38 protein-coding genes, 1 tRNA gene and 2 pseudogenes (1 of these 41 running past the window's edge) are annotated in these 57,671 nt (G+C 42.1%); 25 read left to right on the plus strand and 16 right to left on the minus strand.

All coding sequences use genetic code 11. The features are described 5' to 3' along the window. Positions 1 to 59 precede the first annotated feature (59 nt). The 5 genes from EO93_RS11045 to EO93_RS11065 all read right to left on the minus strand — a co-directional run bounded on the left by EO93_RS11045 (position 60) and on the right by EO93_RS11065 (position 8,877). Complete coding sequence (locus EO93_RS11045) at positions 60 to 2,579, minus strand: DEAD/DEAH box helicase family protein (protein ID WP_235284225.1); 2,520 nt, start codon at positions 2,577 to 2,579, stop codon at positions 60 to 62. Positions 2,580 to 2,595: 16 nt separating this feature from the next. Continuing rightward, on the minus strand, positions 2,596 to 3,804 hold the full coding sequence (locus tag EO93_RS11050) for a restriction endonuclease subunit S (RefSeq protein ID WP_048162571.1): 1,209 nt from the start codon (positions 3,802 to 3,804) through the stop codon (positions 2,596 to 2,598). 56 nt (positions 3,805 to 3,860) lie between these two features. Next, positions 3,861 to 5,423 (minus strand): class I SAM-dependent DNA methyltransferase, encoded by a 1,563-nt coding sequence (locus EO93_RS11055; protein WP_048162572.1) that lies wholly within the window; start codon positions 5,421 to 5,423, stop codon positions 3,861 to 3,863. 486 nt (positions 5,424 to 5,909) lie between these two features. After that, on the minus strand, positions 5,910 to 7,727 hold the full coding sequence (locus EO93_RS11060; protein ID WP_048162573.1) for a hypothetical protein: 1,818 nt from the start codon (positions 7,725 to 7,727) through the stop codon (positions 5,910 to 5,912). A gap of 61 nt (positions 7,728 to 7,788) precedes the next feature. Continuing rightward, on the minus strand, positions 7,789 to 8,877 hold the full coding sequence (locus tag EO93_RS11065) for a radical SAM protein (protein ID WP_048162574.1): 1,089 nt from the start codon (positions 8,875 to 8,877) through the stop codon (positions 7,789 to 7,791). Positions 8,878 to 9,097: 220 nt separating this feature from the next. On the opposite strand from EO93_RS11065, the gene sugE reads away from it, so the two are divergent. Then, a complete protein-coding gene (gene sugE, locus EO93_RS11070; protein ID WP_048135080.1) occupies positions 9,098 to 9,415 on the plus strand; it encodes a quaternary ammonium compound efflux SMR transporter SugE in 318 nt (105 codons plus the stop codon). Here sugE and EO93_RS16920 read toward each other — a convergent pair. Next, positions 9,380 to 9,676 (minus strand): hypothetical protein, encoded by a 297-nt coding sequence (locus EO93_RS16920; protein WP_156161306.1) that lies wholly within the window; start codon positions 9,674 to 9,676, stop codon positions 9,380 to 9,382. The two genes, sugE and EO93_RS16920, sit on opposite strands and share 36 nt — an antisense overlap. Positions 9,677 to 9,821: 145 nt before the next feature. Here EO93_RS16920 and EO93_RS11080 point away from each other — a divergent pair, with 145 nt between their 5' ends. Both EO93_RS11080 and EO93_RS11090 read left to right on the plus strand, forming a co-directional pair. Beyond that, positions 9,822 to 10,628: a hypothetical protein gene (locus EO93_RS11080; RefSeq protein ID WP_082106043.1), complete on the plus strand. Its 807-nt coding sequence runs from the start codon at positions 9,822 to 9,824 to the stop codon at positions 10,626 to 10,628. An 853-nt stretch (positions 10,629 to 11,481) separates the two neighbouring features. After that, a complete protein-coding gene (locus EO93_RS11090; protein WP_048162576.1) occupies positions 11,482 to 11,673 on the plus strand; it encodes a hypothetical protein in 192 nt (63 codons plus the stop codon). Between the two features lie 978 nt (positions 11,674 to 12,651). On the opposite strand, the gene EO93_RS11100 is transcribed toward EO93_RS11090, so the two are convergent. Beyond that, positions 12,652 to 14,469, minus strand: coding sequence for a DUF790 family protein (locus EO93_RS11100; protein ID WP_048162578.1), 1,818 nt, complete (start codon positions 14,467 to 14,469; stop codon positions 12,652 to 12,654). 65 nt (positions 14,470 to 14,534) lie between these two features. Here EO93_RS11100 and EO93_RS18675 point away from each other — a divergent pair, with 65 nt between their 5' ends. Next, positions 14,535 to 14,606 carry a hypothetical protein gene (locus EO93_RS18675; protein WP_156161307.1) on the plus strand — a complete coding sequence of 24 codons (72 nt, stop codon included), beginning with the start codon at positions 14,535 to 14,537 and terminating at the stop codon, positions 14,604 to 14,606. Here EO93_RS18675 and EO93_RS11105 read toward each other — a convergent pair. Further along, positions 14,606 to 16,015 (minus strand): annotated as a pseudogene (locus tag EO93_RS11105) (DEAD/DEAH box helicase); the annotation flags it as partial. The gene EO93_RS18675 and the pseudogene EO93_RS11105 overlap by 1 nt on opposite strands. A gap of 279 nt (positions 16,016 to 16,294) precedes the next feature. Here EO93_RS11105 and EO93_RS11110 point away from each other — a divergent pair. Further along, a complete protein-coding gene (locus EO93_RS11110; protein ID WP_048162579.1) occupies positions 16,295 to 16,942 on the plus strand; it encodes an HD domain-containing protein in 648 nt (215 codons plus the stop codon). A 58-nt stretch (positions 16,943 to 17,000) separates the two neighbouring features. After that, a complete protein-coding gene (locus EO93_RS11115) occupies positions 17,001 to 17,909 on the plus strand; it encodes an MBL fold metallo-hydrolase (RefSeq protein ID WP_048162580.1) in 909 nt (302 codons plus the stop codon). Between the two features lie 77 nt (positions 17,910 to 17,986). On the opposite strand, the gene EO93_RS11120 is transcribed toward EO93_RS11115, so the two are convergent. Next, positions 17,987 to 18,799 carry a winged helix-turn-helix domain-containing protein gene (locus EO93_RS11120; RefSeq protein ID WP_048162581.1) on the minus strand — a complete coding sequence of 271 codons (813 nt, stop codon included), beginning with the start codon at positions 18,797 to 18,799 and terminating at the stop codon, positions 17,987 to 17,989. A gap of 496 nt (positions 18,800 to 19,295) precedes the next feature. Between EO93_RS11120 and thiC the strand changes: the two genes are divergently transcribed. Beyond that, the gene (thiC, locus tag EO93_RS11125; protein WP_048162582.1) at positions 19,296 to 20,543 is read left to right on the plus strand and encodes a phosphomethylpyrimidine synthase ThiC; all 1,248 of its coding nucleotides are present in this window, start codon (positions 19,296 to 19,298) and stop codon (positions 20,541 to 20,543) included. A gap of 285 nt (positions 20,544 to 20,828) precedes the next feature. Here the strand turns inward: thiC and EO93_RS11130 are convergent, their stop codons facing one another. After that, positions 20,829 to 21,704, minus strand: a complete 876-nt coding sequence (locus EO93_RS11130; protein ID WP_048135052.1) for a PAS domain-containing protein — start codon at positions 21,702 to 21,704, stop codon at positions 20,829 to 20,831. 215 nt (positions 21,705 to 21,919) lie between these two features. Here EO93_RS11130 and EO93_RS11135 point away from each other — a divergent pair, with 215 nt between their 5' ends. From EO93_RS11135 to EO93_RS11175, 10 genes and pseudogenes are all read left to right on the plus strand, one after another. Beyond that, positions 21,920 to 22,279 carry a DUF2769 domain-containing protein gene (locus tag EO93_RS11135; protein ID WP_082107634.1) on the plus strand — a complete coding sequence of 120 codons (360 nt, stop codon included), beginning with the start codon at positions 21,920 to 21,922 and terminating at the stop codon, positions 22,277 to 22,279. A gap of 392 nt (positions 22,280 to 22,671) precedes the next feature. Further along, positions 22,672 to 23,316 (plus strand): dimethylamine corrinoid protein MtbC, encoded by a 645-nt coding sequence (gene mtbC, locus EO93_RS11140; protein ID WP_048162583.1) that lies wholly within the window; start codon positions 22,672 to 22,674, stop codon positions 23,314 to 23,316. 63 nt (positions 23,317 to 23,379) lie between these two features. Beyond that, positions 23,380 to 24,783: pseudogene (gene mtbB, locus EO93_RS11145) on the plus strand ([dimethylamine--corrinoid protein] Co-methyltransferase). Between the two features lie 300 nt (positions 24,784 to 25,083). Then, positions 25,084 to 26,529, plus strand: a complete 1,446-nt coding sequence (locus tag EO93_RS11150) for an APC family permease (protein ID WP_048162584.1) — start codon at positions 25,084 to 25,086, stop codon at positions 26,527 to 26,529. Positions 26,530 to 27,019: 490 nt separating this feature from the next. Then, positions 27,020 to 29,590 (plus strand): histidine kinase dimerization/phosphoacceptor domain -containing protein, encoded by a 2,571-nt coding sequence (locus EO93_RS11155; protein ID WP_048162585.1) that lies wholly within the window; start codon positions 27,020 to 27,022, stop codon positions 29,588 to 29,590. A 1,898-nt stretch (positions 29,591 to 31,488) separates the two neighbouring features. Beyond that, positions 31,489 to 32,274, plus strand: a complete 786-nt coding sequence (locus EO93_RS11160; protein WP_048162586.1) for a winged helix-turn-helix domain-containing protein — start codon at positions 31,489 to 31,491, stop codon at positions 32,272 to 32,274. 83 nt (positions 32,275 to 32,357) lie between these two features. Then, positions 32,358 to 34,976: a histidine kinase dimerization/phosphoacceptor domain -containing protein gene (locus EO93_RS11165; RefSeq protein ID WP_048162587.1), complete on the plus strand. Its 2,619-nt coding sequence runs from the start codon at positions 32,358 to 32,360 to the stop codon at positions 34,974 to 34,976. Positions 34,977 to 34,979: 3 nt separating this feature from the next. Next, entirely contained in the window at positions 34,980 to 35,381 is a 402-nt protein-coding gene (locus EO93_RS11170) for a response regulator (protein ID WP_048133987.1), read from the plus strand. 241 nt (positions 35,382 to 35,622) lie between these two features. Further along, positions 35,623 to 35,754: a hypothetical protein gene (locus tag EO93_RS18505; protein WP_255350224.1), complete on the plus strand. Its 132-nt coding sequence runs from the start codon at positions 35,623 to 35,625 to the stop codon at positions 35,752 to 35,754. A 379-nt stretch (positions 35,755 to 36,133) separates the two neighbouring features. Continuing rightward, the gene (locus EO93_RS11175; protein ID WP_048162588.1) at positions 36,134 to 36,673 is read left to right on the plus strand and encodes a response regulator; all 540 of its coding nucleotides are present in this window, start codon (positions 36,134 to 36,136) and stop codon (positions 36,671 to 36,673) included. A 127-nt stretch (positions 36,674 to 36,800) separates the two neighbouring features. Here EO93_RS11175 and pap read toward each other — a convergent pair whose 3' ends face one another. Then, positions 36,801 to 38,315, minus strand: a complete 1,515-nt coding sequence (pap, locus tag EO93_RS11180) for a polyphosphate:AMP phosphotransferase (RefSeq protein ID WP_048162589.1) — start codon at positions 38,313 to 38,315, stop codon at positions 36,801 to 36,803. 1,501 nt (positions 38,316 to 39,816) lie between these two features. On the opposite strand from pap, the gene EO93_RS17780 reads away from it, so the two are divergent. Continuing rightward, the gene (locus EO93_RS17780; RefSeq protein WP_048162590.1) at positions 39,817 to 39,996 is read left to right on the plus strand and encodes a hypothetical protein; all 180 of its coding nucleotides are present in this window, start codon (positions 39,817 to 39,819) and stop codon (positions 39,994 to 39,996) included. 1,070 nt (positions 39,997 to 41,066) lie between these two features. On the opposite strand, the gene EO93_RS11190 is transcribed toward EO93_RS17780, so the two are convergent. Beyond that, a complete protein-coding gene (locus tag EO93_RS11190) occupies positions 41,067 to 41,531 on the minus strand; it encodes a hypothetical protein (RefSeq protein ID WP_048133980.1) in 465 nt (154 codons plus the stop codon). A gap of 875 nt (positions 41,532 to 42,406) precedes the next feature. Here EO93_RS11190 and EO93_RS11195 point away from each other — a divergent pair. From EO93_RS11195 to EO93_RS11205, 3 genes are all read left to right on the plus strand, one after another. After that, positions 42,407 to 42,739, plus strand: a complete 333-nt coding sequence (locus tag EO93_RS11195) for a DUF2551 domain-containing protein (protein ID WP_048133979.1) — start codon at positions 42,407 to 42,409, stop codon at positions 42,737 to 42,739. Between the two features lie 37 nt (positions 42,740 to 42,776). Beyond that, on the plus strand, positions 42,777 to 43,178 hold the full coding sequence (locus EO93_RS11200) for a hypothetical protein (RefSeq protein ID WP_048133975.1): 402 nt from the start codon (positions 42,777 to 42,779) through the stop codon (positions 43,176 to 43,178). 203 nt (positions 43,179 to 43,381) lie between these two features. Further along, positions 43,382 to 43,454, plus strand: a tRNA-Gln gene (locus EO93_RS11205). A gap of 308 nt (positions 43,455 to 43,762) precedes the next feature. Here the strand turns inward: EO93_RS11205 and EO93_RS17785 are convergent. Further along, complete coding sequence (locus tag EO93_RS17785) at positions 43,763 to 43,954, minus strand: hypothetical protein (RefSeq protein WP_162198704.1); 192 nt, start codon at positions 43,952 to 43,954, stop codon at positions 43,763 to 43,765. Between the two features lie 179 nt (positions 43,955 to 44,133). Between EO93_RS17785 and EO93_RS11215 the strand changes: the two genes are divergently transcribed. Both EO93_RS11215 and EO93_RS11220 read left to right on the plus strand, forming a co-directional pair. Continuing rightward, on the plus strand, positions 44,134 to 47,247 hold the full coding sequence (locus EO93_RS11215; RefSeq protein ID WP_048162592.1) for a tetratricopeptide repeat protein: 3,114 nt from the start codon (positions 44,134 to 44,136) through the stop codon (positions 47,245 to 47,247). Between the two features lie 577 nt (positions 47,248 to 47,824). Continuing rightward, positions 47,825 to 48,232, plus strand: coding sequence for a DUF1699 family protein (locus EO93_RS11220; RefSeq protein ID WP_048133968.1), 408 nt, complete (start codon positions 47,825 to 47,827; stop codon positions 48,230 to 48,232). 324 nt (positions 48,233 to 48,556) lie between these two features. On the opposite strand, the gene EO93_RS11225 is transcribed toward EO93_RS11220, so the two are convergent. From EO93_RS11225 to EO93_RS11235, 3 genes are all read right to left on the minus strand, one after another. Next, a complete protein-coding gene (locus EO93_RS11225) occupies positions 48,557 to 49,039 on the minus strand; it encodes a hypothetical protein (RefSeq protein ID WP_235284226.1) in 483 nt (160 codons plus the stop codon). Positions 49,040 to 49,496: 457 nt separating this feature from the next. Continuing rightward, positions 49,497 to 50,018 carry a dual specificity protein phosphatase family protein gene (locus EO93_RS11230; protein WP_048162593.1) on the minus strand — a complete coding sequence of 174 codons (522 nt, stop codon included), beginning with the start codon at positions 50,016 to 50,018 and terminating at the stop codon, positions 49,497 to 49,499. Between the two features lie 268 nt (positions 50,019 to 50,286). Continuing rightward, positions 50,287 to 53,172: a disaggregatase related repeat-containing protein gene (locus EO93_RS11235; protein ID WP_082107641.1), complete on the minus strand. Its 2,886-nt coding sequence runs from the start codon at positions 53,170 to 53,172 to the stop codon at positions 50,287 to 50,289. A 1,682-nt stretch (positions 53,173 to 54,854) separates the two neighbouring features. Between EO93_RS11235 and EO93_RS11240 the strand changes: the two genes are divergently transcribed. Further along, positions 54,855 to 57,239 carry a glycosyltransferase family 4 protein gene (locus EO93_RS11240; protein WP_048162595.1) on the plus strand — a complete coding sequence of 795 codons (2,385 nt, stop codon included), beginning with the start codon at positions 54,855 to 54,857 and terminating at the stop codon, positions 57,237 to 57,239. A gap of 11 nt (positions 57,240 to 57,250) precedes the next feature. Further along, positions 57,251 to 57,671, plus strand: the beginning of a protein-coding gene (locus EO93_RS11245) for a glycosidase (RefSeq protein ID WP_048162596.1). It continues 587 nt past the right edge of the window; only the first 421 of its 1,008 coding nucleotides appear in the window; its start codon is at positions 57,251 to 57,253; its stop codon lies off the right edge, out of view.

Below are 57,671 nucleotides of genomic sequence, written 5' to 3' on the forward strand. Positions count from 1 at the left end.
CTTCATCTTCTTCAAGTTTTATTTTTGCCATGAATGAAGATACAGATGGGATTCAAAGCTTATAAATAGGACTCAAAATTAAGTTGCCACGACACTAGCTTCCGCCTGGGACGCACGACGAAGTTATTCAGATTCATCGAGGCAATTTCACTGTGCAGCATTTCGGCAATCGAGCGGCGAACTTCAACTTCTGTTTTTGGTTCACCATATATTTCCTGGGTCTCCTTGCCGATTTCGCAATCAATGTCAACTTCAAGTTTCCTGTCCAGCTCGGAGAGTAATTCAAGTCTTGATTTGAACAGCCGTGTGCCAAGCGAATCTCCCAGTGCACCGTCAGTGGTTTCCGGATTCTGGCTGAAGAACTCCAGGTTCTGGCAGTAATCGAAAAGATAAAAGAATTGTTTGTCCTTTCCCGGTTCAAAAAGGTCCGGGCACAGCCGGGTACCACGTCCCACCATCTGCCAGAACTTTGTCCTTGAACGCACCAGTTTGAAGAAAACCAGATTCACTACCTCCGGCACGTCGATCCCGGTGTCAAGCATGTCCACAGAGATGGCAAGATGTGGGGCTTTTTCCTTGATCGAGAAATTGTTTATCAGGCTCTGGGCGTACTCGATCTTGAAAGTGATGGTACGGGCAAACTCACCCTTGAAATGTGGATAATTGGCATTGAAACGTTCGGCAATATACTCAGCATGAGCCTGGTTTTTGGCAAAGAGTATAGTCTTGCCCAGGCGGTCACCGCCAGCGACTTTCAGGCCCCGCTCCATCAGGTGTGCCAGCACTTTGTCCACGGTGTCCTTGTTGAACAGCCACTTGTTGACTGCTTCGGCTTCTACCCTGTCAGGGATTTCGCCGTCCTCGTCCCATTCTAGCTCATCCCACTGTTCCTTATCCTCATCGGAGAGTTCGTCGTAATTGATCCCCTGGCGCTGGAACTTCAGCGGCACTGAAACCGCTTTTGGTGGGACTAAGAAACCGTCTTTTACAGCTTCTTCCAGATGGTAGGCATCGGTGGGGACACCGGTTTCGAGGTCAAAGAGGCTGTAGGTGTTACGTTCAATTTCATTTTTGGGCGTTGCTGTGAGGCCCACAAGGAGAGAATCAAAGTAGTCGAAAATTGCTCTGTATTTCTTGAAGACGGAGCGGTGAGCCTCGTCGATGATCACAAGGTCGAAGTGTCCAACTCCAAAGCGGCGCTGTCCATTGCTCATCTCTTCTATCTGTTTCATCATCGTCGGATAGGTCGAAACGAACACTCGCCCTTCTGTATCCTTTTCCGTAACAAGGTTCACAGGTGCAGAGTCGGGCATGTGCTTTTTGAAGGCATTTACCGCCTGGTTAACCAGAGCCACCCTATCGGCCAGGAACAGCACACGTTTGACCCAGTTACAGCGCATAAGCAGATCGGAAAGTGCGATCACCGTTCGAGTCTTACCGGCGCCTGTTGCCATCACTACCAGAGCTTTTCGGTCATTGTCCTGTTCAAAGGCTTCTCCAATGCGTCGGATGGCTCGGGTCTGATAGTAGCGTTCGACAATGGCGGAATTTATCTCTGCCGTGGCGAGAGGTCTGCGGCTGCTGCGCCTCTGGATTAGCAGTTCCAGTTCAGGTTTTTTGTAGAAGCCCTGCACCTGCCTTGGAGGATAGCTGGAATCGTCCCAGATCCAGGTTTCGTACCCGTTTGAGTAGAAGATCACTGGCCTCTGCCCGAACTGTTTTTCGAGGCAGTCGGCATAGAGTTTTGCCTGCTGCTGGCCGACCCGCGGGTCTCTTGTGGTGCGTTTTGCTTCAACGAGGGCAAGGGGTTTCCCGTCGTCTCCCCAGAGCACATAATCTACAAAGCCGACCCCGCTTTCGTTCGGCATGCCTGAGACTTCAAATTCCCTGTCCCGGGCCTGATTCAGAGCCCAGCCGGCTTCTTTAAGGAGCAGATCAATGAAGAAGTCCCGGGTCTCAGCTTCGGAATAATCATGTGTGTCCGGCAGTAAAGCTGAAGCTTCTTTTGCCTTTGCAACCTCAACCCGCAGGCGTTTGAGTTCTTCATCCAGCGCGGATTTATCGGCCAGAAGTTCCGAGAGTTTTTCGTCCTTTTCCCGCAGGCTGGTTTCCAGGTTCTGAAGTTGCTCCATCGTCTGCTTCGGAACAGTTGTTTTTGGCAGATCTTCAGGGTTAAAGCTCAGTCCCGGTTCAGGTTTTCCTTCTCTTGCATAGGTGCGTGCCAGCCAGTAGCTGATGTGGAAAAGTTCACGCACTGCTGTTATTGAATCATCCACCAGGACTGAACTGTTGCTGTGCACAGCCTGATTTCCAAGCCGGATAATGACCCGTGCTTTGTTGAATATTGCCTCTCCTGCAGCCTTCTTGAATGTGGGCTCATGAATAAGAGCACTCAAATTATCCTGATACGGCAGGAGCAGGGAATAATCGTGCTTATACATCCACTGCACAGCCAGTTCCAGAGCCCTGCGAGCGTAAAAACAGGCAGTGCGCGGGTCAGGATAAACTGCATTTGAGGCTTTTATGGCAGCCTCATACAAAGAAGGCCATTCGGCTTCGAGAAAGGCGAAATTGCTCATATATTTACTTCCCTCTCTATTTGTCGCTCAAAAGATTGTGTGAAAACAATTTTCCAGCAAAAGCTTCATGCGTTAGTGAGGCGAAGAGGTTATTGATTTCAAGAAGGGATTGCTGCTGAGATTGTTGCCTTTTTTCTATTTCTAACACAATTTTTTCAAACTTTAATTGCAAATCAATAGGCGGTAGAAAAATTTCTACATCTCTTACTTTGTTAGTACTTATTGTGTTAAGACCACTTGTTGTTCTACTTTTAAAGTAAAAATATCCTGTATTGCCATACATATTCAAAAAATAAGATACAAAATATGGTCTTATATAATTTTCAGCGAGCCGAGCTTTAATTATATGATTTTGATGGGCGCAATTAGCAATTTCTTCTTTCCATACAGCAGCTCTACCTATCTCTTCAATATTTCCATGTCCTTCAACAATGAGAACATCATCTTTTTTCAGCATATATCTATCAGTTTCAGAATCAGAGAGGTGAATATACTTTATCTCACTCAAATCCAACTTGTTACGAAAAACATTAGCTACACGGAGATATGGGAATAGATTTTCTTTTTTGCTGCTTCTTTGGCTGTTTAAAGTCAATCCACTGCTTACTTCACTAACCTCACTTAATTTCACAACATTGAAACCTTTTGGATTTTTCATTGGATCTCCAAAAAGTTCAATAAAAATGGATTGAATTAGTTCATCGAGCTGTGCGAGGGAGGCTCTGCGCTTGGCTCGAAGAGCCTCCGCACGGTCCAGAATATCTGCAATTCTCTTTTGCTCTGGTAAGGGAGGAAGTGGAATTTTGATCTTCGCTACAAACTCTGGACGTGCTCTTAGCAAAGATCCACCTACGCCCGAGACTGTGCTCATGAATTTTGAGTGGAAAGGATCGCTAACTAAAACATGCCGTAGATACTCGGGATGTATTTTTTCACTTTGGAAAACAATCCATTCGCCGGATGCGATTATTCTTCTGCCTCGTGACTCACCAACAATCCATGAACGGCGAATGTGTGGAACAATCTTAGAAAGAAGAACGTCACTTGGTTGAACAATCTGTTTGGTTGAACCGATTAATTTGCCAGCCAATACTTCCGGTTGCCTACTGTTAAAAGCAGGAATACTATAAAGGTCGAAGACTTCATCATGAAACTTTGAAGGATCTACTGAGCCCGATTTCTTTGCCATTATCTCGCCGAGCGAAATTGTCTGGACTTCCTTCATCCTAGTGTCGCATCAGCAGTAAACTGTCGTATAAAATCAATTACAGCTGTTTGGAATCATTCAATCCTTGAGGATTGACGCAACACTAGCATCCCTTCCAATTCTGCCATCTCCTGCTGTATTTCGGCTTCCAGTTTTGCGAGGCTTGCGAGTATTTCTTTTGGGGGTCTGTGTTTCACTTCTTCATGCACGACTTCCTTGTAACGGTTGAGGGAAAGGTCGTAGACCTGGGCTGCAATGTCGGCTTTTGGCACGCAGAAGCTCTGCTCGGTTCGGGCACGTTTGAGCTCGCTGTTATTGCGTTCCTGCCAGCGGGCCAGCACATCAGGCAGGTTGTTTTTGGTGTGCTCTTCCTCGGTAAGCTCGGTTGAAGGCACAGGACCAAGTTTTTCCTCGTCCAGGAGCGGGCTGCGCTTGTCGTCAAGGCTCCAGCCGTCGGCCTGCATGTCATAGAACCAGACATTTTCAGTGCCTCCTGAATTTGTTTTGGTGAAAAGGAGGATGGCAGTGGAAACTCCGGCATAGGGCTTGAAAACGCCGCCTGGAAGTGAAACAATTGCATCAAGCTTCTGCTCCTCGACAAGCATGCGGCGAAGTTCCTTGTGGGCTTTGCTGGAGCCGAAGAGGACACCGTCAGGAACGATAACAGCAGCCCGTCCGCCTGGCTTCAGCAGGCGCATAAAAAGGGCGACGAAAAGCAGTTCTGTTTTCTTTGTCTTGACGATCTGCAGAAGGTCTTTTGCAGTATTTTCGTAGTCCAGCGAACCTGCAAATGGAGGATTAGCCAGCACAAGTGTGTAGGCTTCTTCGTCACTGGAGTTTTCCTGGGCTAGAGAGTCACGGTAGCGGATGTCAGGGTTTTCCACGCCGTGCAGGAGCATGTTCATGCTACCTATGCGGAGCATGACGTTATCAAAATCAAAGCCGTGGAACATCCCGTGGTGGAAGTGCTGTTTCAGCCTCTCATCGTGCAGGATGTTCGGATGGTACTCTCGCAGGTATTCGCCTGCAGCTACGAGAAATCCGGCTGTACCGCATGCTGGATCGCATATAATATCTGTTGGCTGGGGGGCGGTCAGCTCCACCATAAGCTGGATAATGTGGCGCGGAGTACGAAACTGGCCGTTCTGGCCGGCGCTGGCGATCTTGCCAAGCATATATTCGTAAAGATCGCCCTTGGTATCGCGGTTTTCCATGGGCACGCTGTCCAGAAGGTCAACTGCCTTGGACAGCATCGAGGGCGTGGGAATGGTGAAGCGGGCACTTTCCATGTGCTGGGCGTAGGTAGAATCGTCACCTCCGAGGGTGCGCAGGAAGGGGAATACGTGCTCGTCGACAACTGTGAACATCTCGGCAGGGGCGAAGTGTTTGAAGTGAGACCAGCGCAGATCCTCATAGGGGCGGCCTTTCGGGTCATTGCCCTCAGGGAAAACACGGCGCTCCATAGGGCGCTTGAGCCGTGCGGATTTGTTCTCTTCCAGCGTGTGCAGGTCATCCAATCGCCTTAAAAACAGCAGGTAAGTAATTTGCTCGATAACTTCGAGAGGGTTGGAGATTCCTCCAGACCAGAAAACGTTCCAGATGCCATCAATTTTGTTTTTCAGTTCACCATTGATCATTTTTATTCCTCTATAATCCCAGCTTGCAGCCTCTTATACTGCTCCTCAATTGCGGTTCGATTAACGTTATTTTCATTCATTTTTTTGCCTGACATCTGTTCTCAATTAGTATCAATAATGAGGGTTTCGATTAGCTTCGATTGTTCTTCTTTAAGGATTTTTCTGTTCAGGTATACCTGCTAATCTTCTTAACTCTTGCTCTTTTTCATCATTTTTTCGAATTTAAGGATAGTCTCTTCTATCTTAACTTATTCCTTTTCTTTCAGTTTCTGTATCTGAAGCAGGTCAGGCACAGACCAGAAAAATAGGGTTGTCGCTTTTTACTCTGCTTCTTTTTTCATTTTCATCTTCATTTTGAGAAGGCCGGTCGTCTCCGCCGACCGGTGAGAGCCCGGGGATCAGAATAGTGAAATAAAAAAGGTACCGGAAAATCAGGAAATCCAATCCAAAAAAAGATTTTGGGGGAGTAAAATTAAACAGAGGAACTTATGAGGGTTTTGGCGAGAATTCCTTAGCCAGGCCTATATATTTTTTAATTTCTTCTTCGGAAACATCTTCTTTAAACTCTTTATCCATTTCTTCCTTAATCTTGTCTGCTGTTTTATCTTTCAATTTTTCAATAGAGTCTATTTTTGTTTTATAGGATATTTTGAGTGCCAGCTCTCTGGGCATTTTGAGTTCTTGTACCAAGTCCGATTCATTTATGGCCATGTAGCATAGAGCCTTCATTATATAGTCATTTATTTCATCTTCTTCTACCTTTTCATTGCACGTCTTCAATCTTTTACAAATATACTTCGGGTTGCGGGAACTCAGATCTTCAATAGTTCTTATATTGGCAAAATTGTAAATTTTGGAGGCCAGCTCTTTGTCCATATTAAATATTGTGATCAATTCTGATTTATCGATGCCCAAATACTCCTGGGCTTTATTTATATATCTTTGAATTTGATCTATGGAATAGTCACCAAGTCTTTCTTCCTGCTTTTTGACCGGGCATCCCATTTCTTCTCCCAGGTTTCGAGTATCAAGGTTTATTTTCGTTCTAATTTCCTCAGCACTGCAGCCTGCCAGTTCTTCTATTGTCCTTATCTTTGCATTGTACAGCATATATGCCAGATCTTCATCAAGCCGTAATTTTGTGACAAGGTCTGATTCTTTAACTTCGTATTCCGTTCTTTCATTAAACTCCATCTTTTTATCTCCGGGAAGAAGTTTTTGGACCCATACATACATCCAATCTTCTATCGTTTTGGTGAATACGCCTGCAAAAAAAGAAAACACGAATACAAAATAGTCATTTATCTCACTGAATTCGTCTATGTTTAGGAGGTAATTTAGTAGGTAAAAACCTATTATCGCAATATAAGGAGCAATGATAATTCTTCTAAGATATGACCAGGCAATGCTTATTTTTTTGTATTCGGGTATGAGATGTCCAAAAGTTTCTTCAATACTTAAAAAAATGTAAGAAATGACGCCGATATATGAAGCAGCTATTATATATACAGGAAACTTTGAACTTTCTATCCAATAAAATGTTGCATATTCTACTTCATTTCGATAAAAAAGGAAAATTATCATTGGCCATATTAGGATTATTGAAAATATTATGAAATTTCTTGATATATCGTGAAGTTCCATTATAATATTATTCTCTCCTCCAATGTTGTTTTGATTACTTTGATCACTCACCCCTGTTTTTTTGCTTGATTTTTTAAACATGGTTATTAATACAGCGCCTATGAAAAAAATTATCAACAAAATAATAAACTGATGTATTCCTCTGGAAATATTATCTAACAACAAAAACCTAAATAATAAGGCAATAAAATAGAGGATCACAAGAGGCCACATGAAAGCTGTAAAAATTGCAATAAAGCTTACAATAATATCGTTTACTATATTGAAAAGCCATTCAATTGGTTTACTTTCACGCTTTTTCCTTTGAGTAAAAAAGCTTTCATATATAATTACAACACCTATTAAAATAATGATCAAATAAACAAAAAACTGATGTATTTCTCTTGAGATCAAATTGGATGACAGAAGCCACAATAATATAGCAGCGAGTAAAAATGTAACAAAACAAAAGTTCATTCTATCAAAAAACCGGCACATCCAGCATAAAAAAAGGAGAGATCCAATAAAAACTGGTAACAAAAGAACCCATTCGAATGCTTGCGTATCATTTAAATTTGGATTTGTTTCATTGTTTGTTTCTGCTGCACAAATCCCCTGAACAAGCAGACTAAGGGTAAAGACTATTCCTAAAAATTTGCAGGCTGCCCCAGCTCCTTTCATAACTATTTATTTGCATATTAAGTTATATATACGTAGTTTTATAATTATTTCTGAGCATTGCTCAGATCAGCAAATCTTCAATCCCCGCCCCTCTCACGATATCAATTGCATCCGTTTCCTCTTCCAGGGTCAGGTGCCTTCCAAGATCCGGATATTCCATTGCCCGGTAGCAGGGCCTGTACTGGAACATCAGGTTGAACCTGATCTGTGGGGTGTGTCCTGCAACCCATTTGGCAATTGGCCTTGTGCAGCAGTCCAGGTGCCCGGGGAGGACCAGGTGGCGGAGGAGGATTTCGGCGGTTTCGTAGGCGAACTCGAAGTTGGGCTGCACGACTTCCAGGTAGTTTTTAACTTTTGAGTACTTGAGAGCGCATTCATTGTTGCCGTACTTGAAGTCCCCGAGGTAGACGTCAACCACGCCTTCCAGGATTTCGGCGATTTCCCTTGAGTGGTACATGTTCGAGTTCCAGACCACAGGGGTGTTTGCCGACATTTCCCGAACGATTTTCAGGACGGTGTGCGGGTGCGGGGTCGGGGTTACGAAGTTTACGTTTTTTGCGCCGTGGAGCCTCCTGATGTCAACAAGTTTTGCAAGTTTTCGGGGGTCGACCTCTGTGCCGCATTCCGGGCAGGTGGAAATGTCCCAGTTCTGGCAGTAGACACAGGCAAAAACGCAGCCGGTAAAAAAGATCGTGTGTGAGGGGACGAGTTCGGGCTCTTCTCCCATGTGCAGGAACTCTGAGGCGTAGCGAGAAACGTCGGTAAGCCGGCAAAAGCCTTTTTCTCTCTCTTTTCGGTTAATCCCGCAGCGGCGCTCGCAGCAGTGGCAGTTTTCAAGCATCCTGTCCACAATTGCAACCTTGAGGTCAAGGAGGGAGGGACTGGCTTTCGGGATTTCCAGGAAGCTTGTAGTATACAGCTTCAGCATGTCCGAACTATCCGGATAAGCAAGGGCTTCCATGGCCTCGATTTCAAGGCTTTCCCGTAATTTCCTGTATTCTTTGATGCTTGCTTCATGGATATTCCGGAGTTCTTCAAGTCCCATTTCCGGATCAAATTCGACTGAAATTCTCTCTGTTATTCTGGAGAGGGCAGGCATTTCATCTCCCTGCACCATAAGATAGCGTTTCAGGTACTTCGGAGCTGCCATATTGAAATATTCTCCTGCATGGGTTAAAGGCTTATTGTTTGCTCCTTCTGATTTTTATTTCTGATCTCAATATTCGAGATTTTACCTTTGAGAAATTTAACAGACCTTGCCGGGGGTTCTTTCGGGCAAGATTATAAGAAGAAAGAGGCTTTTGAATACTTTTCAATTGATATTTTCACTGTAACCCCATAAAAATTACCTAAACAGGTGTAGAACAAAAATGGAATGGATCTTTCTTTTCATCGCTGGTCTTTTTGAGGCAGCCTGGGCAATCGGGCTGAAATATACGGAAGGTTTTACAAGGCTTTATCCCAGCATATTTACGGTCGTTTGCATGGTCCTGAGCTTTTATTTCCTTTCCCAGGCTCTGAAGATTTTGCCAATAGGAACTGGCTATGCAGTCTGGACCGGAATTGGGATTCTCGGCACCACTGTCCTGGGCATCTTGCTCTTTAATGATTCCATGGATTTCGGCAGGCTTGTCTGCATCATTCTGATTTTCTCAGGGGTGATGGGGCTCAAGCTGATTTCTCCATGAAACCATGTAAAGTTCTCTAATCCCTTCCCAGCATCCTTTTTCTTCTCCTTCTTCTCCTTCTTTTCCTTCTTTTCCTTCTTTTCCTTCTTTTCCTTCTTCTCCTTCTTCTCCTTCTTCTCCTTCTTCTCCTTCTTTTCCTTCTTTTCCTTCTTCTCCTTCTTCTCCTTCTTCTCCTTTTTTCTTCGGGATTTTTGTAATTTCCTTATAAGATCGCTTTTTCCTGCAGTACGGATAGCCAATAATTAATAGCTGGCAGGACAATGTTAATAAGGGGATTAAGCCCGTGGGTTTGAATTGCACCTTCTGGTTAGCTTAAGCGGTGCCCGTGGGAAGTTTAAGTGAGATCTTTTAGGGGGAAGTTTTTCTGGCTCTAATTGAAGGCACAACTTTCAGTCTCTGGGATTTGATGTTTATTTTGTTCGTAGTTTTCTTTCTTTACACCGTAATTTACCCGCAGTCGCAGCTCAAAAGAATCCAGATGCAGCGTCTGGCAAAACTGAAAGCCATGGAAAGGCGCCACGGCTGTAAAGTACTGACAATGATTCACAGACGGGAAGCAATTTCTTTTTTAGGGCTGCCTGCTTACCAGTTCATCGATGAGGAGGATGCTGAACAGGTCCTGCGCTGGATAAGGAAATACAGGGATTGTCCCCTTGAACTGATCCTGCACACCTCCGGCGGGCAGCTCCATGCCAGCATCCAGATCGCCCGTGCCCTGAAGAATCACCCCAAAAAGACCCGTGTGCTCATTCCCCACTACTCAATGTCAGGGGGCACAATTGTCGCCCTTGCAGCAGATGAAATCGTAATGGACAAAGATGCAGTTATAGGGCCTATCGACCCCCAGGTAGGGGATCTCATGCGAGGGCTCTTCCCTGCACCTTCCTGGATCTATGCCGCAGAAATGAAAAAAGAGAACGCGGAAGATGTTACTCTTGTCATGAGCGATATCTCCAGAAAAGCCCTCAAGCTTACCCGGAGTGTCGCAAAAGAGCTTCTGGAAGGCAAAATTGCACCTGGCCCCGGCGGAGAAGACAGGCTCGATGAAGTGGTTGAAAAGCTGGTCAGCGGAGAAATGATCCACAGCACTCCCCTTTCAGCCGCAGAAGCTAAAGAAATAGGGCTTTCCGTAAACACGGATTTTCCGGAAGAAGTACACGAGTTCATGAAACTCTTCCGGCCTGTGAAAAGGAATGTGGCGTATGTGGAATGAAATCCCTGTACTCTGGAATATTCAGGATCTGATTTCATATTAACTGTCTAAATCTGGATGTCTCTTACCAGAATACATCTTTTCAGGCCGCCTCAAAACAACTTTAATTTCCTGGAGATGGGCAGTATTGACTTTAAACTCGATGAACAATATTCTGAAATTCACATCCTGATTAACTTAATTATAAAATATTTTGCATTGGTTGTAAAATATGATAGGTCTAATGCAAAATATTTTAAATTTAATATAAATATTTGTAGAGTTTTAAAATAATCGGTTTTCCATATTTTATTAACATTTTTTTAAAATAGTGAATCATTTAACTGATGCATATTTTTTACCACAGTATAAATATTAAAAAATACTACTATTTATAGTTATCTCGGGTTTTCTCCATAAATAATGGCTTTTGATGGCTATTTTATACAGAATAAGTATTTATATCAGTATATCAGTTATACTATTGGTAAAATATAATACCACTGAACTAAAATAGAGCAAGGGTTATCGGGGGATAATATGACTTTTAGAATCGAAAAAAAATTTCAATTTATAGTACAGCTTTTGCAGCAAGTACTGGATAATGTGGGAAGGGTAAGAATATACAGGTCACGTAATTCCTACCTGTTTGTGGTTGGAAGAAATCTTTGCATTTCCGAATGAATCCACGAAAAACAAGGTTTGAATTAAGACCTCAGTAACTAAAAGATCCTGTCGGATTACAAAAGTATTGTCGGGATTACAAAAGTATTGTCGGGATTACAAAAATAGTGTCGGGATTACAAAAATAGTGGTGGATTAAGACAACGTTGAAATCAGTATAAAAAACTAAATTATTGGGGAGTGGTGTTAGATGACTCTTTTTAACCTGACTGAAGCTGAAAAAACAATATTAATGGATGAAACCGTCGTTGACTTAAAACATTCTTTAGAAGTTGTCATTAAAAATTTACTTGCAGAATACGAGACAGATCTTGAATCTAACCTTAATATTTCGAAAGTTGAGGTAAATTTCATTGTAAAAATGGATGGAATTGAAGTATGAAGTTTATTTAATTAGAGGTTATTTAATTAGAGGTTATTTAATTCTTAACATGGAAGGTTCACAGCCTTCCTAATTTTATTGCTAATCCCCTATTTTCGGGGTATAATCTTCGCTTTAAGCAATGAAATTAGAAAAAGTCTTGTTATAAAAAAGTCTTGTTATAAAAACCTCGTATTTTTTTCACTTTGCCTATAAAATAGCCAAAAAACAGCTATTTGCTGGGTACGATGGGTGTTTTTTGGGTATCGTATGGATTTTTAGGGGTCACCATTATTTTTTAGGTTTACGTATATTTTTAAGGTGAAATCATAAACCCTCGGCAGGAAACCCGTTAAATCTCCATATTTAGCGGGTAGTTGTCTTTATAGGCAAAGCTCTTTTTCAGAAAACCTATATAAGTTATTAAATGCATATTATTGTATGCTATTGTGTATTACACACAATAGCAAAAACATTGGTAAGATTGGGTGTAAGCGTAAAATTGTAAAAATAACGAAGCAAACCCAGATAACCACACCAGGAGGTGGAATACCAATGAAAACTATGAAAGAGTTTGTTGGGGACTCGATAATAGCAGCAATTACATTTTATTGTCTGCTGTTGATAATGTTTCCTCTGGGTTGGGTCGTTCTGCTCGGGATCACGATCACAGATCTGAGTATATACAAAAGATATTACAAAAGATATATAGAATCGAGAAATCTTGGGGCAGATTCTAAGTATTTGTAACAAAATAATTTAGGCAAAGATGAATTTATTTAAAGCTAAATCAGTCATTTTGATAGTGAAAGTTATTTAATCATTCCTAAATGTTGCCTATGTTATTTTGCCGCATATTTTAAGTATGAAATCCGATCAATGGAAACAAGAAACCAATAGCTTTCCATACATTTTCCACCAGCACGCTTTGCCTGAAAAATTGACCAAAAACGGCTAAGTTGTTGGGTTCGAGGAGTTTTTTTGGTGTAAAAACATTTTTTAGGCAAAGCGTATTTTTTTAACTTTTGCGTTCTCTTCACTGAGCCCGGTCCAGCTAACCTTATACCCCAGGTTTTCGAGTAAAGGGTAATAGAGGCTGCTGTCGAGCCCGAAGCCCTCAAACACCTTCACTGCACCGGCATATGTTTCTGCAGCCCCTGGTTTTTCAAGCTCCATGTCTATTTTCTTAAGTAACTGCCTGTGGAGCAAATAATTCTCAAGAAGCACATAGTTCCTGTACTTTTCGGATTCTTCGGATTCCTCGAATTTTCCGACTTCTTCGGATTCCTCGAATTTTGTAAGCCTGCCTTTGATCTCTTTTTTTAAAGCATCAAGCAGGACTCCCTTCTCGGCTGCGATTTCATCAAGGCTGATCAGTTCCCCGGAAAGATGAATCTTCGTTTCCTGCAGTTCCGACAGGTCTTCTTCAAGCCTTCTTCTCTCATATTTTCTAAGCACCTGCGTGATTTCATTTGCCGGAATCTTCCTGTCAAAGAAAATCACGTCCTGTGCAGGGAAGTCTTTTTCCGAGCACTTTAGTTTCCTGTTAATCAGGAGAATAACGGGTTCCTTTACTTCCTTCAGTTTTTCGGTCTTCTTTTTAAGGTATTCCGGCGTCCAGAAACCAACAACCTCGACGTATACTTTCATCCCGTCCCTCTGAAGGGAAAAGTCCGGAATAAATGCGTACCTGCCTGCTTTCAGGATCGTTGGTTCTCTTTTTGCTTTCCAACCTCCTAAACTTAAGCTGGCAAACTGCTGTTCATAAGTGCTGTCATAAGTTTCACTTTCAATATCTGTTTCTGCTTCCTGAATTCCAGCTCCCTGAATTTCAGCTCCCTGAATTTCAGCTCCCTGAGTTCCAGCTTCTTCTCCCCCAAACCCATTCTCAGTCTCGATTCCTGTCCTGTATCCTTCCTGTCCTTCTGCAAGCTGAAAGTCGGGAAAAACCCTTTCTGGAACTCTTTCAGGATATCTGGCTGCTTCCGGTATGGGTCTGAAAGCCTCTTCCGAGCCGTCAAGGACTAAATCAAGGATGCGTTTCCCCTGGTAACCTTTATGGAGAATTCCTGCCTTCAGGCTCCAGCCCTTTGATTTCAGGAGGGTAGGAAAGAGTTTTGCAAACGAATTTCCATATCGCTCCGACATCCTGAAAAGAGATGCTGGCCCGTCAAGGTGGAGGTGAACGCTTTTCAACCTTTCAGTTTCTTCGTTTTCGCCTGCTTTCTCCTCAGTATCTTCCAGGGAATACATAAGCCCGGATCTGAGAATCTTCCAGAGAACGTTCTGGAAATCTCCTGTTATCCATATGTTCAGGTCAACAGCGCGGAAAAGGATGGTCTGGGTCAGGGAGATGTTATATTGCCTGAGGAGTTCTGCAGGGGAAAGGGGTTTGAATTCTTTGAGGATCTGGTTTTCCTCAAGGTCTGCCCAGAGAGATTTTTCAAGTTCAGGAATTGATATCGATAGTTTTTTTGCGGCTTTTTGAAGCGCTTCTTTTCTTTCGGCAGGAGAAAGAGCCATCCCGGTACAGGCGTCAAAAACCGCTTCTCTGGCCGTAGAAGGGTCAACAGCTGAAGAGGTTTCAACCACAGCCCGCCTTCCAAGGAGCTGGGAAAGCCCCCGGATGAAGCGGTAATTCATCTCTTCATAACCTTCAAGTTCTGCCAGGAGGTCGCCGTAGGGTTTTCCTGCATGCTGCTCGAAAGTCTCTATAAGGAGCCCTGCAAGCTCAAGGTTTTCTGAATTAAAAGCTGCATATGCCGGCTTGATCTTTCCTCCGGAAATGCGGGTTACAAGGAGGTCAGAAGTTAGCATAAGAATCACCTTTCTGGCTTTCAGGGTTTTCAGGTCTTTCAGGGTTTTCAGGTCTTTCTTCAGGTATTTCAGAGCTTTTTTCAGGTCTTTCAGAGCTTTTTTCAGGTCTTTCAGAGCTTTCTTTTCTTACCCTCTGAGCTTCTTTTCCGCCCTTTTCTCCGGGGCTTTCTAATGGACCTTTTCCGGAAGATAAAGCTCCTTTTCTTCTTTGTGCGGTTCTGGTCTCCGAGGTTTCCGAGGCTATGATTTCATAGAGTACGGCTTCTTTCCCCTCTTTTTTTCGGAGGATCCTTCCAAGGCGCTGCACATATGCCCTCTTGCTGCCTGTCCCGCTTGCTATGATCCCTATGTTTGCTTCAGGCACATCAATACCTTCATCCAGTACCTTTGAGGTAACAACAGCCCTATAGCTGCCTGCCCTGAACTTTTCGAGAATGGAATTCCTTTCTTTTGAAGGAGTCCGATACGTGATCGCAGGGATAAAGAATGTATTGGAAATCCGGTGCACAAGCCGGTTATGTTCTGTAAAGATAAACACCCTGTCCTCTCTGTGCTGCTCCAGGATCTCCCTCAGTTTCTCAATTTTTGAATCGCTGTTGAAGGCAAGATCTCTTGCTGCATTTCTTGCAAGGAGGGCTTTTCTGGCTTCAGGGTCTCTTCCGCTTTTCATGACCAGTTTCTGGAAATCCTGCGGGCTTCTCATTACTATCCCGGTTTTTTTGAGGTAGTTAAGGAATATCGAATATTTCTGGTCGTATTCTTTCTGCTCCCCGGCAGTGAGCGTCACAGAAGCCCGTTTTATCGTATAAGGGGCAAGGTGTCCGCCTGCAAGTTCCGAGACTTTTTTCTCGTAGACTTTTCCCCCTACAAGCCGGTTGAGTTCCTTATGCAGCTCATCTTCCCTTTCGTATGTGGCAGTCAGTCCGAGCCTGCATGGGGCTGCGGAAAATTCGGCAATGCTCCTGTATCCTGCTGCAGGCAGGTGGTGCACTTCGTCAAAAATCAGGAGCCCGAACCTGTTACCCAGGGTTTCGGCATGAATATAGGCAGAGTCATATGTGGAAACGGTTATCGGAAGGATTTTCTTCTCGCCGCCCCCAAGCTTTCCGATTTCCATGGAAAAAGCTTCTTCAAGCTGCTTTTTCCACTGTTCGAGCAGGTCAAGGGTCGGGACAATCACGAGGGAAGGGATATTACACCCTGCAATTGCCCGGATGCCGGTAAGGGTCTTTCCACTCCCTGTCGGCAGGACCAGAACTCCCCATTTTTCATTTTCACTCCAGGAAACAAGGGCTTCTGCCTGGTAATCCCTTAAATTCAACTTCTTTCCCGAAGCCTCATAAGCTTCTGCAAGGTCAGGACAGGGAAGGAGGTCAAGGACAGCATCTTCAAAATCGATCCCGGAATTTTTCAGGTAACTTATGATATCTCTGTAATACATGGCAAGGGCCCTGAAGTTCCCGCTCCTTTCGTCCCAGGCCGAATTGGGGACCCGGACGTTGCCCTGTATGAGGAGAGTTCCCTGCTTGAAGCTTATTTTTATCATTGTTTACTAAGATTCTGGACATGATATATAATAATTCAGTTATCTGTAGTAACAATTCAGTTATCAGCAGCAATAATTAAGTTATCAGCGGACTCAGGCAGGAATTTATTACATTAGTTAATTTTTTAGATGTTTGAGTCCCAGAATTGGTATATTTTTACGCACTTTGTTATACGTTCTATTGCGCAGAGTTTTACAGCTTATGCAAAAAAGAAAACTGAGAAATAGCTTTAAGTTAATTTCAGTTCTAAAAAGGAAATTAAAAGAAGGGAATTCTGCATGAGCTCTAATTCCAGACCTGTTGGGGATGAAAAGTCCGGGGAAGCTTTCTCGCCCGAACCCGTACCCCTCGAAGACCTTTTTCACAAATACGGAATTGAACGTAGCCATGCCGATAATGTGGCCCGGAATGCACTCGAACTTTATGAGATCCTCGGGCCTGTCCATGGGCTGGGCTCTGAGTTCCAAAAACTCGTGGAAATGGCTGCCCTTGTGCATGATGCCGGGGTAGCTACGGACTTTGAGAACCATCACAGGGCAGGGAGGGATATCCTGCTTCGCCACCCGCCTGCCGAATTACCTGAAAGGCTGTGGCCGGTTGTTGCCTGGACGGCTTTCCTGCACAAAAAAAAGGTAGGAAAGAAGAAAATTGAGGACCTTAAAGGAAAAGATTTCGGGAAAATGCCCGAAGACCTGCAGGATGTCACCCTGAAAGTGGCTGCCCTTATCCGGCTTGCCGACGCCCTTGACTACAGCCGGATGGGAAGCAGGCTAGGAAAGGTCACTTTCAAAGGCCGGGGAGTCAGGTTCGAAATAATAGGGCAGGGGGCTGCAGTTGATGCGGAAAGGATGTACAAAAAGGGGGATCTCTGGCATTTGCTCTACGATACGGAACTTGAGTTTAAGCCTCAATCACATCAATCGTGAGGAGTTCCGTAAATGTCTCCTGAAAAGGATTTTTATTCATGCAAACAGATAGAAACATATGCAGATTGAAATACTCGGGTGTGAGTCCTTCGGGGCAAGGTCTCTTGCCTGCGCTGTAAAAACCGGGGATAAAAAGATTCTGATCGATCCGGGAGTTGCCCTTGCCCGCCTGCGTTACGGTTTGCCTCCCCACCCTGTAGAGGTTGCAGCTGCCCTCAGGATCAGGAAAAAGATCCTTTATGCCCTTGAAGGTGCAACGGATATAGTAATCAGCCATTACCATGGGGACCACATGCCCATGAAAGCTGAAGACCCTTATCAATTGCCAGTAGAAGCCCTCCCTCCTCTGGAAGAGGTCAGGTTCTGGTGCAAAGGTCCACAAAATATTTCAGGGCTGTCTGCACGCAGGAGAAAAGAGCTATCTCATTTTCTGGGCTCTTCCCTTCCCGCTTCTGAAGGCATTAGTTCCGACGGCATAAGTTTTTCTTCTCCTGTTCCGCATGGGACAAGAGATAAGGGGTTTGGCACGGTAATGATGACCCGGATCTGTGAAGGAGCCGAGGTGTTTGTCCACAGTTCGGATATCCAGCTCCTGGACAGGGAAGCTGTGCTTGAGGTACTTGCCTGGAAACCGACAGTAGTTTTCTCTTCCGGACCCCCGCTCTATCTCTCCCACCATGTCCCTGAAGCTTCAAAAGAAGCGTTTGAAAATGCTCTTCTTCTTGCCAGAAATGTTGACACTTTGATCCTGGACCACCACCTTCTGAGGTCTTTTGAAGGCTACAGGTGGTTAAAAAAACTGGCAGGAAAGGTTGAAAATAAGGTCCTGTGTGCTGCAGAGTTCATGGGAAAAAAGCCGAAACTACTTGAGGCACGGAGAAAAATCCTCTATAATAAACAGCCTGTACCCAGGGGATGGCATGAAGCATATTCAAATGGTGAGACAGGGCTTGATGAATATCTCTAATATACCTTGAGGGCCTCTAATATACATTGTGAAGAGCACACCTGATGAAGAGCTTTTTAGCTTTTTTTGATTTCTTTTCAGGGTGTACTGCTGGCGTAGCTGTCGATATCCCGGATTTGTTCCGCTCTTTGTTCGTAGTAGTCATAGAGTTCTTTGCCCCAGGCAAGAGCTCCGGGCTCAAAGCTTATCACGTATTTTCGGTCAAAAACAGTATCTTTCGGGAAAAGAGCTATTCCCATGAAGTTGTCTGCCGCTACAATATTAGGAGTCATTTCACAGTCTTTGCAGACCAGGAGTTTAGTATTCTCCATTTTAAGAAACTGCCTGGTTTGTTCCCTGTAATCATCCTCGCCCCACCTTCTAAGGATTGATTCTGGAAGAATCAGTGACACCGATGTACCCTTTTCTGCAAGCCCGAGACAAAAGGAAGGATAGAGAGGGTGGAAATAAGAACTGAGCGCCTCGAACGTCTTTGCCTTTTCAGCATTTTCGACATACTCGGGAATCATTTCGAACATATGTTCTCTCTGGGGTTCAATTGTAATACAGTGCCCGAGTTCCCCTATGCGGCGCAGGAGAAAATGCGGAATTTTACTCATATCCCTGTCAGCCCAATAATCTGCATTATCTTCCAGTACAGAAAGAGTATCCAGCAGGGGTTTCATCTTTTCGGTTATGATTTTTCCTATCTCGCTAAGCCTGTAAAGCTCTCTGTCCTGAACTACAAGGTGTTTTTCCTTGAGCATTTTAATCTGGGGCTGGAGTGAAGTTGCACCTGCGTTAAGGATTTTTTTTATTGTGTTGATGTCCTTTGGCCCTTCAAGCAGAAGGAGAAGCACGTTTTTTCTTTTATCGGAGAGGAAAATCAGGTCTAGTAGAGAGTTTTCCATATTATGCACCTTGATCTGATCGCCTGTATCTGATCGCCTGTATCTGATCGCCTGTAGATTCTGGCCTGTAATTATTGAAAATATATATTATATTGAAGAATCTCCGCGATATAAAAGTATATTCATATATTTATAAAAAATTGAAGACTAATTATTGACATATTTGTTACTCTTTTATAAATATACATTTCCGTACAATTCATTCCGGGAAGATAGGAAACTGTTTATTTCAATTGGAGAAATTTTTTAGAATTCTTTTCATTTCCATCCTGTCATTTCTATCCCGGATTTTCAAGGTTTATGTCGCTACATGAAAGGCTCCTGGTTAACAAGGTGCAAATACAAAGTCATACTAAAATATTTTTGTTAACGTACGCCTTAATAAATAATGACATAATCTCTATTATAAATTATATAAATATATTTATAAACTCATGTGTGATTGAACTGACAGATAGGCAGTTCCACATTAAATACAGGAAGAGTGCAAGGACCCATGAGACCCACGCAGATTGATTGTGCACGTGAAGGAAAACTTACCCTCGAAATGCAGCAGACTATGGAGAGAGAAAATATTGATGAGGATACCCTGCTCTCCCGTGTAGCTGAAGGAAGCCTCGTTATAATGACAAGGGAGGGCTGCCCTTCTATAGCCATAGGCAGGGGTGCCAGCACCAAGGTAAATGTCAACCTGGGCACTTCGGCTGTCAGGATAGATCCGGATGCAGAGCTCGAAAAGGTGAGGATCGCAGAAAAATATGGGGCTGACACCATTACCGACCTTTCCATGGGTGGGGACATCCGTGCTATACGTGCAAGCGTGTTTGAGAACAGCAGGCTTCCCATCACTACAGTCCCCATCTATCAGACGGTTGTGGAGTGCGGGATGAAGGACCTTACAGAGGGCGACATCCTCTCATATCTCAAAGCCCATGTGGACGAGGGTGTGAGCTCTGTGGTGCTGCACTGCGTGGAAAAGGCAACCCTTGAGAAGCTAAAGGGCGTAGGGAGGGTGATGGGTATGGTCTCCAAGGGGGGTTCCCTGACCAGTGTCTATATGCTTACAAATGGCTGCGAAAACCCCTTCATAGAACACTTTGACGAGGTAATCGAGACCCTCAGGAAAAAAGATGTCGTCCTTTCCCTGGGAAACACCATGCGAAGCGGCTGTATCCATGACTATAGGGACGGAGCCCAGCTGATGGAGATAGAAACCAATGTCCGCCTTGCGAAAAGAGCAAACGAGGAAGGTGTGCAGGTAATAATAGAGGGCATGGGCGGACATATCCAGGCAGCTGAGATCCCGGAACACGTGAATTTATACAAATCAAGGTCAGCTTTTCCCCTTTTCGTTGCAGGCCCCCTGCCCACGGACGTAGCCCTTGGCTATGACCATATTGCAGGTGCGGTAGGGGCAAGCATGGCAAGTGGGGCAGGGGCGGACTACCTGTGTTACATAACCCCTGCAGAACATCTCTCCCTCCCGAACCCGGAGCAGGTAAGGGAAGGACTTCTCGCTTTCAGGATAGCTGCCCACATAGGGGATTCCATGAAATACGGGGTAAGCGAAAGGGACCTGCTGCTTGCACAGAAGCGTGCCCATTTTGACTGGGGAGGACAGATCAAACTCGCCCTTGACCCCGACAGGCCGGGGGACATGTGCCCCATGACAGGTCCGTGTTCCATGTGCGGCGAATACTGCGCCATAAAGATCATGGGAGATTACCTCGCAGGGGATGAATAACTGGAGAACCGGGCAGGTCATATTGTCAAAGACCAAACAAAATAATTTTCCGGAATCCGCAGAAAAGCCGCCCAATATGGCCCTAATATCTTAGGGCGGCAAAACTGTTCTTTCAGGGCCAATTATTTTTAAAAGGAGACAGGACTGTTCCCCGATTCAGAACCTCTTCCCATTATTTTGCCGGGAACTTTTGAAAACTGCAGCAGTACGTGGGCCCTGATCTTCTCCATAATCCGGGCCTTCTGCAATTTCCTGGAAAAAATAAGTTATTAATTTCTTTTTCTCTCAGGCTTTTTTGATCTTTCCGGTTATGTCTTCGATTATCCCCTGAAAATGGGTCACTTCCCCTTCCTGGTTGCGCTGGATAAAGGTTTTTTCTTCTACCCAGCGTACCTCTCCGGTCTGTGTCAGGATGCGGTACTGCCGGTTAAACTCTTTTCCGCCTTCGTCGCAGTTTTCCTCAAGTTCGAGTTCTACAAGGAGCAGGTCTTCGGGGTGGACGATTTTACCGTAGAGGACTCTTCCTGATATGAAATCTTCAGGAGTGTACCCAAACTGCCTGACGTTTTCGGACACGTAAAGGGTGGGCCAGTACTTTTCTGCCTTCCAGAGAAATACGACCATTGAGCTGTTGTTGATTACGGTTTCCAGCGCCTTCTGCCTTTCAAGCAGAGATTTTTGTTTTTCCATCAGGGCCTTCTGGCTCTCAAGGGCGTCTCTTAACGCTTTTTCGGTTTGTATTTCGGAGGTGACGTCCCTGACTATTCCCTGGAAATGGGTCACGTTTCCTTTTTCGTCGCGCTGTATAAAGGTCTTTTCTTCAACCCAGCGGATCTCTCCCTCACCCGTCAGGATCCTGTAGCGCTGGACGAAGTGTTCTTTTCCCAGCGCGCAGCATTTTGTAAGTTCATTTCTTACCCGGTCAATATCCTCGGAATGAACTATGTTTGCATACATTATCCTGCCCGTAAGGAATTCCTCTGCACTGTACCCCAGCTGGGTCACGTTTTCCGAGACATATTTCGCAGGCCAGTCTTTTTCCGGGGTCCAGAGAAAAGCCATTATAGGGCTGTTGTCGATCACGGTTTCCAGAATTCGCTGCCTTTCGAGTGCTTCATCATGAATCAGTTCGTTGCTTTCAGTTACCCGATTGAATCCCATATTATCCCTTATCCTCCAAAGCCTTTTTAAATCCAGGGCCCACCTGGCCACAGGTAAAAATGTATTTATGAAACCCTCAACCAATATACAATATATTTTGACATCTTATAAATTAATGTCCTTTTTTACATAGGGGGAATGTTCTGGACTTTGAGGTTCCAACAGAAGACAAAGAAAATGCCGACGCGGCAGAAGCAGAAGAGTTCTCACGGGAGATGCCCGATATCATCCTGAAAGCCAGGGAAATATACGGAAGGTATTTCGGGATCTGCAGTTCATACCACCACCTGAAAGCCTGCGTCTGCAAAACCTGCCCATCTTATCCGGGGGGCACAGGGATGTTCTGTGCCAGAGGCAAGAGCGAGGTAGAGGGGAAAAAAGAGGGCTGTCTCTGTGAAACATGTGAGCTTTTTAAAAAGTTCCGGCTTGAGGGCGATTATTTCTGCCAGCCAAAAGAAAAAGTGGAAGTTTTTGAAAAAAACCAGCCCCCTCTGAATATCTGTATGAATTTCCAGACGAGTGCCGGCACAATCAGGGTCTGCGTACTGGATGACCGGAATATTCATTCTAAGTAACAAGTCAACTACCCGCTAAATCTAAAGATTTAACGAGTTTCCTGCTGAGGTTTTCTGAATAAGTCCCGGATTCTTAAGGAATCGATTTCTGAGAAATCGAATTCACTTTTTAATTTCTGAACTCAATCCTGGTTTTGCCCCTGTTTTTATTTAGATTGAAAATTTCAACACAATTAAAAATCCTCATTACTTGAGCCTGAACCAGAGAGCCTATCCTTTACCTCCTGTCCTTCACAACGCTTCCCGGAAGTTCCAATTCCATACCATTGAGAAAAAACACCAGAGGCTGGGCTATATAATTCTACATATATAATATGTACAATCAGGAATCAAACTTTAGTAGCGATACTTCGGATTCTGAAGCGGGTTTCTGACTTAATGGAGGTTTAAAAATGGCAACTAAAGAAGAACTTATTCAGGAGCTTTCGGATGCGGTAATCTCCTGTAAAAAGGATGCAGTACTGGCTGCTGTTGAAAAAGCAAAGCAGGTAATGGAACCCGCAGAAATCATTGATAAAGGGCTTTCAGCAGGCATGAACCAGGTAGGAATTCTTTTTGAGAGAGGGAAACTTTTCTTACCCCATGTAATGATGGCTGCTGATGCAATGACAGCAGGGGTCAAATTCCTTGAAGCTGATCTCCCTGCAGGGAGCGAGAGCAAAAAGCTCGGAGTAATTGTAAATGGGACCGTCGAAGGCGATGTGCACGACATTGGCAAGTCGATAGTCTCAACCATGCTTCAATCCGCTGGTTTTGAAGTCCACGACATAGGCAGGGATGTTCCTATAAAGAACTTTGTCGAGAAGGCAAAAGAAGTCAATGCAAATATGATCGGGCTTTCTGCCCTGATGACCACCACACTTCCCGGACAGAGGGAAGTTATTGAACTCCTGAAAGAAGAGGGTCTGCGCAGCCGTATTAAGGTAATGGTAGGAGGGGCACCTGCAACCCAGGCCTGGGCAGACAAAATCGGAGCAGACTGCTACGCTGAAAACGCAAGCGAAGCCGTCGCAAAGGCAAAAGAACTGCTGCTCTGAACCTCATTCTGAGTTTAGTCATCTAAGTTCAGTCAATATCAGTTATCAATGGAGGGAATAAAAATGGCAACTGAATATGCTTTGAGGATGGGAGACGGGAAACGTGTCTTCCTCACAAAAGAAAAGATCATGGAGGAAATTGAGGCAGGTATGGCAAATGCCTCAGACCTTGGAGAAATCCCTGATCTCAGTGCTGATGAAATTGACAAGCTTGCAGAAATCCTTATGATGCCCGGAAAGGCAGTCAGTGTCGAGCAGGGCATGGAAGTGCCTGTAACCCACGATATAGGCACAATCAGGCTTGATGGGGACCAGGGCAACAGCGGAGTTGGAATTCCTTCCAGCCGGCTTGTCGGCTGCATGATGCACGAAAGAGCCTTTGGCGCCGACACCATGGAACTCGGGCACATCGACTACAGTTTCAAGCCAGTAAAACCCGTGGTTTCAAATGAGTGCCAGGCAATGGAAGTCTGCCAGCAGAATATGATTATCCCGCTTTTCTACGGCGCAATGCCGAACATGGGGCTTTATTATACTCCGGATGGGCCTTTTGAAAACCCCGGCGACCTCATGAAAGCTTTCAAAATCCAGGAAGCCTGGGAGTCAATGGAACATGCAGCAGAGCACCTTTCCAGGGATACAGTCTGGATCATGCAAAAGCTCTTTGCCTCGGGAGCAGACGGGGTCAACTTCGACACCACAGCTGCAGCCGGAGATGCGGACTTTTACGGGACCCTGCACGCAATTGAAGCTCTCAGAAAGGAATTCCCTGATATGTATATAGAAGCCGGAATGGCAGGGGAAATGGTACTCGGTATGCACGGAAACCTGCAGTATGACGGTACAACCCTTGCAGGGCTCTGGCCGCACCAGCAGGTTCCACTTGTTGCAAAGGCAGGAGCAAACGTTTTCGGACCTGTTGTCAACACAAATACCAGCAAGACCTCACCATGGAACCTGGCACGTGCTGTCACTTTTATTAAGGAAGCCGTAAAGGTTTCTCCCCTGCCCTGTCATGTTGACATGGGTATGGGTGTCGGCGGAATTCCTATGCTTGAGACTCCTCCGGTAGATGCCGTTACAAGGGCAAGCAAGGCAATGGTCGAAATTGCCGGCGTAGACGGCATATAGATCGGGGTCGGCGACCCGTTGGGTATGCCGATTTCCCACATAATGGCTTCCGGGATGACCGGAATAAGAGCAGCCGGAGACCTCGTTGCAAGGATGGAGTTCTCAAAGAATATGCGGGTCGGAGAGGCAAAAGAGTACGTGGCAAAGAAGCTTAACGTTGACACAATGGACCTCTCGGACGAACATGTAATGAGAGAACTGCGTGAAGAACTCGATATTGGTGTGATCACCTCAGTACCGGGAGCTGCAAAGGGAATTGCTGCAAAAATGAATATCGAGAAGCTGCTTGACGTCAAGATAAACTCCTGTGAACTCTTCAGAAGACAGATCAGATAAACATACCGAATAGTAACCGAATTTGCACAAAAAATTGCCATAAACATAAATAGTGGGTTTATAGCGGGTTTATAGCAGGTTTCAGGGACCATATTCCTCAGGAATCATTCAGGAAACAGGGCGAAACTTTTTACAGGTTGCTGCTACAGGCGGAAAAACGCAGGTGCAGCCTCCTGGCCTGGTTCCTGAATATCTTCCCGCTTCTTTTGCTTGCAGGTTTTGCAGGCTTATTTATGCTACAAGAGCTGTGCGAATCGTCAGGCTATGCCAATAAACAATTAACGGAGCGTGTGTTGAAAAATGAGTGACGACAAAAGTGAATCAGGGGGGCTTCAGCGGACAATTGACTGGAAACAGGGGCTTGCAATCGCCCTTGGTGTTCCTGTGCTGATTCTTCCGTCTATCGGCTACTTTGCAAGCTATGTCTGGGCTTTTGCAATCATCGTCTGGATCCTTTCCGTTTTCCAGGGTTTCATGCAGAACTTTGCCTACGGAGAACTTGCAACAATGTTCCCGAAAGCTTCAGGACTGCCGGGATACGCCCAGAGTGTGTTCGGTACAAATCAGGGAAACAAGAGATACGACCAGGGTAAACTTCTAGGAGGGTTCAGCGCCTGGAGCTACTGGTTTGCCTGGAACCCCGTGCTTGCTATCTTTGCAATCCTTATCGGAAGCTACCTTAAAGGTCTGGTCCCTGCCTTTGCCGGCGTTCCTGACCTTGCTCTTTACCTTGCCTCCGGGGCAGTTGTGTATGTATTCCTTATGATAGTTAATTATCGCGGGCTTGCCGGCGGAGCGACCCTCGGGTACATCCTTGCCGTGCTTTCTCTTGCCCCGCTTATCATCATTTCCCTTGCACCTTTCGTAACCGGGCAGTTTGAAATGAGCAACATCACCAGTGCCTGGCTCCCCACAGATTGGAGCTGGGACATTCCGCACATCCTGATCCTGCTAGGGCTTTTTGCAATGGCTCAATGGAGTGCATGTGCCTGGGAAACTGCAGCAATCTACGGGCCCGAATACAAAAACCCGAAGTCCGACGTTCCCAAAGCCCTCTTTATCTGCGGCGCAATCTGCCTGGTGACCTTTATCCTTGTTCAGGCAGCCTGTACAGGAACTCTTGGAATAGAAGGGATCCTGGAAGAACCTTTCTCGCCAATGCTCCCGATGGCTCAGATGACTCTTGGACCCGTAGGTGGGTCTCTTACCATTCTCATGCTGATAGCGGCAATGGTAATGATCATCCAGACCGCCTTCCTTGGAGCTTCAAGGGCAATGTATTCCATGGCTGATGAAGGAAATCTTCCAAAGTTTTTCGGAAAGATGAATGTTCATGGAACCCCTGTTAATGCGATGATCGTCATAGCTCTCTTCAACATGGGGTTCATTTGCCTTGGAACTCCCGCAGCCATCCTGGCGGCATCTGCAATCGGATACGTCTGTGCTAACGGAATCAGTCTCTTTGCGTACGTGAAAGCAAAACTCGACCCCCGGTTCTCAAAGCTTGAGAGACCTTTCAAAGCTCCAGGGGGCTGGAAGTACGTTGCTATGATTTTCGGGCTCTTTAACCTGCCCCTCTGTCTGATAGGGGTGATTTATCTCAATAGCCTTGAGGTGGGCTGGACTTCCACCATAGTCGGTTTCGTGGTTCTTACCCTCTATATCCCACTCTGGTTCTATTCCCAGAACGAGAACCCGGTAAGGGTGGAAAAAGAAACCCCTGTCTCGGGTGAAGCCACAACATAAGTTTCAAATGGAGATGCAGAAACATATCCTGCACTCCTTCTTTTTTTCAATCAAAAATAATATTCAACATCTAAAGACTTCAACCCAGAAGTGTTATCACGAAGATTGTAACCAATTACAAAATCCAGTGATTTTTAATTTTACGTTCATCACTGGATTCTGGAACTGGGTCTTTATAGGAGTATTTAAATGTTTAAAGTGCCCATAAAATTAATCGTTAAAAACCCTATTGTACCTGATTAATCCTCAGGTCCATAAATTCTTCTGACTATAGGGGACGTCCAGGGAAGAACATTTTCAAAAGCATGTAAATTTTTCAAAAGCATGTAAATTTTTCAAAAGCATGTAAATAACACTCTTTGAACGAATTCTTTTGCAGAATAATATAGGGTTAAAGGACTGGTTTTCTCCAGATCAGAAGGCGTGGAAAGTTGCTTTCTTTCACCTGTTCGACAGCTAAAAAAGAAAGGGACCATAGTGAGGGTTAATAATGCTCAATGATACCCCGTTGAAAACAAAGATGATACTCTATACCGTGCTCGGGGTTTTTCTAATCCTTACGGCTTCCACAGCTGTGATTATTTCCACGGTTACAACGCAGGAAGAAAAGCTGGCCTACCAGCAGTCAGTTGAAATGGCTTCCAATTATGCAAATCAGTTTGATGCAGACATGAAAGCCAACCTTGCCATTGCAAGGACGATTTCCACTGTCATGACAAGTTACGAAACTGCAGACCGGGACGAAGCTCTTCTTATTCTGGAAAACCTGCTCCTGGACAATCCTCTTCTCCTCGGGACCTATGTAGCTTTTGAGCCCGATGCCTTTGACGGGAAAGATGCTGAGTATGTAAATGCTCCTGCCCATGATGAAACTGGCAGGTTTGTCCCTTACTGGAATAAAATGAACGGGACTGTTGCAGTTGCACCTCTTCTTCATTATGATGATTCGGATTATTACCAGCTTCCAAAAGATACGAAAAAAGATCTGCTCACTGAGCCCTATTTTTATGAAGGGGTCTTCATGGTGAGTTACGTTTCTCCTATCATTAAGAATGGGGAATTTATCGGGGTAGGGGGAGTGGACGTTTCCCTTGAATATGTGGATGAAGTGGTAAGTGAGGTCCGGACTTTTGATACCGGATACGCTTTTATGGTCAGCAACGAGGGAATTCTTCTGTCCCACCCGACCCATAAGGACTGGATCGGAAAAAAGAACCTTTATGATTTAGGAGGGGAAGAACTCAAAACAGCCTCCTTTAATATAAAAAACGGGATCAGTGGCCATATTGAAACAACGGACCCGACAACCGGAAAAACCGTTATTATGTTTTACGAACCTGTTGAGACCGGAGACTTTGCTTTCGTACTGGTTGTCCCGAAAGAAGAAATGCTTGCCGGAGTTATCGATCTAAGAGACAGGCTTCTTATCATCTCTGCAATCTCAATTCTGTTCATGGCTGCTCTGGCTTATATGATTGCGAGATCCGTAACAAAGCCAATTAACAGAATTGTTGATGACTTCAAGAATATTGCTGAAGACGCTGTTAAAGGGAAGCTCGATGTAAGGGCAAATACCCATGTGGAAATTGATTTTCGGGAAATTCCCCGTGGCTTGAATGAAATCATCAATTCTGTGGTTATCCCTATCCGGGAAACCATGCGGGTAACCAATGCCCTTGCACAGGGGGAGTTGAAGGAAAGAGTCAATGTGGACGTGCAGGGGGAGTTCCGGGAACTTGAAGACACGCTGGATAAGTTTTCCGAAACCCTTAATATGATTATTGACGACTCGACCGCCGTGCTTACAGCTTTTCAACACAATGACTTCAAGCGCTCTATCCGGATACATGGGCAGGGAGACTTCAAACTCCTGACCGATGGGATTGAAGAGACCCGCCTGGTCCTTGACAGGGTTACAACCCAGCGCAGGGAAGCAGAAAAAGCCTTAATTGAGTATGCGAGAAAGCTTGAGCACTCGAACAGGTTAAAAGAAGAAATGGAACGAATAATTAACAACAGCCCTGTGATTGTCTTTTTGTGGAAGTATGAGGAAGGCTGGCCAATAGAATTTGTCTCGGAAAACGTTAACCGGCTTGGATATGAAGTAGAGGATTTTATCTCAAAAAGTATTCTCTATGCAGACATTGTCTATCCGGATGACTTCGAAAAAGTGGAGAATGAACTTTCCAGAAATGTGGATGCGGGTTTTGATGCCTACAACTCGGAATACCGGATCTTTACCAAATCCGGAGAAGTCCGCTGGGTGGATGAGAGGACTTTTATTCAGAGGGACGAGAAAGATGAGATCCACCTTCAGGGTATCATCCTTGACATAACCGAACATAAAAAAGCTGAAGATGCCCTTTTGCAGATGGAAGAAATCCGCAAAAAAGAGATTCACCACAGGATCAAGAACAACCTTCAGGTAATTTCAACCCTTCTCTACCTCGAGTCCGGAAACTTCTCCGATGAAAAGGTAATCGAAGCTTTCAAAGACAGCCAGCACCGGGTCAAGTCCATGGCCCTTGTCCACGAAAAACTCTACCAGTCCGAAGACATGATAAGCGTTGACTTTTCGGACTACATCCAGAACCTCGCAAACTATCTTTTTGGGGCCTACTCTGTGGGGGGCGGAGACATCAAGTTGAAGCTCGACGTTGACAACGTTTTCCTGGGCATGGACACGGCAGTTCCTGTAGGGATAATCATCAACGAACTTGTCTCAAATTCCCTTAAACATGCTTTTTCGGAAGGGGAAAGCGGGGAAATCTGCATCTGCCTCAAAAAGGAAGAAAACGAAAAGGATGGCAAAGGGACCGGACGGCTTGACACCGGTAAAGGAAGCAAGGCAGGAGTCCCAGGAAAGTGTTTTTCACTTATTGTCAGGGATAATGGCAAAGGTTTCCCTGGTGATATTGACTTCAGAGAGACCGACTCCCTGGGCCTGCAGCTTGTTGTTTCCCTTGTGGACCAGGTTGAAGGCAGCATTGAACTTGACACGAGCAGGGGAACTGAATTCAGGATCAGGTTCCGGGAATTAAAGTACAGGCAAAAACTATGACTGCCACTATTGATCGAGTTGCAGCGGTGAATCTGGCAGAAACTGCAATCACAAAAAGGTGGACTGTTGAAGTATATCAGGATGTAAGGATGATGGAAGTAAAATCAAAAAGAAATGAAATCAAAAGGAAGTAAAATTAAAAGGAAGTAAAATTAAAAGGAAGTAAAAGGTGAAATCTGCAGGGCATGAGATAATTACAGTGATTTATGTGCCAGTTCATTTCACTGTTTTCACTTTGTTCCAGGGGTAGAGTAAAGGAGACGTCCAACAGCTTATGTATCAGGTCATACATTTGCCTGACTTCTCTTGTTTCCGAATGAACCTCAATTTGCCATTATCTCAAGTTGCCATTCAGGATCATGTCCATAACATCACAAAACCCTGACTTGAGACCTTGAGGGTCTTTCCGATTATTAGCTGTTTACTAATTGGGGTTTCCTCTCTCATATTTATTAATTCGGGTTTCTCTCAGGTTGGGGTTCCTTTATGAGAAGTTATTTTAACTGGCATTTTCTCGTTTTTCTCTCATATCCTAACAAATTTCCTTTTTCTTCGATGAGTTCCCAAACTCATATCCCGTTTTTTTCTGAAGGTGGTGTTTTGTTCTTTGATGAGTTCCCAAACTCATATCCCTTTTGAGGTTCTTTTCGGTGTATCTGGTTTTACATCTTATGTTTGTTTCTCAAAATTATCCCTTCTTTTGAGCCTCAAATCATGCCAGGATGAACCTCTTTTTGCTTTTCCTGACAGCTTCTTATTATATAATTGATGATATATAGCCCAACCTGTGAAGTTATTTCAAATGCCATGGGTTCGGGAAAGGGTCTCAGGACATTACCCATTTCATGTGATTTTTTAATGCCGTTAAAAGTTTCAATCACTTGAAATAAATCAAGTAAATCATTTGAAATAAAGAGGTAAATCACTTAAAAAGAGCAAGTAAATCACTTAAAAAGAGCAGGTATTATTTGGAGGTACCCGAGGAATATGGCCTTAAATCCCATGTCCACAGTCCTCAGGTAAATGTTGTAATGCATTTGCTGGGGTTCAAGAGCAGCTAAGAAAGCTGCCTGCACTATCTGATGGCAATCAGCTGTTCTCTTTCTCTCTGTTCTCAGTTTGTCTCGTAAGTGCCGGATTACATTCCCACATGCAGCCCGGAAAACTTTCGTTCTTCCCTGAGATTCATTTTACTTTATTTACGAGGATGCAACAATTTTCCTATGCTATACTTAATCCGTTTTTGTGCCATTTTTAATCTGCTTTTTATTCTCAATCCGTTTTTGTGCCATTTTTAATCTATTTTCAGACCTTCTCTTTTATTGTACCGGGGATTTACTCAAGACAATTTGCCTATTCCAGAAGGTCTGATCATTTTCCCAGTGCGTGATTTATTCTATAACTCCGATAATATATAGCCCAACCTATGGGGCGTTTTCAAAACTTTCAGGTAAAAGAAGGAGTGAAAAGGATATTCCTTTGGCACAGGATTTTTTGATGCTATTAAATTTTTTGAGCGGCTTGAAATTCTCCTTACTTAAAAAAGTATATTTTCAGGTAAGATATGGAAAATTAACCCAAAATCTAAACTTTAGATATAAAACACTGCAGTGAGTTACTATATCTGGCTTTTGCCCATGGTCCCTAACTAATTTAGCATGAAAGTGCTTTCAAGTACTTTCATTTATTTGAGCCTGTTATTCAAGGAATTTCATGCACGTTTATGATTGTCTATCGTTTTTTGCCTTGCTGGAATGCCAACCGCAGCCGTATATGGTGAGGGGGAAAAGGCCATGAAGATGTCATCTTCGGATATTCTGGAATAATATCTCCCGATTAATTAGAGATAACCAAAACATAACATATTAATAAAAGTTTATTTATATTAGGGTGTAGCAATGAGCTCCTCTTTATGCGATACTATCTGGCTTTCTGAAAAAAGAAAAAACCTCCTCCTTTTACTTATGGAAGGACCCCGGGACATCGAGCAAATAAAGACTTCTCTTAATGTGAATTCTAAAGCTATGATGCCTCAAATCAAGATCCTGAAAAAGCAGGAGTTGATTCTCCAGAAAGGGGGAACCTACGAGCTTTCGGAGATAGGAAAACTTGTGGTCGGGAATATGCTCCCTCTCCTGAATACACTTGAGGTCCTCGAAGAAAATAAGGAATACTGGGCAAGCCGGGATACTAGCGTCATACCCCATGACCTTTTCATGCGCCTCGGTGAGCTTGGAGAATGTATGGTGATTGAGCCTGACCTGAACCATCTCTTTGACCTCCCCAGGGAATTTACGGAAAATCTTGCGAAATCCAGGTGCATCCTGAGTTCTCTTTCCTATTATCACCCTCTGTATCCTTCTCTATATTCGAAGCTTGCAATGAGTGAAGTTAAAGTGGAACTCGTGCTAACGGAATCCGTGTTTGAGAGACTCAAAAATGACTCTCCCGATGAGCTCAGGTCCTTTCTTGATTCCAAAAATACAATTGTAGTGGTCTGTGAAGAAAGTCTCAATATTCCCACCATTGCCGTCACGGATCGTTTCATGTATCTCTGCCTTTTCAACAGGCAGGGAAAATATGACCACCGAAAGGTGATGAGCTTCGATGCAAGTGCACTTCGCTGGGGCAGAGAGCTTTTCATGCATTACAGAAAATCCGCCCGGGAAGTAACAGACTTTTAATGTCCTCGGTTTTTTAAAAACGGTAGTTGACGGTCCATGCTGAGTCTTTCCCCAAAAGCTCTTATTTACGGGAGCCCGGTACTATGAGGTTCAAAGACGTCCCCTTAAAGCCAAAGCTGGTTATTCTTATTGTTGTCGGAGTTTTTCTCGTTCTTGCCGTATCCATGGCAGTCATCATCGGGACAGTAACTTCTCAGGAAGAAAAGCTTGCTTATGATAAATCCATTGAGATGGCAGACAACTATGCAAACCAGTTCGATGCCCATATGAAGGCCAATCAGGCTGTTGCACGAACCCTTGCGCTTACAATGGCTGAGTATGAAGCTTCTGACAGGGAAGAGGCAATAGGCATCCTTGAAAATGTCCTTGAAGGGAACCCCAGTTTAATCGGCGTCTACCTGGGTTATGAGCCAAACGCCTTTGACGGCAGGGATCGAGACTATGTTAATACCTCCGGACACGATGCAACCGGCAGGTTTGTCCCGTACTGCAACAAGATTGAAGGCCCTCTGGTGATTGAACCCCTTGTTCATTATGATTCTTCTGACTACTACCAGCTACCAAAAGCTACTGGTAAGGATATTCTGACCGAACCCTACTTTTACGAAGGAATATTCATGATGAGTTACGACTCTCCTATTTTTAAAGACGGAGAGTTTGCAGGGATTGCTGGTGTGGATGTCCCGCTTGAATATGTGGACGAGGTCGCAAGCAATATCCGGACTTTTGATACGGGATATGCTTTCATGGTAAGCAACACCGGTGTTTTCCTTTCTCATCCCACGCGGAAAGACTGGATCGGAAAAAAGAGCTTTTCCGATTTTGATTCAAAAGAGATTAAAAATGCCTCAGATGATATTCGGCAGGGGATAGGAGGGCACATTGAAGTTAAGGACCCGACCACAGGCAAGACCGTTATTATGTTTTACGAACCTGTTGAAACAGGAGAATCTGCATTTGTACTGGTAGTCCCTAAAGAAGAAATGCTTGCCGGGGTTGCTGATCTGAGAGACAGGCTTCTTATCATCTCTGTAATCTCGATCCTTTTTATGGCGGCTCTGGCTTATATGATTGCACGGTCCATCACAAAACCTATCGATGAAATTGTTGATGACTTCAGGAACATTGCGCAGGATGCGGTTAAAGGGAAGCTCGATGTAAGGGCAAATACCGATGTGGAAATTGATTTCCGGGAAATTCCAAGCGGTCTGAACGAAATTCTTAGGGCCGTGATTGTGCCTGTCAGGGAAACCATAAGGGTAACCAACGCCCTTGCAAAAGGGGAGTTGAAGGAACGGGTCAATGTAGATGTACAGGGAGAGTTCAGGGATCTTGGGGATACCCTTGATAAGTTTTCCGAAACCCTCAACAGGATCATTGATGATTCAAATGCTGTTCTGACTGCTTTCCAGCACAATGATTTCAAGCGAGAGATCCTTGTGCATGGGCATGGGGACTTTAAGTTCCTTACGGATGGGATTGAAGAGACCCGCAGGGCTCTTGATCTTGTTACAGCGCAGCGCAAGGCAGCAGAAAAAGCCCTGCTGGACTACGCAATGGAGCTGGAACGTTCCAATAAGCTTAAAGAGGAAATGGAACGAGTCATCAACAATAGTCCGGTAATAGTCTTTTTATGGAAATATGAATCCGGCTGGCCTGCAAAATTTGTCTCGGAAAACATTACGCGGTTAGGGTATGAAGTAACGGATTTTACCTCAAAGAAGGTATTCTACGAAGATATCGTCCACCCGGAAGACCTCGAAAATATGCACGAAGAGCTTGCCCGGAATGTGGAGTCCGGCTGTGATGTCTATACCTCGGAGTACCGGATCTTTACCAGGTCCGGGGAAGTCCGCTGGGTGGATGAGAGGACTTTTATTCAGAGGGACGAGAAAGATGAGATCCACCTTCAGGGTATCATCCTTGACATAACCGAACATAAAAAAGCTGAAGAGGTCCTGTTACAGATCGAAGAAATCCATAAAAAAGAAATTCATCACAGGATAAAAAATAACCTTCAGGTAATTTCAACCCTGCTCTACCTGGAATCCGGAAACTTCTCAGATAGGAAGGTAATGGAAGCCTTCAAAGAGAGTCAGCACAGGGTGAAGTCAATGGCACTTGTTCATGAAAAACTCTACCAGTCTGAAGATATGGTAAGTGTGGACTTTGCAGATTACATTCAGAATCTTTCCAATTATCTCTTCCAATCCTATTCAGTGGGGAGCGGAAAAATCAGTCTAAGACTTGATGTTGATAACGTTTTCCTCGGAATGGATACTGCAGTTCCCCTGGGCATTATTATCAACGAACTTGTTTCAAACGCCCTTAAACATGCCTTTTCGGAAGGAGAGGACGGAGAAATCTACATCCAGTTGCACAGGAACAGAAGAGATTCACCTTCTTATAGAGAAAATTATAAAAATGCAGAAGATCAAGTGGCTAAGTGCGAGAAACCCGATTGTACTGGCATTAGCAGCACACAGGGGATAAATAAAGTAGAGGATAGGCTGACCCTGATTGTCAGAGATGATGGCAAAGGGTTCCCTGAAGGCCTTGATTTCAGAAATACGGATTCCCTCGGGCTCCAGCTGGTAACTGCACTTGTAGACCAGATTAACGGGAGCATAGAACTTGACACCAGCAGAGGAACCGGATTTATAATTACCTTTCAGGATCTGAAGTACAAACCAGGGGTGTAAAGAATGGCAGAAGGACGAATTCTGATAGTAGAAGATGAACACATCGTTGCGATGGGAATTAAACGCATGTTGAAGGGCCTGGGATATACGGTTACAGGTGTCGCTTCATCCGGAGAGGACGCTATAAGCAAAGCTGAGAGCACTTTTCCTGACCTGGTGTTGATGGACATAATGCTGAAAGGAGAACTTGACGGCGTGGAAGCTGCAAAGGAGATCAAAGCACGCTTTGATGTGCCTGTGGTTTTCCTTACTGCTTATTCCGACAGCAATATTCTCGAGCGAGTTAAAAAGACCGGACCCTCCGGCTATATCGTAAAACCTTTTGACGAAAAAGACCTGCACAGCAATATAGAAATAGCCCTGCACAGGCACAGGAATGAAAAAGAAGACCTTGAGGAGAATTGAAGGGGAAAGATAGGCAGGTAGAGAAAGGTAATCTTTTATAAACTTTTCAGCACGATTATTCTTGAGTTCAGCTCTTCAACCCTGATTCAACTTTTCAGACCTGTGAACCTTTTATTCATCTGTTCGCGAGAGCTTATTACTCCACAAACCCCCTTCTAATTCTGGTTGTTTCCGTTTCTGGTTGTTTCTGTTTCTGGTTGTTTCCCTTATCCTGCTAAATTATCACTGTAGAAACGGATAGATGAAGATAAATGAAGGAGACAAAGATAAAATGAAGATTTTCATAGGGGGAAAAATTTTAAGGTCAAAATTTTTAATGGCGTTAAAATATCGCATGCCCCTTGCCATAACCTCTCTTTATGGCACAGGATAAAGCCTTTAAATTATCTCTTCTCTTTTGTCAGTACCGTATAGTGGAGGCTATATAGCTTCATTTATATAGGGACTCCGTATAAGAAAAACTCTCGGGTTGAGTCTTTGTTTGACCACGTGGTTTTTACGGGAATAAAGTCTGCTGGATGGATGGAATAATGGTAGTCCAGGGGGTTACCCGGGGATTAATATTGACTATCATAAACAAACCTGTGTCAAAAGCCCTTAAGCATGCCTTTTCTAAAGGGAGAAGGTAAGATTTGAATTCAGTTGACATAAAGCATTAAAATGATATTAATTATGAAACCAACAGCTTCAGCAGGGTAATGGGGGAGTTAAAAATAATTCCGGCCCTGAAGTACAAAACGAAGGTGTAACGAATGTCAGAAGGAAAAATTCTGATTGTCGAAGATGAACATATTGTCGCAATGGGAATAAAACGGATGTTAAAGAGCTTGGGGTATACACTGGCAGGCGTTGCTTCATCCGGAGAGGATGCTATAAATAAAGCCGAAAGCACTTTTCCTGACCTTGTGCTGATGGACATAATGCTGAAAGGGGACATGAACGGGATAGAAGCTGCAAAAGAGATCAAAACACGCTTTGATGTGCCTGTGGTTTACCTGACTGCCTGTTCCGACAGCAAAATAGTGGAGAGTGCATGGAAGACGGGACCCCTGGGGTATATTGTAAAACCCTTTGATGAAAAGGACCTGAAAAAAAGTATTGATGTGGCTCTGCGCAGGCACAGGATGGAAAAAAATGAGCTTGAAAAGGGCTCTGATAACTCTGAGAAAGGTTCCAATGAGCTTGAGAAAGGTTCCAATGAGCTTGAGAAAGGTTCCGAAAAGTGTGAAAAAAGCTCCAGAAAACTTCCTGAGTCTGTTGAATGTACTGAAAGTCTTCTGAATTTCAAATAACTCTCTGACTTTTTGGATTATAGATTCAACTCTTCATCTCTTTTTTGATAACTCTTTTCCATTTTTGAATTTGCTTCTAATCTTTTAACTCCATTTGAGTTTTCACACCTTTTCAATTTTTGATTTATTAAGCCTTCTTCAATTCTTCTTCAAGGGTTTCAGCTACGGTTTTCAGGACTTTTGCCCTTGAATAACGCTTGTCCCTGGATTCGATAATTATCCATGGGGCACCTGTGGTACTCGTTTTCTGGAGCATCTCCTCGGCTGCAACTTTATAATCGTCCCATCTGTTCCGGTTTCTCCAGTCGTCTTCTGTAATTTTCCAGCGTTTTTCCGGGTCATTTAGCCTGCTTTCAAAACGCTCGAGCTGGGTTTCTTTATCTATCTGAAGCCAGAATTTGAAGATAATTGCTCCTGCATCGGCAAGGATTTTTTCAAACTCATTGATTTCCCTGTAGGCTCTTCTCCATTCTTCTTCCGTACAGAACTCTTCCACTCTTTCTACGAGGACACGCCCGTACCAGCTTCGGTCAAAAATAGTTATATGTCCTGCCATTGGGATTGCGTCACAGAAACGCCAGAGGTAATGGTGGGCTTTTTCAGTATCATTCGGTGAACCCACGGGCACAACCCTGTAAAGCCGGGGGTTGAGTTCTTCAACAAGGCGGCGAATGTCCCCTCCTTTCCCTGCAGCATCCCAGCCTTCAAAGATTATAACAACTGAACGTTTTTTTCTAAAAAGCTCATACTGGAGGGTTTCGAGTCTGTGCTGGTAAAGCTTTTTAGACTCCCTGTATTCTTCCACAGAAAGGTTTTTTGAGAGGTCGGCCTTTTCCAGAGCTGAACCGTTAAGTACAGGAAGATTTGTAGTTACTATGTCAAGATATTTGATTGTCTGCTGCCCGGGAATCTTTGTGATCTTTTCAATAGATTTCTCGATTGCGTGAGTTACTGTTACCATGATTTTCAGGACTGCAAAGTTCCTGTCATTAGCCTCGACTATTGTCCATGGTGCATTAGGGACATCTGTTTTCTCAAGGATTTTTTCTACAACAGGCAGGTGTTCATCGTATTGTTCGATAAAATCCAGTTCTTTTCCGTTTTTTCCTTCATATTCATCAAGAATAAGGGGAATATCTTTTTTTTTGATTTCCTTGAAACGCTCTTTCTGTTCTTTCTCACTGATGTGGAGGAAAAACTTGAGTATCAGGTACCCATCATCCACAAGCTGGCGCTCAAAATAGGTTATTTCTTCCAGGATCTTTTCCAGGGCTATTTCGTCTTTTTCTTTTCCGAAAAGCTCGATTACTGCTCTGCTGTACCAGCTCCGGTCAAAGATTCCAATTCTTCCTTTTACAGGAATTCGCGCCCAGAACCGCAGAAGGAAAGGTTTGAGGCGGTTCTCGTAACAGGGCCTGGCCATGGTATGAAAATCAAATCCTCGCGGGTCCAGAGGCAGGATAAAACGGTTGATATCTTCTCCCATCCCTGATGCATGCCAGCCCTCAAAAACAAGTATAATGGGTATTTTCAGTTCCCATGCTCTTCGTTGAAGCTCACCGAGTTTAACCTCAAGTGTTTTCATACTTATTTTATATTCTTCGTTTGTTATTGCCTGGGATAAGTCAACGTTTTCAAGCATGTGGGAATCCTGTGTTATTTTTTAAAACCAGATTTCTATGTGTTTAGAATAATATTAACTATGCAGGTATAAGTTTAGTCTTTATTTCCTATATAATAACGATATAGATATGTCCAACTAGTTATTTAAATTTTTGAGGCAGATGATGTAAGTAGAGACTAAAGGCAGGTAAGAAGTAATGTAAGTAAAGAGGGATTATATAATCCAGAATTATCTACTATAATAAATAATTTTTATATTACACTACAATTACAATATTTGGAAAACATGCATATAATTATTCAGAAACGTAAAAATATATCACAACTTAGTTTTAGACTTGTTAATATGCTTTTTACCTGCAATACATCCCACATAGTCTATACAGACGAGATCCAAAACCATTTTATAAATATAGCCTAATAATTTATCAAGAAAACTTAAGGTGGATCCGATTATTGCCCAATAATAGTATGTGTTGTCTATATGGTAAGATATGAGTTGATATTATATTCATTTCAAGTATATTTATAATAAATGATATATTAATTGATATGCATCATTTATTGACTGTGACTAGTTTATCCACTTCAATACCGCATATTAGTAATATACACCCAAACTTAGATAAAACATGATCTGTTTTTTGACATTAATTTCTATTTCCGTGACAATTGTTTAAATTGTACATTATATGCTATAAATTACATATATTTTGATGTATTCCTACATCAGACTTCATTGGGGTTTTTTATTAATGATTCTTTATGAATTATGCATAATTTAATGTGTATATTTATAAGTTGGCATTTTTATACAAAATTACTACATCTGAATGTATGCAATTGACATATGGGCATATAATTTATTAAATGATGTAATGCTCCCACAAATATTTATCATAAAGTGTGTTTTTAATTATTTGTAACTTACAATAGTTACACCATTTAATATTGATATTTATATGTTTGCATTTTCTGTAGTAACTAATAAGAGAATTAATTCATTAATTAGCTATATTTACTCATTCTTTTTGTAACTAGTATAATTTAAAGATACTTCTCGGGCATATCAATTATTTGTTATTACGTACATAGCACATAATTACATGCACCATTTTAGTAGTTACTCATAAAAATATACATATATTTTGAAAATGATATTTCGTTTGTGAAGTCGTGATTTCTATTACTTGATTATACAACTTTTAAATTTTTTCTTGCCCACGTGATGATTTTGTTGTACGGAATATATAAAATTAAACTATATTTATAATATATTTTTTTAACCAAATAGGGTAGACTAGACAGTCCAAATAATGACAAAAACACACACGTAGAAAATCATCGTGTATCCAGAAAATATCTTAAAACGAGGCCATTGTTTGGAGACATGTGTCTTTTTTTTGAAGGTATTGTTTTTTAAATAACTCCTGCAACAGATCATCCCATTCATATAGTATATAGGTACAATTATCCTTATTTTCAGAATTATTTTTCAGTAATATTGTTTCGTATCTAATATGGCGGTGGTCGGCAAAAAGTACTCTATTCCTATAGTTTATGTAATGATCGACTTTACTAAATTGGGGGTTGACCTGGAAATGACGCTCAATGCAAAATTTGTTCCTATATACTATATGAATAAATTATTTGAGACATTTTCATTGGATATGGAGACTGGCTCAAAAATGAGGGCCTGAAAATAAAAAGGACTGATATGCAGATAGGTAATTATTGCGATACAAATATATTAATAAATATGGGTTTTGTTCAGTAAAGGCGGCATTTAGATATTTGGGAGATAATCCAGTTCTTTTGTCGACTGAATTAGTTCTAAAATTTATATATATGGGATAAACCACAATCCGGTTCCTGAGTAAAACTCATTTTTACTTAATTACTGTCACTTTCTCGATAAATTTATTAGACTCACTATTCATCCATCATGTATTAATTATGTATATGTTTACAAATTAAGATATTATATGCCCATATTTATATATTCATATTTAGTTTGAATCTTTATACTAACTCGGTTGTAAATGGGCCAAAACACATATGTGAAAATGAGGAAAATGTCTCCAAAAATAGTAGAGATTAATTTTCAGTTAAAAGAGTGGTTAATAGATAAATGTTCTGTTTGCAATTATATCGGCGGATTCTTTTATCCTTAGACGCATAATATTTATTTTCTTGCAGTAATTATATATTTATAGTTATATTTATTATTTTATTGCACTATATTTATATATACACATTTAAACCAAATCCTCTACACCAATTATGTTAAAAAGAGGTTGAAACGTATAGGGGGATAAATAACACAATATTACGATATATTGCCCTGTACTTTATTTATATATCTAATTTAACTAAATACACAATTCTTGGTTTATTTGTTGTATTGGACTTGTGGACCTGGACAAATCATTAAATAGTTACATAAGAAGTAAATTCTTGTTAGACACATATTGACATATTAATTTTATTACGAACTAATTTTTAATATCACATCATTTTCATATTTAGTATTTTATCCAGAGTTTAAGCTCATAATTTAGTATTTTATTTATGGATATTTTTGCAAGTACATTGTTTAAGCTTACATTAATTAGTTATATTTTTGAAATGAAGTTGCTGTTGCCGATTATTATATCCACCAGTGGATTTTATTATATGTAACTTTATATTAGTACGCATATTTAAGCCGGTATTGGAGTCGATTTATTCCCCATTTTTGCTAAAAAATAGAAAAATTCATGTAACGAAATTATAACTCCAGCTTTAAATCAAAAATTTCTTCAAAAAGTTCATACTTTTTGCGAGCTCTATAGAGGTACTGACGGACCGGGTTTTCATCTTTTGCCCGTGCAACAAGGGCTTCAATTTCCCCTTTTGAAAAAACTGCTTCCAGTTTTTTTATGGGGACGGCCTCAAGTTCTTTCCAGCTGTCAATCACAGGGTTACTCAGAGGGATGGGGATAGGAAGAAGCGTTACCTGAGTTTCGTCTACCCAGTTCCAGTCGGAATCATATATATTTGCATAGAAAGCCCCGCATGAAATGCACTTCGTTATGACTGCGATATTCTCCCCTGTAGAATGATAGCTAAGGCTCATGAGCATGGAGTCGCAGCTGGTGCAATTTCCAATCTCGTTTTTTTCCAGGCTATACGCAGGTATTCGGTTTTCTTCGATGTAAAGAGTTTTCTCATTAAGGTCATACCTATATTCCACATTATCCGCTCCTGAATGAGGCCTGAAGTCCCGGAAAGTTAATTTATTCTGATCCAGGTCCGGGTACTTAATTGTCCATATGATTTCTGTCTAAGGTAATAACCTTTATTAATATTAATCCCTCTTTTGATAAAAAATTGTGAGTTCAAGGTCCCCTTTGTTATTCCCATACTCTTATTTTTTTCCAGCATTTAGAACTCCAACTAAAGTTGCCGCACATTTATTCAACAATATACTTTTAAACCTCTTTTTTATAGGTAATCAAGTTACATAAAGAAAAAAAATTCCATGCCGCATTAAAGAAAAATAAAACCATATAACAGCCGCATCATTCTGTTTCTTGAGACTTCATCAGACTTTGGGACAATATGGCAAATATTTTTATCGAACAGAAAAACCAGATTTTCATTATATCAATCAAATAACTCGGCGTATTTTTAGGAATTAAACACAAGTTTAATATATATGTTCGTAAGAATCTAATAATTTTGTTGAGTAAATATATTATACGAGTATTCAAATTAATAACAGGAATTTTAAAGGCTTTTTCAGCTATCGAAATATTAAATAGTTTTATCAGAAAAAGTAGCTAAAAAGTTTTATCAGAAAAAGTAGCTAAAAACAAAAGTATAAAAGTCCTGACTCTGTGCAGGACAACTTAAATAGAACTCCAAGAATATATAATGGAAATGGATTCTAAAAAGCGATATATTGGAGAAAGGATATATCTATACACAAAACTGACCTTGAAGCAAAGTAAAATTGCCTGAAGAGCAGTAGCTTTAATATCTATTCCCATCATGACGAATAAATTTACAAACCTATATATAGAGCTATAACTGACATAGTTTACTACATCAGTAAGGTGGTAATTTATGGTATCCATCCGAGCTAAAATTAAAGCCAGATTAGAGAAATTTCTTGAAGTAGATTCCAGTGGATATCGAAGGGCTATTCTGTGTATCTTCATCAGAGTAAAGAAAGCAACTATTGATGAGCTGCATGAAATGCTTTCAAGTAGATACAATGTATCAAGAAATACCGTAGCATCCATGGTAGGATACATTCATTCGAAACTTGGAATTCTGAGAGCACATAAGGAGTCCTACAAAACCCCGATGGTTTATCTTTTAAGAGAAGAGTACGTAGACCTGCTTATGAAGATAGTTGCCTCTTCCACGAAAAAATCTACTAATTCCGCAGCCTGAACAGCTTATCACTTCAACCCCAATTGCCTGATAGAAAATGTCACTTGTGAAAAACGCACCAAGAACCGCAACTACCATCGTAGTGCGATCGGATGCAAATGCCCGTATAGGCCAATCAAGAGACCCATACTATAATCTTATGAGGCGTATTTTTCAGGAAGACGCCACTGCAGTACGGGGTCAGAAATTCCTGTCAATGGTTGAAGAGCGACAGACAGCCGGCAATGCTATCCGAACTGATGAATGGAAGACCATTCTGGAAGAACTCCAGATAGGCCGTGCCTCTTTTTATGCAATGCGCAATAAGCTCCTGGGAGCCGGGCTTATCTCAATAAAAAACAAGGAGTACCGGCTTTCCGGCCAGTTCTCAAAAGACCTTATAAACATGGCCCGCTGGTGGTGGACTGCTGTCCTCAACCAGTCCGAAGAAAGCCTGTGATTCAATAAGGAATAATACCCTTTTTACCGGAATAATAATTCCTTTTTTTAAATTAAACTTTTTAGAATTCTGATTTTCTACTCAATATCTTAAACTTTTAACAAATCCAAAGGCGCTCAGTCGAAAGTTATATATAGGAGATCTTCCTTTAGAAGATACGCTTCAAGGCGCAAGAATCACGCCCCACAGCGAAAAATCATCGAAGCCCGGTAGTGTAGTGGTCAATCATGCGGGACTCTGGATCCTGCAACCTCGGTTCGAATCCGTGCCGGGCTATACCCATTTTATAAGTAATCCCGTTCTTTTGATTCATAACGAAATGTCTTATTTTTTTTAACCTTTAAATTAAATATTTTAAATTAAACTTATACCACATTAATTCTGAGGTTTTGCATCAATAATATTTTCTACTTGCCCTCATTAGAGATTAGCAGGAGCTTTCCAATGGGCATTTTGGAAGATATTCAAACATTTTTTTCAAAAACGTCATTAATATTTGTATAAATCAAGGGTTTTTGTTAAGTCTTGATTCATTGGTCATCGGTTAAGATTCGTTTTCATTCTGACGTTACTGTTTTTCCAATCTACCATTTTTCATATGAACCATTCTTCCCTAAACCTTTCTCTGTTTTTACATGTGTATCCAATTTTACATGTGGATCCAATGCCTGGTTTTTATATGTACCCATCGCTGTTTCAAAAGTAAGCTCAATTCCACATCTATGCAAAATCACTATCAATAAATTTGGTGCGTTTTCAGCAAATGTTATGCTCACCTCTCCCGGGAGAGAGAATTGCATGACCCATAATCGAGCTTGATAGGGAAAGTCATTTTCTTTTAGAGGAGCTTCTTTTTTTATAAATCATGTCTGACAGCAAATTAACAAAGTATATAACATATAAAAATCAACTAAAATTATTAGAAAGAAAGCATAGTTTAAGTGGGGAATTTACAATGATGAGCTTATTTTCCGATAAAGCATCAATCGGAGATAAAGTCAATCTGACTTTGATTAATGGGAGCGTGTTGGAGGGAAAAATAGAAGGTTTTGGCGAAGACTTTACCATAATCAAAACTAAAAGAGGGACTGCCGGCATATATTATAAAATGGTAGGAGCCTGGGAGATCCTATCGGACTCATATCCGGACCAGGGTTTAGAAGACCCTTTAAGCTGTATGGGCCCGGAATCTGCGAATAAGGAATCTGCAAACGAGTTAATAGGACAACCTCAAAATCCTGAAACTGGGGAAGAGGTATTAGAAAACGAAGCAGAGGACTGCAATCCGGTTGAATACCAGATCGAAGAGGCTCTCGGAAACTTTAAAGCAAAAGTGGCCTCTGCAAAGCTGACTCTTCATGAGCCGAATATGTCATTTCCATTAAACAGCCTCGATTCAACCCATCTGCAGGAAGACAAAAAGAAATGGGATAAAATAAACAGCCAGTACCAGAACTGCATAAAAAACAAAAATTATTCTCCACTACCTTCTCTGGTCTCGGAATTGTTGAAATTTGCGGAAAAATACCAGAAACTCGGTGTTTTTCACTATAACGCAGGTTGCTATCTGGTGCACCTTGAGGCTTTCCGGCAAGCCCAGAGTTATTTTGAAGAAGCATTCTCCCGGGAACCCTTGCCTGAATATATCTATAATACTGCATATGCTGCCCTTAAAACTAATGACTATGAAAAAGCCCATATTGGCTTAGCAGTATACTTTAACCTGATACCTCCGATGGAAGATCCTGATGCATGGTATATTTTCTGCAGCCTGACTGAAAAAGAATTCGAGTATTCAACATTTGGAGATACCCTTCATTCATTACCGGGACAAAACCCCGGAATAGAGGGAGCTGCCAGAAAGGAAAATGAGGAGTACGTTAATGATACTCTCCCTCTTTTGCTAAAATCCGCACTTTATGTCCTTCAAAGGGATAAAAAATACAAAGCTGCAGAACCTCTTATAACGGCCTTGCAAGAAAAGGACCCGGAACACAAAACACTTGACCTGGAAAAGGTAACGTCCCTGCTCGAATCGGCCTTTAAAAACTATTCCAAACAAACATGTAAGGAATATGAAAGGCTTATAGGCTATGGAAAACTCACGGGCCTTTTGAAAGAATATAGAGGCTCCCGCGTGGAAAGCTCTTCTTCTATTAAGTATTCTCCCCCTATTAATTCCCCACCTATTATTAACCCCAATAACTCTTCTATTAACCCCTCCAATACTTCGACTAATAACTCTTCTATTAACTCCTCTAATACTTCGATTACCCCCAATAACTGTCCCATTATTTCCAATAAACTAAAACCATCCCCCGATGAAATAGATTCTTTCAATGGAAATGAGCCTGACAATGAAGTAGGACGAGCAAGGGAAGAATTCTGCAGTAAAATTCCCCGAAAGCAGGGCCAGATTTTCAAGTATCTTGCACCGCAGGGTTACGGGTTTATAATCGGCCAGGACGGGAAAACCTATTTTTTCCATGTCAGTGCAATAATCGACAGTTCGATATCTGACGTTGATTTAAATAATGTATACTGGGGAGCCCAAATCCAGGTAATATTTCAGCCCACAAAAGGCTCGCAGGGAGATATAGCTGTCCAGATCTCTGCATACCCTGTAGTGAATGAGATGCAAAAGCTAGCTGAGAGATATGCAGACTCCGGAGATTTCGGGAAAGCAATAGAGCAGATAAAGTATGTGCTCTCAATTGATTCAGAACATCCGGACTCAAGACCCCTCCTTGAAGCCTGGACGAAAAAGCAAAAAGAAATCCTTGAAGAGGAAAGGGCCCTTAATGAATTGATTGAAACAGAACCTGGCAATACGGAAAGCTGGCGTTCTAAAGTTGAGTTCCTCATAGGACACAAAAGATATGAAGAGGCACTTTATGCACTTGATGAAGTAATCAGTATTACTCCTAATTTTATAAATTCCCTTCCATCAAAAAGACAGTTATCTTCTTTTAGTGAGCTCTGTGATTTTAATCCCGAATACGTGAAAGCCACATGCAAAAAAAGTTTTGTGCTCTATCAGCTCGGAAGGTATAAAGAGGCATTAGGACTCGCAAATAAAACACTTGAAATTGAACCGGACCATGTGGGTGCTCTTTCCCTTAAAGCTTCCAGCCTCCTGAAACTCCAGAGATTTCAGGAGGCTTTAGAGCTTTTAGGCCTTGCACTTGATCTGGATCCAAAGAATAGTGAACTCCTCTTTTTGAAAGGAAAGGCACTTTTAAAGTTCCATAAATATGAAGAAGGGCTTGAGTACCTTGAAAAAGCGTACCAGCTTACACCAAAAAAGCCTGAGATACTCCTGAGAAAAGGATATGCCCTCTCCAAGCTAAATAGGTTTGAAGAGGCTTTAAAAGCCTATGATAAGATAATAAACATCCAGCCAGATAATGAAAAAGCGCTGTCAAATAAAGGTTTCATCCTTATAATGACGAGAAAATATGAAGACGCGCTCAGCCTGTATAACGGGCTAATACAGCTAAATCCATTCAATTCAGTCCTCTGGTCAAAGAAAGGAGCAATCCTTACTAAAATGCACAGATCAGAAGAAGCCTTAAAAGCTGTTGACCGGGCTTTGGAAATTGTCCCTGACGACTCAGATTCTCTTTTTACAAGAGGCTACATTTACTCTAAAAACGGAATGTATGATGAAGCATTAAGGCACTTTAACAGCGTCCTGGAACTTGATCCCTATGACCAGAAAGCTCTTGCAAAAAAGGCGTTTATGCTTTCAAGATTGGGTAAACACGATGAAGCGTTTATAGCTATTGAAGATGCACTCAAAATTAATTGGCATAATTCAAGAACCTGGTATTACAAGGGTGTCCTCCATTACAACATAGAAGAATACGATAAAGCACTTTCAGCATTTAACAGGTCTGCAGAATTAAACCTAGAAGATACCCGAATTGAAAAAATGAAGCAGTTTACTCTTATTAAACTTGGCATACCTGAAGGAAAAACTGGAGTTGCAGTTAATACGTTAAAGGTTGAAGAGGAACTGTTTGATAGAGAACTGCAGGAAGAGTATGAACTGGAATTTGAAGATTAAACCCGCACCAGGAGAAAACAGGTATAGAACTCTCTTTAATGTTTACTACAAAAATTTGTATAATGTTTTCCGCGGGGATTTGTGTAATGTTTACTGCAGGGATTTTTGAATATGGCTCTCCTTAAGTATTTCCTGTGATCTTGATCAGCCTTTCAATTCTTTTTTTATATGCCATATCCAGGGATACGAGACACGAATACTGTTCACATGGGTGGCTTCCATGTCCGTCGTAAAATTTTCAAAATTTCAAGTTGAAAAGCATAGGAATTCTCGGTGTTAATGATAATAATAATTCAAATAGTTCTAAAAAAAAATTATAATAAGAAAAATGACAAAAATCAAAGTAAAGATAAGACCACCATCTGTATAAAGTGATTTTATTCCATTTTAGGCTTTTTTAGGTTATTTTCCAAGGACTTAATAGAAGTACTCAACTAATATACTATCAAAATAATGTTAGTGCAATGAGATAACTATTTATAATAAGTATATGTAGTTCTTACTGTAGTAAAAACATAAAACAATAAAAAACATAAAACAATAAAAAACATAAAACAACCTACAGTGGGGGAAAAACATGAGAATCAGAGTAGTTAGCTCAAGAGAAGAAATCTTTACACTCAATCCTAATGAACGTATCGTCCACCTGGCTTTCAGGCCTTCTAACAAAGACATCTTTGGATTGGTTGAGACCTGCCCGAAGATTGAAGTTATTCAGTTGCCTAAATCTTACAGGCGCACGGTTTCAAAGTCCATAGAAATGTTCCTTCAGATGCAGAGAGTCCAGCTTATTGAAGGGGATGTCTGGGGACACAGGAAAGATATTAATGAATACTACAGCATTTCATCCTCAATAATTGAAAAGATTAAAGACATGAAAATAGAAGGTAAATCCGCTGAAGAGATTGAGAAAAGAGTTTCAAGGGAGAGCAAGTTAAACTCCGAAATGGTTGCTTATATCATGAGTAAGGAAATTACTGCCTGAATCTACATCGGATAAGGTATACCCCTTGGTAATGTATGACCCTTAAGACTTTGCTGGAGATTAGACCTTACAGAACATCGATTCCACATTTAGCACCTAATCTCCAGTTTTAATCCTCTTCTAGATATATACTCATCGTCTTATAGAATGTGGAATTTTTGAGTTAATAACTGATTCAATTCTGAATCCTATTGACCAATATATTCAAAGAAGCTTTCTACTTGTTTCAAAATGACACTTTTCCTGAGTATATCTGCAAGTGCTTCTACTGCACACATAAAGGTGGGGGGTAGGGTCTTTGATATATCTGATCTGGTTTGTTTTTCAATTATTAATAGCCCTTTCCACTAATTCTCTTTGTCCGATGCTGTCTTCTCCCCATTTCTGTTTCATCTCTTCACTCCATTGAAGTTTGTACTCTCCAATCATAGATATCGGAATTGTAAACACTTTTGCTCTTGTATTTCGGGGAGTGCTGCACTTTAACCATTTATACTGGTTTGTTTCAGCATCATATTCTATGCAGTAATCAAGTTTAAATGTGTCCGGTATCTCTGAGGGTTTATAGTAAACTTGCTTTAATCCTCCTTTTGGCTCCTTTCTTTGCTTGTGCTTCCCACCTGTTACCTTAGCTTCTTCTTTTCTTATTTCTTCTAAATACCTTAAGCTTCTATCAATTTCACTTCTAAATATAATCATATGCCATTTTAGGGACAGAGGATATTGTTTTCTTAAAAGTTCCTTTAATTCGGCTATTAGCTCAGAGTCGTTTGTTGTGTTTTCAATTTTTTCCATTATTTCTTTCATTCGAGATAGATTTGACCTCTGTCTTTCCTGACTTGTTACCATAGCTATCGCCATCATTTAAATTATCTTTGTACAGTTCTTATACGAAGACTTAGTTCTTAAATTTTTTCCTCAGGAGATGATTTTCAGTAGTGAAGGACAAGGGTAAAAATGAAGCTGAAAAAAAGAAATAAAAGAGAAGGCTCTTCGCTGTTTCCTATGGGTTAGAAATATTTGCGTAGTTATAAAGTCGCCAAGCCAAAAAGAGAAACATTGAGCTTGAATGTGATTTTTAAAGGCAAATGCCTCTGAATTTTGTAGATGTTCTTCCGGCATTTAGGAGATGAATTTAAGTTACCCACTCAAAACAGCGAAGAGCCAAAGAGAATATAGATACATTATCAAGAATTATACAAAGAAAGTGGATGTAAAAGGGTTAAAGGATTAATCAACTGAGCGTCAATTTTCACAGAATAAATCAGTACTTTCGTACCATTTCCTCCTGCCATTTTACCTCCGGCCACCCCCTTACACCCCTTATTCTGTTTATTTTGTCCAGGTAACTTATTACATCATCAGCATGAAAACCAAGGTCCCGGAGTACACATCCAAGAACAGTGCCAGTCCTGCCTATCCCGCCCATACAGTGAACAACAATTCCCTTCCCTGCATCCACTTCTCGCCTTATTACTTCAGTTGCGTCTCTTACAAGTTCCTCCTGCATTTGAGGGTTAATTGGCGAAAAACCGTGGTGCAGATCTTCCAACTCTGCAGAAAACAGTACTTCAAGAGGATAGGGGTTATAGGAAACCTTTGAATCGCAGAGGCAGACCACACCTGAGAAGCCAGCATCCCCAATATTTTTCCAGGGGGTACGCATTCCGGGATAAGACATACCGGCAAGAAGTGCTGGTTCCTTAAGCACGACATATAAGTTCAGGGGAATTCTGATGCCATCTATTGAAGGCATTTCCAGAGGGCTCAATAGAGAATGGGTCATGCAGAAGGTATAAAGACAGGATGTATAAATTATTTATTCAGTTTTAAATTAGTTTTAAAAATTAAAACCAGAACATATCATGCTCTGAAAAAATGAGAAAGCCTGTTTTTCAGAAGGCCTGTTTTTCAGAAGGCCTGTTTTTCAGAAGGCCCGTTTTCTAAAAAAGTTATCGAAAAAAGATACAGGGATGAAGGTTAAGCAGTTGACGTTTTTATGCTCGCCTGCATCCTGTAGAAATACCTTTCCTGAAACTAAATTTGCTAATTGATTACGGTTTCAATTGCAGGTTCAGTTTAGGGCGCTGAGTCTCACTTCCTGCTTCGGTGCTGTAGAAAGCTATGTAATTATTGTTTTCCGTGCGGGCTTTGATCAGGAATCCCGTATTTTCGTATTTGCCACTGGCATATTCATTTACCAGGTCAGTTACATCAATCTCGTGGTATGTGCTATCCGGAAGTTCACTGGCTTTAAGGGTTATCGTAGCGTATGGAGTACTGCCCTGCAAGACACCATTTTTATCGTACCAGTCTCCTCCTGCATTATTCCATGCAACACCGTTGTCTTTTTTGTTCCAGCTCACATAATCAGGATTCCATGAAGCAGCAGGTCTGTAAACCTCGATCACAGTATCCTCAGGTCTTGAGGTTCTTGAAGGATAATACCAGTAGAGAGAAAGGGCTGCGTTAATAACTTCCCCGGAAGCTTCATATTCGCTCAGGTCAAACCGCATTACATCCCTGTACCTTCCAACTCCACCAATTCCGCCGATGTCAATAAAGGACGAACTCTGGTAGACTGTGTTAGAGGAGGCTTCACGCAGGCGGTTGTCCTTTGCCCCGGTCACAGTCACATCAATAACCGGGTTTACAGCTGCCTGTTCGGTTACGGTGAGCCTGGGTTTCCGGTTCTCGTTTCCGGCTTCGGTGCTGTAAAAAGCTATGTAATTGTTGTTTTCCGTACGGGCTTTGATCAGAAATCCAGTATTTTCATATTTGCCGCTGGCGTACTCTTTTACCAGGCCGGTTACATCAAGCTCGTGGTATGTGCTATCCGGAAGTTCACTGGCTTTAAGGGTTATCGTAGCGTATGGAGTACTGCCCTGCAAGACGCCGTTTTTATCGTACCAGTCTCCTCCGGCATTATTCCATGCAACACCTTTGTCTTTTTTACTCCAGCTCACATAATCAGGATTCCATGAAGCAGCAGGTCTGTAAACCTCGATCACGGTATCCTCGGGTCTTAAGGTCCCTGAAGGATAATACCAGTAGAGAGAAAGGATTGCATTACCAACTTCCCCTGAATCGGCGTACTCGCTCAGGTCAAACCGCATTACATCCCTGTACCTGAAACTATTCATTCCCCCGACGTCAATAAAGGATGAGCCCTGGTAGACTGTGTTAGGAGAAGCTTCCCGCAGGCGGTTATCGTAGACCTCTTCTGCTGCGGGCGAGGAGTTTTCCTGAGCGACAACGCTTATAGCTGCTGTAGCCGAATCCTTTAGTTTTCCATCGCTTACCTCAAAGGTTACGCTGTACGTCCCTTCCTGCCCGGCAGCCGGGGTCCAGCTGAAAAACCCTGACTTGCTGTCAAAAGTCGCACCTGAGGGAGTACCTGAAGCAGAGTATGCGAGACTGTCTCCGTCTGCATCCGAAGCGCTTACTGTAAAGGTAAGGCTTTTTCCAGCTTCAACACTAACATCCGGGATGGAATTTATCACAGGAGCCTGATTATTATCTACTGTAGATGTTCCTGATTTTGAAGCATACTTTGTGTTCCCGAATGCCCCTATGTTAATCCTGCCTCCGTTGTCCTGCGGTTCTGCAGAATAGTCCGAAGAGCTGTATCCTGTGTCGATGCAGGAGGAACTCGTGCTGTCAGTTATCCAGCCGTTTCCGTCCCATCTTCCTGCTTTTGATTTCAAATGGTAGTCGCGGCTGTTTCTGTCAGCATACTGCGGGTCTGCCTTTATATCTGAAGATGAGGCCTGAACATTTTTGTATTCTCCACCTGCATTTCCGTAGAAACAGTTGTTCTGCAGGGCAAAAGAGTGCGTACCTTTAAGTTCGTTGTTCACAGCATACCCGCTTCCTCCGGCTGAAGAAGATCTGGAGTTTGTAATTATGTTGTTTCTTATTGTAAGAACAAAACCTGACCCGGACGGGGCTGGAGAATACACAGTTTTCTGGACAACGCCAGCTCCGTAGGTCCCATCGATCACGTTATTTTCAATGAGTCCACCGAACCCGTTGGATAAGATTCCTCCGATTATACTGTTGCTGGTTTTAGTTCCGGTATCGTATATCTGGTTATGGTGGATGTGAACGTTTGCCGTTGAAGCGGAATAAGACCCTGATCCGAAAATCCAGATCCCTGCAAGAGCAGTTTTGTATATTACGTTGTTGTAGACCTCAATATCGTCCATTGAGGGAGTGTTATACTTCTGGATTTCAATTCCTGCCCCACCGGAACCTTCCGATGTAATAACATTATCGTGGAAGCTGGCTTTGTTTGTATTATAAAGCCTGAGGCCGCTGTTTGTCCTGCAGGTTATTATGTTATTGTAGGCTTCCACATTTGAACAGCTGCTGGCATAGAGGCCGTCGTGCCCGAGCAGGTATATTTTGTTATTATAGAGTTTTACACTGGTGCATTTATCGGTTTTCAAACCGTCCCCGTGGTTATTGGTCAGATACATATTATACACATTTATGTTCTGACAGCTGCTGAGATGGATAAGGTTATAATACCCTTTTCCACTAACCACATTCGTATTCCCTTCCCGGTTTCCGTCGATTGTAAACCCGCGAATGGTAATGCCGCTGCTGCCTGTACTTCTTTCTTTAATCATTGGTTTCCAGGCTGCCCAGTTAGCATTGCTGACAAGCTTTATTTTTGCACTGGAATCGCCCTCAAGGATAGTATTGCTGCCTATCAGGAGGGTCTCGTCAATAACGTAGGTAAAGGGTCCCTTGAGATGAACAGTTGTATATGCAGAGTTTTCTGCCACGAACTTGAGAGCCTGATTTATCTGGATATGGTCGTCTTTTCCATCACAATTGAAGTCTCCGCTGCCGTCTCCTGCAACATAAACAACTGGTGCCGAACTCATGCATAAAGCTGCAGGAATGCCTGACAGGACAAGGCAGCTTGTCATAAAGAGTATTACTAATTTTTGATTCAACAGAGCTATCACCTGTAATACTATTTAATAAAATTTTAATTTAATTAAAATAAAAATTTATTCTGTATGATTCCAATTTATTCTGTTTGATTCCAATTAATTCTGTATGATTTCAATTTATTCTGTTTGATTCCAAATTTGTTAATAATTTGAATTCTGGCTCGGTGCCCATTATGATTGTACTTTTCACGTATGAGGGATATAAGGTAGGATCTGGCAGACAGTATCCACTATCACAGTTTTGAGATTCCAGAAATAATCCTTGAAATGTATCAGGATCAAAGGCTATCTCATCGGGTTAATGAACAGTGAAGATAGCACATGAGCTTCCATTTTTAGGATTTTATCCCTCGCTTGAATAGATTCCCCCGGTACCAAACAGTACAAATAAATTTAATTCATTATACAAAATTAATTTGATATGTTATATTGTACTTTACATGTTATATTATAAAAATATTCGCGATACATGTTAAAATATTTTAGGCTGTTTGAGAAAAGAGATAATGTGAAAGCAGGATAAAACAAAAATCATTATCTATTGGGATATTTGACTTCGAATCATAGAGAGGAATTATTTTTTAAAATGCCCTGGAATTTTATGAAAAAAGGATTTTTTGTAGATTATGCTCTAACAATTTTGAATTCATTCGTATAACTTAGAAGATGCTTAAAAAGCTTTATTTTCCGGTTTCGTTTTTACCGCGCTTTCAGCAGGTCACATATTATCAATTATTTACTCTGAAATGCCTGGTTTTCATATTTACGGTTGCGCCCGGATCTACTTTGGATTAATTCTCCAGAACAAAATACAGATCTCACTGCAGAATTTTATACATTATAATAGCTTTTATTTTATTATTTTGCGAAAAATATCACGGTGGGATCAATTAAGGTAAAAATCGACATGGTTAAAAGTGATTCACATTCAAAATCCATAAGTTGAAAACCAGAAAAAATAATCATACTGTATACAGTAGCAGCAGAAAACAGAAATATAGTTTAAGATTGCTATGCGACCTTATTTTTCCCATGATTTTTTGTTTAAAAGATATTTATCGGGCCATTTATAAATATAATATATTACAAAAGTTGTATTGTTTTTTTCAGTTAACTAGTTTAATTATATTTATAAATAATATTAAATATCATTGAATACAATTATTATATCTAATCAATATTTTGTTACTTATTTAGCTAAATTTTTACAAAGTATGTGAGCGGGCGGGGGCCATAAATTTATCGCTCTTTATCAGTAAATTGAGCAGTTGATAATCAGGATTCTCGAAACAAAACGACGTGTTTTCTATTAATAACTATATATTTTTCAACAAGTTGCGGATTTTGCGATAAAAATATATATATAATATATGTTTAGTCCGATACGGCAATAACTTTGTGGACATATAGTCTTCACATCGATACAGAAGCTGTTCACATCGATATAGAAGCTGATATGTATTGATCTGAAAACACAGCAGAGAAATGAAGTATAATTGAAAAACTGGGGAGTACGACTTAATTAAGCGTTACTGAGTGGGGAGCATGCTTAATTAAGTGCTTAAAGTTCTGTTAGTGGGAATTTATGCTTACTTAAGTGCTTTTTCTGTTAGCGGGAGTACAACCCTGATTACTATAAGTTAGGGGGAAAATAGTTGAATAAGCAATTGAAAGTTTTGTTTATAGGAACTTATGTTCCGAAAGAATGTGGGATTGCTACATTTACTTTTGATCTTTTGAATTCAGTATCCAGGGTGCATGACGACATACATTGTGAGGTCATTGCCCTTAATGACCCTTCCGAAACCTACAATTATCCTGAAGAGGTCGTTTTTCAAATAGAGAGGGACAAACTCGAAGATTACTACCGAGCTGCAGATTTTATAAATCGGTCCGATGCAGATATCGTATGTCTTCAACACGAATTCGGCCTTTTTTGGGGAAACGCAGGCGATTACATTTTCGCTCTTCTTTCAGGAATAAACAAACCTGTGATTACTACAATGCATACAATTATCCGGGAACCGGAACCGGAATACCGTATATCCACAGAAAAACTCATAAGATATTCGGAAAAGCTGGTTGTGATGAGCCAGACTGCAGTCGAGATGTTAAAAGATGTTTATAAGGTACCGGATGAAAAAATCGAGATCATTTTTCACGGCTTACCTGACTATCCGTTTAACAATTGCAGCAAGTATAAACAGATGCTAAATCTGAAGGGGGCTCCCCTTATCCTTACCTTTGGCCTGCTGAGCCAGAATAAAGGCATCGAAAATATGCTCGAAGCTCTCCCGGATGTTGTAAGCCGGTATCCTGACCTTGTTTACCTTATTCTGGGTGCCACCCATCCAGTGATCAAAAAACATTATGGAGAGACATATCGAAAGTATCTTATGAACCGGGTTTCCGAACTCGGGCTTGAGAATAACGTAATGTTTCACGATAAATTTGTCGAGAAAGAAGAGCTCTGCAATTATATCCTTGCCAGTGACATTTACGCATCTCCATATCTTTCCAGAGAACAAATAGTAAGCGGCGCTCTGACCTATGCCATAGGTATGGGAAAAGCAATAGTATCCACTCCTTACTGGTACGCCCAGGAAATGCTGTCCGATAATCGCGGGCTGCTCGTAGATTTCGGAGACACTGCCGGCTTTAAAAACTCGCTTTTATACTTAATAGAAAATCCGGACGAGTGTGAGAATATGCGCATAAAGGCATACGGTTTTGGCAGGAAAATGACCTGGAAAAACATAGGTAAAGAATACAATACTGTTTTTTCCAGGGTTTTAAAGCACTACAATCCCTATCCAAAAGTACAAAACAGATTTAATTTCCTTCCAGATCAGCTTCCGGAAATAAAACTCGACCACCTCAAACTGCTGACTGATGACGTGGGCATTATCCAGCATACCAATCTGGGTGTGCCGGCCCGCCATTACGGATACAGTACCGATGATGTGGGCAGAGGACTCGTTGCACTGACACAGCTTACCGATAGCCAGGAAAAAGCCGAGGAACTCCGGAAGTTGATTACCACATACATGAGCTTTCTTGAACATGCCCAGACCGGTACAGGGCACTTCCATAACTTTATGAGCTATAGAAGAGAGTTTCTGGACGAAGAAGGCAGTGAAGACACTCTCGGACGCGCGATCTACGGGCTTGGGCATGTGATAAGCTGCCCTTACCTGTCAAAAAACACACGTACGCTAGCACACACGCTTGTAAGTAAATCTAAAATGCAGATGGAAAAACTGGGTTATCCGAGGGCAAAAGCCTACACAATGTGCGGGCTGTATGAAATGCTCAGGGCAGGCGTGGATGCGGACTCTTTTGAATCCATATTTAACTCCCGCAGGGATGCTGTAAGGGCCGTAGACTCCCTTATAGACAAAAATACCGTTGAATCCATATTTACCAGCCACGCAGACTCTCTGGTCGACCTGTATGAAGCTAACGGGAAAGAAGACTGGAACTGGTTTGAACCCACAGTTACCTACAGCAATGCAAAACTGAGTGAAGCCCTTATACTGGCGTATAACTATACCAAAGACCGAACTTACAGAAGAGTTGGGCTTGCCACCCTGGACTTCCTTACTGAGGTCCAGTGGAAAGGCGACTTTTTCGATATTGTTGGAAATCAGGGCTGGTATTCCTGTGATGGAGAAAAACCGATTTTTGACCAGCAGCCCATCGAAGCAGGCTACCTGACTCAGGCTTATATTTCGGCTTATGAAACTGTCCGTGAGAGAAAATACCTGGAGCTTGCAAGATACTCTTTTGAATATTTCCTGGGCAGAAACCGCCTTCGAACTCCTATGTATGACTATTCGACAGGTGCGATCTGCGACGGGCTCAACTGCGACGGGATGAACTGCAACCAGGGCGCAGAATCCGTAATCTGCTTCCTCATGGCTTTAAGTTCCTTAAATAAACACGCAGGTGAAGCTTACAGTGCTCTATCCCAGCCCACCGTAAGTGAAGAAGTCCTGCCGAAAAAAAAGAGCCTGTTATCAGCAAATAAGGTAGAGTGAGAAGTGACAGCATGATCTGGAAGGACCGCGGAGAACTGTTTGTAAGGCATAAAAAAAATCCCATCCTCACTGTTGAAGACTGGCCTTACCAGGCAAATTCGGTGTTTAACCCTGCAGCCGCTATAGTTGATGGTAAAACTCTATTACTGGTGCGTGTTGAAGACCACAGGGGCTTTTCTCACTTTACTGTAGCCAGGAGTAATAACGGGATAGATGGCTGGGAAATTGATGCTGAGCCAACCTTTACTCCGGACGCTATAAACTACCCTGAAGAGATATACGGCATTGAAGACCCGCGTATAACTTATATTGATGAGATGGGAAAATGGGCTGTAGCATATACTGCTTTTTCGGATTCCGGCCCCTTAACATCACTTGCCTTTACAGAGGATTTCCGCAATTTTGAGCGGATAGGAGCTACCCTGCCTCCTG

Source organism: Methanosarcina sp. 1.H.A.2.2 (assembly GCF_000979975.1).
Lineage (GTDB): Archaea > Halobacteriota > Methanosarcinia > Methanosarcinales > Methanosarcinaceae > Methanosarcina.

Coding starts and splice junctions, on each gene's coding strand:
- EO93_RS11170 (WP_048133987.1), top strand. CDS start 34,980: ATGGCAGAAGGACGAATTCTGATAGTAGAAGATGAACACATCGTTGCG.
- EO93_RS18505 (WP_255350224.1), top strand. CDS start 35,623: ATGAAGATAAATGAAGGAGACAAAGATAAAATGAAGATTTTCATAGGG.
- sugE (WP_048135080.1), top strand. CDS start 9,098: ATGGAATGGATCTTTCTTTTCATCGCTGGTCTTTTTGAGGCAGCCTGG.
- EO93_RS11225 (WP_235284226.1), bottom strand. CDS start 49,039: ATGAAAGAAATAATGGAAAAAATTGAAAACACAACAAACGACTCTGAG.
- EO93_RS11050 (WP_048162571.1), bottom strand. CDS start 3,804: ATGAAGGAAGTCCAGACAATTTCGCTCGGCGAGATAATGGCAAAGAAA.
- EO93_RS11220 (WP_048133968.1), top strand. CDS start 47,825: ATGAGAATCAGAGTAGTTAGCTCAAGAGAAGAAATCTTTACACTCAAT.
- EO93_RS11130 (WP_048135052.1), bottom strand. CDS start 21,704: ATGGGATTCAATCGGGTAACTGAAAGCAACGAACTGATTCATGATGAA.
- EO93_RS11115 (WP_048162580.1), top strand. CDS start 17,001: ATGCAGATTGAAATACTCGGGTGTGAGTCCTTCGGGGCAAGGTCTCTT.
- EO93_RS11060 (WP_048162573.1), bottom strand. CDS start 7,727: ATGAAAGGAGCTGGGGCAGCCTGCAAATTTTTAGGAATAGTCTTTACC.
- EO93_RS11165 (WP_048162587.1), top strand. CDS start 32,358: ATGAGGTTCAAAGACGTCCCCTTAAAGCCAAAGCTGGTTATTCTTATT.
- EO93_RS11045 (WP_235284225.1), bottom strand. CDS start 2,579: ATGAGCAATTTCGCCTTTCTCGAAGCCGAATGGCCTTCTTTGTATGAG.
- EO93_RS11090 (WP_048162576.1), top strand. CDS start 11,482: ATGACTCTTTTTAACCTGACTGAAGCTGAAAAAACAATATTAATGGAT.
- thiC (WP_048162582.1), top strand. CDS start 19,296: ATGAGACCCACGCAGATTGATTGTGCACGTGAAGGAAAACTTACCCTC.
- EO93_RS11195 (WP_048133979.1), top strand. CDS start 42,407: ATGGTATCCATCCGAGCTAAAATTAAAGCCAGATTAGAGAAATTTCTT.
- EO93_RS11235 (WP_082107641.1), bottom strand. CDS start 53,172: ATGACAAGCTGCCTTGTCCTGTCAGGCATTCCTGCAGCTTTATGCATG.
- EO93_RS11135 (WP_082107634.1), top strand. CDS start 21,920: ATGCCCGATATCATCCTGAAAGCCAGGGAAATATACGGAAGGTATTTC.
- EO93_RS17780 (WP_048162590.1), top strand. CDS start 39,817: ATGGCGGTGGTCGGCAAAAAGTACTCTATTCCTATAGTTTATGTAATG.
- EO93_RS11080 (WP_082106043.1), top strand. CDS start 9,822: ATGTTTATTTTGTTCGTAGTTTTCTTTCTTTACACCGTAATTTACCCG.
- EO93_RS11120 (WP_048162581.1), bottom strand. CDS start 18,799: ATGGAAAACTCTCTACTAGACCTGATTTTCCTCTCCGATAAAAGAAAA.
- EO93_RS11175 (WP_048162588.1), top strand. CDS start 36,134: ATGTCAGAAGGAAAAATTCTGATTGTCGAAGATGAACATATTGTCGCA.
- EO93_RS11100 (WP_048162578.1), bottom strand. CDS start 14,469: ATGCTAACTTCTGACCTCCTTGTAACCCGCATTTCCGGAGGAAAGATC.
- pap (WP_048162589.1), bottom strand. CDS start 38,315: ATGCTTGAAAACGTTGACTTATCCCAGGCAATAACAAACGAAGAATAT.
- EO93_RS11055 (WP_048162572.1), bottom strand. CDS start 5,423: ATGATCAATGGTGAACTGAAAAACAAAATTGATGGCATCTGGAACGTT.
- EO93_RS11110 (WP_048162579.1), top strand. CDS start 16,295: ATGAGCTCTAATTCCAGACCTGTTGGGGATGAAAAGTCCGGGGAAGCT.
- EO93_RS11160 (WP_048162586.1), top strand. CDS start 31,489: ATGAGCTCCTCTTTATGCGATACTATCTGGCTTTCTGAAAAAAGAAAA.
- EO93_RS11230 (WP_048162593.1), bottom strand. CDS start 50,018: ATGACCCATTCTCTATTGAGCCCTCTGGAAATGCCTTCAATAGATGGC.
- EO93_RS11065 (WP_048162574.1), bottom strand. CDS start 8,877: ATGGCAGCTCCGAAGTACCTGAAACGCTATCTTATGGTGCAGGGAGAT.
- mtbC (WP_048162583.1), top strand. CDS start 22,672: ATGGCAACTAAAGAAGAACTTATTCAGGAGCTTTCGGATGCGGTAATC.
- EO93_RS11215 (WP_048162592.1), top strand. CDS start 44,134: ATGATGAGCTTATTTTCCGATAAAGCATCAATCGGAGATAAAGTCAAT.
- EO93_RS11150 (WP_048162584.1), top strand. CDS start 25,084: ATGAGTGACGACAAAAGTGAATCAGGGGGGCTTCAGCGGACAATTGAC.
- EO93_RS11155 (WP_048162585.1), top strand. CDS start 27,020: ATGCTCAATGATACCCCGTTGAAAACAAAGATGATACTCTATACCGTG.
- EO93_RS11200 (WP_048133975.1), top strand. CDS start 42,777: ATGTCACTTGTGAAAAACGCACCAAGAACCGCAACTACCATCGTAGTG.